The organism is Phyllobacterium sp. CCNWLW109 (assembly GCF_037203905.1).
Classification (GTDB): Bacteria; Pseudomonadota; Alphaproteobacteria; order Rhizobiales; family Rhizobiaceae; genus Phyllobacterium; species Phyllobacterium ifriqiyense.
This window is the reverse complement of record NZ_JBBCBK010000003.1, coordinates 911,903-967,924: the sequence shown is the minus strand read 5'-3', so window position 1 is coordinate 967,924 and position 56,022 is coordinate 911,903. Positions and strand designations below refer to the sequence as shown.

The following is a 56,022-nucleotide window of genomic DNA, read 5'->3' as shown; positions in this document are numbered from 1 at the left end:
GCGTTGCAGATCAGGCTGCCAAGCTTGCGGGCGTCAAGAAGGTTTTGCTGGCCGATAGCGATGATCTGGCCAACCGCCTCGCCGAAGCTACCGCTGCATTGATCGTCTCGATTGCCGACGGCTATGACACGATCATCGCCGCTGCCACCACCAACGGCAAAAACATCTTGCCGCGCGTTGCAGCGCTGCTCGATGTCATGCAGGTGTCAGACATTATCGAAGTTATCTCGGCTGACACATTCAAGCGTCCGATCTATGCGGGCAATGCCTTGCAGACGGTGCAGGCCACCGATGCCAAGAAGGTTATCACGGTTCGCACGGCAACCTTTGCCGCTGCTGGCGAAGGCGGATCAGCCTCCGTCGAGACCATTTCGGCGGCTGCCAATCCTGGCCTTTCGACCTTTGTTGAAGCAAAGCTTTCCGGTGGCGATCGTCCTGAGTTGACCTCGGCGAAGATCATCATTTCCGGCGGACGTGCTCTTGGCTCCAACGAAAAGTTCAAGGAAGTGATCCTCCCGGTTGCTGACAAGCTCGGCGCTGCGGTTGGCGCTTCGCGTGCGGCTGTCGATGCGGGCTATGCACCGAATGACTGGCAGGTTGGACAAACAGGCAAGGTTGTCGCGCCTGACCTTTACATCGCCGTCGGCATTTCCGGCGCGATCCAGCATCTGGCCGGCATGAAGGACTCCAAGGTCATTGTTGCCATAAACAAGGACGAAGAAGCACCGATTTTCCAGGTTGCCGATTACGGCCTCGTTGGCGATCTCTTCGTTATCCTGCCGGAACTTGAAAAGGCGCTGTAAAAAAATATAGCCGCAAGTTTGAAATGATTTGCATGGCCGGGGTAGACGAAAGCTACCCCGGCCATTTACTTTGGTGCTAGGAAGTTTGCGCTTGAACAAACAAACGGATGGCAACATGGCTGGATCGATCAAGACTGTAGGCATTATCGGAGCGGGGCAAATGGGCAGCGGCATTGCTCATGTATGTGCCGTCGCCGGCTATGACGTTTTGATCCATGACCAGTCTGCCGAACAGCTGGAAAAGGCTATAGCCACCGTTAATGGCAATATGGCGCGGCAGGTCTCGCACGGCAAACTCGATGAGGCGGCACGCGAAAAAGCCATGGCGCATATCCGCCCTGCTCTGCGCATGGAGGATCTTTCCAGTGTCGATCTTGCCATCGAAGCGGCGACCGAGGATGAAACAGTCAAGCGCAAGATTTTTGCGCAGCTTTGTCCAAACCTCAATCCGGAGGCGATCCTCGCCACCAATACTTCATCGATTTCCATCACACGGCTCGCCGCGACAACCGATCGCCCGGAACGGTTTATTGGCATTCACTTCATGAATCCGGTGCCGGTGATGAAGCTGGTTGAACTCATTCGCGGTATCGCGACCGAGAACACCACCTTCGAAAGTGCGCGCGAATTCGTTACCAGCCTCGACAAGACCTTGACTGTCTCGGAAGATTTCCCGGCCTTCATCGTTAACCGCATTCTGCTGCCAATGATCAATGAAGCCATCTATGTTCTTTACGAAGGTGTCGGCTCTGTGGATGCCATTGATACAGCCATGAAGCTCGGCGCAAATCACCCGATGGGCCCACTGCAACTGGCTGATTTCATCGGCCTTGATACATGCCTTTCGATCATGCAGGTCTTGCATGATGGTCTGGCGGATTCGAAGTATCGACCCTGCCCGCTTCTCGTCAAATATGTCGAGGCCGGTTGGCTTGGCCGCAAGACCGGTCGCGGCTTTTATGATTATCGCGGGGAAAATCCCGTTCCGACACGCTGATCATGCCCGCATGAAATTATCCCATGGATAGCCAACAGGACGCGGAATATTCTGCCGGAACAAAGCGGCTATCCACCATTCTTGTTGAGCTTGGGGACACAGACGCGACCAGAATTTCCTTCGACGACATTCTTGTCGCCTTGTCGGAACGCAGCTTTGGCGCCTTGCTCATCCTGTTTTCCGCATTAAATCTGATTCCACTACCGCCGGGTTCATCCACCATATTCGGCATTCCACTGGTTCTGCTTTCCATCCAAATGTTGATTGGCTTCGAGAAGCCGTGGTTTCCGGCCTTTCTGCGGCGCAAATCAATGCGGATAGAAACCTATCGTTCCGGGATCGCCAGACTGGAAAGCGTTCTTACACGTTTTGAGCGGCTTGCCCGTCCGCGTTATTGGCTCTTGCCGCAAATTATCGTCGAACGGGTCGTCAGTATCGTTGCACTTTCAATGTCCCTGATCGTCATTTTGCCGATTCCGCTTATTAACCAGATACCGGCATTGAGCATAATCCTGCTGGCAATTGGTCTTGGCGAACAGGACGGCGTATGGTTGGGAACAGGATTTCTTGTTGCGGCCCTGGCAGCTGGAATTGCTATCGGGCTCGGCGCCTCTGTAGGTTTGGCCGCGCTGCATATTTTTGGTTGAGAATGACAGAACAGAAAAACATATCCATTTACGTCGATGCAGATGCCTGCCCGGTAAAAGCAGAAATTTATCGTGTTGCGGAAAGATATGGCGTCAAGGTTTTCGTCGTGTCCAATTCCATGATGGCAATCCCGCGCGATCCGATGATCGAGCGGGTCATTGTCAGCGACGGTTTTGACGCCGCCGATGACTGGATTGCCGAGCGGGTCTCCCGGGGCGATGTGGTCATCACCGCCGATATTCCACTTGCAAGCCGCTGCGTAAAAGCTGGTGCAGACGCCATTTCCCCAACGGGCCGGGCGTTTACCGAGGCATCCATCGGCAATACCCTGGCAACGCGTAACCTCATGGATGAACTGCGTTCGGCGGGCCAGATCACGGGTGGACCGCGACCATTTTCACCAAAAGATCGTTCCTCCTTTCTTTCTGCGCTTGATCTCGCTATTGTGCGGTTGAAACGTGCGGGCTTCACCTCCTGAAGGGTAAGTGGATGGGAGCTATGCGTTTCGTGGCATTGACGGAACGCGTCGCAGGCTCTACGAGAGCGCAACAAAGCTATATGCGTGCCGCTCGTGCTCCATTGACGCCGAGCTAAAAACACGCCCAAAACCAGCACTGAAAGTTCATTTATGACCATTTTCGATTCTATCGCTCCGGCGCTGTCCGGTGCTTTGAAAGCCCGTGGCTACGAGACCCTGACACCCGTTCAGACTGCAGTTCTCGCTCCTGAAGCCGAAGGAGCAGATCTTCTCGTCTCCGCCCAGACCGGCTCGGGCAAGACCGTTGCCTTCGGCATCGCCATCGCACCGACTCTTCTGGAAGATGGAGATCGCTTCACTTCTATCGGCGCGCCCTATGCACTGGTGATTGCGCCCACACGCGAATTGGCTTTGCAGGTTCGCCGCGAATTGGAATGGCTTTATGAGCCAACCGGGGCGCGCATCGCCTCTTGCGTTGGCGGTATGGACATGACCAAGGAGCGCCGCGCCCTTTCGCAAGGCGCGCATATCGTTGTTGGCACACCGGGCCGCCTACGTGACCATATCAGCCGTGGCTCGCTCGACATGAAAGAACTGCGTGCAGTGGTTCTGGATGAGGCCGACGAGATGCTCGATCTCGGTTTCCGCGAAGATCTCGAATTCATCCTTGGTGAAGCGCCGGAAGATCGCCGCACACTGATGTTCTCTGCAACAGTGCCGAAACCTATCGCGCTTCTGGCAAAACAGTTCCAGAAAGACGCGCTGCGTATTTCTGCCACCAATGACCGCGAGCAGCATGCGGATATTGAATATCACATCATGCCGGTTGCACCGCGTGAGCGTGAAAACGCGATCATCAATTCGTTGCTGTTCTACGATGCACAGAACACGATCATTTTCGGTTCAACCCGTGAAGCGGTCAAACATTTGACCAGCCGCCTGTCAAATCGTGGTTTCTCTGTGGTTTCCCTGTCGGGTGAACTCAGCCAGGCTGAACGCACCAATGCCTTGCAGGCCATGCGTGATGGTCGTGCCCGTGTTTGTGTTGCCACCGACGTTGCCGCTCGCGGTATTGATCTGCCTAATCTTGATCTCGTCATCCATGCCGATCTGCCCAACAATTCAGAAACGCTTCTGCACCGCAGTGGCCGTACAGGTCGCGCGGGTCGTAAGGGCATCTGCGTTCTGATCGTGCCGGCCTCGCGTCGCCGCACTGCCGAGCGTCTTTTGCAAGGTGCAAAACTAACGACAACGATGGTGCCGCCACCGGATGCCGACGCAATCAACAAGCGCAACAATGACCGCATCCTCAATGATCCTTCTCTGTCTGAAGTCATAACCGAGGACGAGGGAGATTTCGTACGCGAATTGCTCGCCCTTCATTCCGCTGAACAGATTGCTGCTGCTTATTTACGCCAGCAAATGGCTGCTCGCCCTGCGCCGGAAGAGCTTTCCAACACGCCGTCCCATGTTCTTGAGCCTATCCGCAAGGGTAGCTTTGAAGACCGCCCGGGCCGCGGCGAACGGACATCGCGCTCGGATCGCTTTACCGATTTTGAAAGCGGCGCATGGTTCAGCGTCAGTGTTGGTCGCAAGCAACGCGCCGAACCACGTTGGCTTTTGCCGCTTATCTGCAAGGCCGGTGATATCACCAAGACCGATGTCGGCTCAATCAAAATTCTGGAAACGGAAACACGCTTTGAGATTACCGCCAGCAAGGCTGATGCTTTCCTTGCACGCATCAAGCAGTTCGGTACCGGCGAAAAGGGTGTAAATATCACCCGCAGTGAAGGCCCCGGCGGTTCTGCTCCGCGCAGCGATTTCAAGCCGAAGAAGAATTTCGGTGAGAAGCGCGAATTCGACAACCGCAAGCCGCGCGGCAACGATGCCAATCCACGTACAGAGTGGGCAGCCAAACCTGCAAAGGCAAAGCCGGAAGGCTGGACAGCGGAAAAGCCGAAAAAGCTTCCAAAGGAACGCAAGCCCGGTGAATTGCAGGGCTTTGACAAATACAAAGCAAAAAAAGCTCGCAAAGCCGCCACAACTGGCGAGTAAGCAATTGCCTTCCTTATCTCCCTCTTTGCGAGGGAGATAAGGAATATGCAATGATTTTGCATGAGCTTGGTGCGTGCTTCGACAAGCTCAGCATGAGGAAGTTAGTGGGTTGCAACATCTACCTGCGACGTCGTCTCGTAACATGTCAGAACTCGTTCCCTGCCAATCTCCACCTTCCTCATGCTGAGCTTGTCGAAGCACGCATAATGAATTTGCCAATCCAGCGGTCCTGATACTATTTTCTAAAGACCCAAAGCGGCATCCACAAATCGCAGAGCGTCATCGCTGGACCAGTCTGCCGGGCCGTTCATCGCTGCGATCTGGCAGCCTTCCTTATCGACCAGCATTGTAACCGGGAGCCCAAAGGCCAGACTTTTCCGCTTAAGCTCGTTGAACACGCCCATTGATGGATCACGATAAAGATCGAGCGACTTGACGCCGATCTCGCTCAGGAATGCTTTGGGTTTCGTATCGTCACCCGTGTCAATATTGATCGTGACGACCTCAAATTTGTCGCTGCCCTTATTTGTTTCCAGCGCATCAAGTGCAGGCATCTCCTCACGGCATGGCGCGCACCAGGTCGCCCACAGATTGACCAGCAATGTCTTGCCCTTGAAATCGCTGATGCGCACCGGCTTGCCATCCGGTCCGGTGAAGGACAAGCTCGACATGGATTGCGGCTTGTCGGCACCGCGCATGGCGGCAATGGCACCAACAGCGGCAGCATCAATCGCCTTTGCGCCCTCAGCCTTCATCGGGCATTGATCGGCCGTATTAGTGGCGACGGCAATATTGCCAGATGGCCGCTCCATCACGTATACCGCAACCGCACCGGCGGCGATGCCGGCGAGCGCGGCAAGGGCGATGATCTTTTTGTTGCTATTGCGTGGCGTTTGTCGTGGGCCGTCTGTCATTTCCGTTCTTTCCGCTTCACACTCAAGGCGTTTTCCATGTCCGACAAGAAGAATAGCAATGAAATGTGGGGCGGTCGTTTCGCCTCAGGTCCTGCCGCGATCATGGAAGAAATCAATGCTTCCATCGGCTTTGACCAGAAGCTTTACGCCCAGGACATTCAAGGTTCCCTTGCTCATGCAGCCATGCTTGCGAAAACCGGCATAATTGCGAGCGACGATTACGACAAGATCACAAGCGGCCTGAACACGATATTGTCAGAGATCGAGAGCGGAAAGTTCACTTTCTCACGCAAACTTGAAGACATTCACATGAATGTTGAGTCGCGCCTTGCCGAACTGATCGGCGCATCGGCGGGCCGGCTGCACACTGCACGCTCACGCAATGACCAGGTCGCTGTCGACTTTCGCCTCTGGGTAAAAGCTGAATTTGAAAAGACTGCGGTGCTGCTCAAGAAATTGATCGAGGCTTTTCTGAAGCGCGCCGAAGAACATTCAGCAACCCTGATGCCAGGTTTCACCCATCTTCAGACAGCGCAGCCCGTCACCTTTGGTCATCATTGCATGGCCTATGTCGAAATGTTTGGCCGCGATCTGAGCCGAGTCAAAGATGCAATTGAACGTATGAACGAATCGCCGCTCGGCGCCGCAGCCCTTGCCGGAACCGGCTTTCCGATTGACCGGCATATGACGGCAAAAGCGTTGGGTTTCCGCGAACCGACCCGCAATTCGCTCGATAGCGTGTCTGACCGCGATTATGCGCTGGAATTTCTGTCAACAGCTGCGATCACTGCGACGCATCTTTCCCGGTTGGCTGAAGAAATTGTCATTTGGTCTACTTCCCAGTTCGGCTTTGTTCGACTGTCCGACAGTTTTTCGACCGGCTCCTCCATCATGCCGCAGAAAAAGAACCCCGATGCTGCCGAGTTGGTTCGCGCCAAAACTGGCCGCATCACCGGATCGCTCGTCGCTCTGCTGACAGTCATGAAAGGCCTGCCTCTGACCTATTCCAAGGATATGCAGGAAGACAAGGAAGCCGTATTCGACGCTGCAGAAACGCTGGAACTGGCGCTTGCCGCCATGACTGGCATGGTTGGTGATATGACCGTCAACACCGCCGCAATGAAGAAGGCCGCGGGTTCGGGCTATTCAACGGCCACCGACCTGGCCGATTGGCTGGTGCGGGAACTTGGCCTGCCATTTCGTGAAGCGCATCATGTCACCGGCCGGGCAGTTGCCCTTGCCGAGCAGAAAAAAGTCGACCTTGGAAAATTGTCCTTGGAAGATTTGCAGGAGATACATTCGGGGATCACTGCCGCCATCTTCGGGTTTCTGACCGTGGATAAATCCGTGCGCAGCCGCAAATCCTATGGCGGAACGGCACCCGAACAGGTGCGCAAACAGATTAAATTCTGGCAAAAGCGGATTGCGAAACTGTAAAACACCAACTTATCTCCCCTTTGCGGGGAGATATAATCGGCATCCATTGTAAGTGCAGGTGAAGAACACCTTCCATATGAGGCTTTCTTGCACTAAGCATGGCAGACCCATTTCGGACGACAGGATCAACAATGACAAGCCGTTCCCTCTTATCGACAATTCTGATGTCGATCGTGATTGTAAGCGCCATATCGGCCTGTGGCCGCAAAGGCCCGCTGGAGCCACCGCCCGCTTCCGTTACGTCCATGCCCGGTGAGCCGAAAACTGCAACTCCGCCCGTCCAGGACAAGCGCTTCATTCTCGACCCACTTATCTAAGCTGGATTTTCCGTGAATCATTTTGATTATAAAGACGGCGTTCTTCATGCCGAAGGCGTCAGTATTCCTGAAATCGCCAAGGCTGTCGGGACACCATTCTACTGTTATTCGACAGCAACGATCGAGCGTCATTTCAAAGTGTTTTCGGCAGCTTTTGCCGACATGGACACGCTCGTCTGCTACGCGCTCAAGGCAAATTCCAATCAGGCAGTCCTGAAAACGCTTGCGCGCCTTGGTTCTGGCGCCGATGTGGTTTCTGAAGGTGAATTGCGCCGCGCGCTCGCCGCTGGCATTCCAGCCGAGAAAATCGTTTTTTCCGGCGTCGGCAAGAAGCCCAGCGAAATGGATCTCGCATTGAGCGCCGGCATTCATTGTTTCAATGTCGAATCCGAGCCAGAGCTTGCCATTCTCTCCAGTCGTGCCGTTGCGGCGGGAAAGATCGCGCCAGTTTCGCTGCGCATCAATCCCGATGTCGATGCAAAGACCCATAAGAAGATTTCGACGGGGAAATCCGAGAACAAGTTCGGCATTCCCCTCGCCAAGGCAAGTTCAATCTATGCACAAGCAGCCAGGCTGCCGGGGCTAAAGGTTGTTGGCGTGGACATGCATATTGGCAGCCAGATCACTGATCTTGAGCCTTTCGACGATGCATTCCGCCTGCTGGCGGAGTTGGTCGGGCAGCTGAAGGCCGATGGCCATGATATCAAGCATGTTGATCTTGGCGGTGGTCTCGGTATTCCGTACCACTTCGACAACAATCCGCCACCACTGCCCGATGCCTACGCGCAGATCGTTCAAAAGCATATCAAGCCGCTGGGATTGAAGACGATCTTCGAACCGGGCCGACTTATTGTTGGAAATGCTGGGATTCTTGTCAGCGAGGTAATCTTCGTCAAGGAAGGCGATGCGCGTAACTTTATCATTGTTGACGCGGCCATGAACGACCTCATCCGGCCCACGCTTTACGATGCGTTCCACATTATCCGCCCCATCAAGGAACCTACGGCCAATCATCCCCGGATTCGCGGCGACGTTGTCGGTCCCGTTTGCGAAACAGGTGACTATCTGGGCTTGGATCGTGAACTGCCGCGTCCTGCCCCGGGTGATTTGATCGCAATTGGCACAGCGGGCGCCTATGGCGCGGTTCAGGCCGGCACCTATAATACGCGGCTGCTCGTGCCTGAGGTTCTGGTCAATGGCGATCAGTTCCATGTGGTGCGTCCACGCACAAGTTATGAAGAATTGATCGGCCTCGATTCCATTCCGGACTGGCTGTAATTTTCGCGCCTACACAGAAGTATGATTGCGTTTTGCCGGGTAAGGCCTCGCCTTTGCCATGATGAGTGGTATTGTTAGCTTTGTCTGGTAATGCCGATACCGGAAAGATGGAGCGAGAATGGCCGATCACAACCCGGAAGAACGGGAAGCGACCAGCATCAAATTCGATATTCTGAAAAATATCGATCGCCTCCGTTTGTCCGCATGGTTGATGATCGCGCTTGAGCGCCTTTGGCCGCTCTTGCTGCCCCTTTTGCTTGTTATTTCAGTCTTCCTCAGCGTGGCATGGTTTGGCCTGTTTCGCCTTATGCCGGATCTTGCAAGGCAAGCCTTGCTTGCCCTCTTTCTGCTGAGCATCCCTGTTTGCGTCTATCTGCTGCTGAAGTTCCGCTTACCTCGCCCGTCAGAGATCACGCAGCGGCTTGAAAACGTCAATGAACTGGCGCACCAGCCCATTACCGTGCAGACAGAAGAGCTTGCAGCCAACAGCACTGATCCCTTTGCGCAGGCATTGTGGAGCGAGCATCGCAAGCGCATGGCAACACGCATTGCCAATCTGCAAAGCGGATTGCCCCAGACGCGGATTGCTGAACGCGACCCTTGGGCTTTGCGCGGCGTTGCGGCGCTGCTGCTCGTCATTGCTTTTGCCTTTTCCGGTGGACCGTTGGGCGGCCGCATCAGCGATGCATTTCTCAGTCATGCCGCGAGCAATGCAATACCGCCTCGTATTGACGCCTGGGTTACCCCTCCGCGTTATACCGGTCGCCCTCCGCTATTTCTGACCACCGCAAGCAATTCGGCCGACACGCAGTTTTCAGTACCCCAAAACAGCACGCTTGTTGTCCGCATTATCGGTGGCAGTGGATCGGAAGCTCTGACACAGAAGCTGTCTGATGGAAAATCGGTAGAGATTGCAGCCAGGGAAACGCCTAAGATCGAAGACTCGGCAACTGGCAAAGCAACACCACGAAATTTTGAACTCACACTTGATCAAAACAGTTCTATTGATCTGGTGAATGGCCGCTCTGCCCTCTCCAGTTGGGGCTTCACAATCATTCCAGACCAGCCGCCCGCAATCCGTTTTACCAAGGAGCCTTCCAGCGCCGTCAATGGCACGATGGACGTCTTTTATGAGATCAAGGACGATTATGGCGCGATAGCTGCACAGGCAAAAATCGAACAGGCACTGCCTGCCGAAAAGGATGCACGACCGCTTTATTCCGCTCCGGAATTGCCGTTGGCATTGCCGCGTCGCGGTGAACAGGCCAAGGAGACTAAAACCACCAAGGATCTCACCCAGCACCCATGGTCTGGGTCTGAAATCCGCATGACTCTCATTGCGTCCGACGACGCAAAGCAGGAAGCCCGCAGCGAAGTCAAAACTTTCGTCATGCCCGAGCGACCATTCGCCAATCCGCTTGCTCGCGCGTTGATTGAACAACGCCGCAACCTGGCGCTGAATGCCAATGCCAAGCCCAATGTGCTGGAAATGCTGGACGCAATCACAATGTGGCCGGAAGAGACAATCAAAAACTCGTCCCACTATCTTGGGTTGCGCAGTGTTCGTTCCCGCCTTGACCTCGCAAAAAGCGATGAACAGTTGCGCGAGGTAGTAAGCTATATGTGGGACGTCGCCCGCGGCATTGAGGATGGTGCCTTGTCTGATGCGGAGCGGCGACTGCGGCAAGCGCAGGAAGCCTTGAAAAATGCCATCGAACAGGGTGCCAGCCAGGAGGAAATCGAAAAGCGCATGGCTGAGTTGCGCGATGCCATGAAGGAATTTCTGCGTGAATTTGCGCAGAAAGCTCAGAAAAACCCGAACATGGCGCAAAATCCAAATGCCAAACAGCTACGGCAGGAGGATATCGATAAAATGCTGAACCAGATTGAAGAGCTTGCCAAGCAGGGCTCGAAGGATCAGGCACAGCAATTATTGTCCGAGCTCGAAAACATGATGAACAACCTGCAGATGGGCCAGCAGCAACAGGCTCAACAAGGCCAGCAGGGACAGATGAAACAGCAAATGGACAAGCTCGGTGAGCTGATGCGCCGTCAACAGGACATGATGAACCAGACCCACCGGCTGGAACAGCAGCGCCAACAGGGCATGCAGCAGGACTTTGGCGAGGAGCAGCAAGGCGAACAGGGTGAGCAAGGACAAATGTCCGAAGAGGATATTGCCAAGGCCCTGCGCGATCTTCAGCAAGGCCAAGGCAAGCTCCAATCCGAACTCGGCCAGTTGATGAAAGATCTGGAAGGCATGGGTATCAAGCCCGGTGAAGGATTTGGCCAGGCAGGCAAATCAATGGGTGAAGCTGGCAAATCACTCGGTCAAGCCGATGGCGATCAGGCACTCGGCCAGCAAAGCGATGCGCTGGATGCGCTGCGTCGTGGTGGTCAGGACATGATGAAACAGATGCAGGAGGCCATGGGGCAAGAGGGACAAACCGGGCAAGGCGATCAACGGCAAACCGGGGGGCGCGATCCTCTCGGCCGCCCGCAGCGCGACGGCGGGCCCGATGATGGCACCAATACCAAAGTCCCCGGCGAGATCGATATTCAGCGCGCGCGTGAAATTCTCGACGCCATCCGCAAGCGGCTCGGTAATTCGCTCAGCCCGCAAATGGAAAAGGATTATTTGGAGCGCCTGCTCAAGTTCAATTGATCAGAAAAATGTTGGGCTTTAATCGCGAACCACACCGACATAAGGCAGTTGCCGGAATGAATGGCCGACATCCATGCCGTAACCGACAACGAAATAGTCCGGGCATTCGAATCCTTTGAAATCAGCCTCTATTTCGGTCTTGCGCTTGACGCTTTTGTCCAGCAGCACGGCAATATAGACATTGCGCGCACCGCGTTCGAGCATGAGCTGGCGCGTAAACTTCAATGTGCGTCCTGATTCAAGAATATCATCGATCAAAAGTACGTCACGGCCATGCACATCGCTGTCAATATCGCGCATAAGTCGCACTTCAGTGCTTTCCGTGCCCTTGCCATAACTGGAGACAGTGATGAACTCCACATCCGGTTCTGCACCGGCATCATGCATGGCGCGGATCAGATCGGCGGCAAAAATAAACGAGCCCTTGAGAATCGAGATAACAAGCAGGTTTTCAAAACCTCGCGCCACGATTGCTTTGGCAAGTTCTAGATTGCGCGCGGCAATTGTCTCGGCACTGAAAAGAACATCAATATTTTTAGTCCCGACTTTTGGCATGCAAGTTTCCTGTGGCGCGTTTTCAGACCGAATTTCTTCATATAGCTCCCGCACCTATAGCCTGATCATCAGCCAAAATGCAAAAACCGGCGCTGCCGTATAAAATTCATGTTTCCAGTCATGCTGGTTCATGTTTGTTGGGGTGGTCAAATCGGCTCGCGCAAAATAGAACACGTTGCAGATAAGATCGGAAAGCACACTTGATTCGTTTTGAGAATGTCGGATTGCGGTATGGGATGGGCCCGGAGGTCTTGCGTGATGTCAGCCTCCACATATCGCCGCGATCATTTCAGTTCCTCACCGGACCTTCCGGTGCAGGTAAAACGTCATTGCTGCGCCTGCTTTTCATGACACTCAAGCCGACACGCGGTTCCATCACCGTCTTCGGCAAGGATATTGCAACAATTTCGTCCAGGGAAATGCCAATGCTGCGCCGGCGCATAGGCGTGGTCTTTCAGGATTTCCGGCTGCTCGATCATATGACCACCTATCAAAACGTCGCCTTGCCTTTGCGGGTACGCGGCAAGGAAGAAGCGACCTATCGCGCAGAGGTCGAAGAGCTTTTGCATTGGGTAGGGCTTGGCGAGCGCATGCATGTGCTACCACCTGTGCTATCCGGTGGTGAAAAACAGCGTGCCGCTATCGCCCGCGCTTTGATAGATCAACCGGAAATTCTGCTTGCCGACGAGCCGACGGGCAATGTCGATCCGCCCCTGGCGCGGCGTCTCCTGCGCCTTTTCGGCGAGTTGAACCGCTCCGGAACAGCCGTTGTCATTGCCACCCACGATTTGACCCTGATGGACCAGATCAATGCGCGGCGTATGATCCTCGATCAGGGAAGGCTCGACGTTTATGATTGATGCCGCTGCCCTCAAGGATCGAGCCGTCGAATTGGCAGACAGGCTTTGGGCCCGTATCCGCAAAAACAGCGGACAGGCACCGATCGTGCCCGCAGGCAATGTGGTTGGCCATGCCTTGATGATCGTAATCGCCATCATGACCTTCCTCGCCTGCCTCACCGTCGGCTCAGTCAGCCTTGTTCAATCGACAGCCGCCACCTGGCAAAGTCAGATTTCCACCGAAGCGACTATTCAGATCAGACCGGTGGAAGGTCAGGACATGGAAGCAATGCTCGCTGAAGCGAGTAAAATTGCGCAAGGATTTGCTGGCGTGAAATCCACGCGGATCATCGACCGGGATGCGACAGCCCGCCTTCTCGAACCATGGCTTGGAACCGGACTCGATATTGATGAACTGCCTGTTCCCCGGCTGGTGGTCGTTACGCTCGACGAAGCCTCGCCCCCAGATTTCGCAGCGCTTCGCAGCATGCTCGTCGGGCAGATACCGGCAGCCAGTTTCGACGATCATCGCACATGGGTCGACCGGTTGGTTTCCATGGCTCGCTCGACTGTTCTCATCGGCACCGGCGTGCTTTCCCTTGTCGTTGCAGCAACAGTCCTCACCGTGATTTTCGCCACGCGCGGAGCGATGGCCGGTAACGGCCATATTATTGAAGTGCTGCATTTTATCGGCGCGGAACAAAAATTCGTCGCCCGCCAGTTCGAGCGCCATTTTTTCTGGACAGCACTTAAAGGTGCAGCTTTTGGCGGTGCGCTTGCCATGTTCATTTTTCTGATGATCGGATGGTGGTCATCGCGTAATCTGGCAACACCCGAAGCCGATCAGGCGACAGCGCTCTTCGGCAATTTCTCCATTGGATCCGGCGGATATACGGGTGTAGTTTTGATCATATTGGCGGTCAGCGTTCTGACCATGATTACAACACGAATGACAGTCATAGCGCATTTAAGGCAAGTTGATGGACGCACGGGCGAAAATCACGACACCTGAAATATTCATTTTATTTTATAGACGCATCGCTTCCAGTTTATGAGCGGCAGAAGCACTCTCGAGCAAGGCATTTACGGCACAAGATGGACGGCCTTAACGACAGCAACAAGTCCCCCGATGCGGACGTAGCACGGACCCGTGGATTGTCTGCGACCATGGGCAGATATTTCGTGCGTTTTCTGTTCCTGCTTGCGATTCTTGCGATAGGTTTGTTCATCGGTGGGTTTATTGTCTTCAGCGATCGCGTCACCACGCTCGATATACCCGATATTACCGAGCCCGCTGACGGTATCGTCGTCCTGACAGGTGGCTATTCACGCATTGAGGGCGCTTTGGAATTGCTCAAGAACAAGCGCGGCGAACGTTTGTTCATCAGCGGCGTGCATCCCTCGACCAAGCGTAGCGAGTTGCAACGCGTCACTGGTGGCGATGCAACATTGTTCGAATGCTGTGTCGATATCGATCGGTCTGCCCTTGATACGGTCGGCAATGCGGTTGAAAGCATTAAATGGGCGAGCGCCAACCATTATAAGCGCGTGATTGTTGTCACCAACAACTACCACATTCCCCGCACCATGCTCGAACTCAGCCGCGCCTCGCAGGAAATCGAATTCATTGCCTATCCAATCACGAACACCAATCTCAAGGAGGGTGACTGGATAACGCGAGGACAGGTAGTACGGGTTCTGCTGATGGAATATATCAAATATCTGGGGGCCGTTGCCCGCGCCCAATTGCCTGACAGTTTTTCGAGTGTCACTGATAAATTGCTGCATCAGATCAGGGAATAGCCAATTCCACGTCAGAAACTGGCATATATATGGTTCGTCCTTCGACAAGCTCAGGAGGGGCTCACCACGCATAACGAGCCTGCAACCCTCAACGAGATCTCCATGACAATAATCCGGTCGATCATCTTCAATGTGCTTTTCTACCTGAACCTGATCGTCCAGATGATCATTTTCACGCCATACTATTTTCTCAGCCCGCGTAAACGGGCTTGGGCCATTCCGAAGAATTGGGCGCGGTCAAATCTCTGGCTGCAAAAGGTTTTCGCCGGAACAGATATGGAAATTGAGGGCCTTGAGAATATACCGGATGGCCCCTATATCTGCGCGCCGAAACACCAGTCCTTCTGGGATGCCTACGCGTTCCTGCCCTATATTGCCGACCCGGTTTACATTCTCAAGCGCGAGCTGATGTGGATTCCGCTTTTTGGCTGGTACATCCAGAAAATGAAAATGGTGCCTATTGATCGTGGCAAACGCTCTGCGGCGATGAAGACGGCCGTCAAAGGCGCGCATTTTGCCGTGTCGGGAGGCCGGCAATTGATGATCTATCCCGAAGGCACACGCACCAGTCCGGGAGCCCCGCCCGCTTATAAATATGGTGTTGCACATATATACGGCGAACTTGGCGTTCCGGTTCTGCCTATCGCGCACAATGCAGGCCTCTATTGGCCCCGCCGCAGATTTCTGCGTCACCCCGGGATTATCCGCTGCCGTATCCTGCCGCCCATCCAGCCCGGAATGGATAATGACGCCTTTTTGAAGAAGCTTCAGGAAGTCACAGAGGCCGCCTGTGACGAATTACTGGTCGAAGCAGCAACCTCCGCCAACCCGCCTCCCATGCCTCCCACCGCCGTCAGGCGCCTCAAAGAACTGGGTGTGGAAATCTAAGCCTTGTTATGGTCCACCGCAGCGGCCACCGCTTCCATCCAATGGTCGCGTATATTCATCTTGCGCATATGGTCGAGCGTATTATGCACATAGTCCTCATTGCGGCCTGACACGCCCACTGAACCGCATACAGCCTCCGCAGCTTCGGCGACCGAGAGCGACCCCGCATACTGAACGTGATTGCGGTCGACAATATAGGTCAAGGCTTCGACCCTCTGGCCATCGGGAAGCCGTATGCCAAGACGGCGCTCAAGATAGACATGAGTGACAAGCTCGCGCTCACGTAGATAGGCCACCACTTCGTCTTCAAGCTCGCCCGGCACGCGAAATGCCATGCCAAGGCAGGAACCACCACGATCCAGGCCGAGTACAAGTCCCGGACGTTCCGGCGTCCCGCGATGCACATAGGAGCGCACGCACAGTGCCCTGCGATAGCCATGAAGACGGGCATGATGCGTCTCTACATGTGCAAAGCCGGGCTTCCACATGAGTGAACCATAGCCAAAGACCCAAAAATCGCCCATATCCATCCCGATAGCTGGATTTGAATCACATCATCTTCTGACCGATAGCGAGAGCCGCACCATGCCGTCAAGCAGCACCACTGAAATCCGCAAGTCGGGGAAGTTTCTCAAATATCTGGCAGGCTTCATCATCTTGCTGGCGATCATCTATACGGGCGGATGGTTTTATCTGGCCAACCAGCTTGAATCGCGTGTGGCAACAAACCTTGCCGCCTTCAAGCAGAAGGGCATCGACGCCACCTGCGACAATGCTGCGGCCAGCGGTTATCCGCTCAGGCTTGGCCTTGAGTGCACCAAAGTCGGCTGGGCCGATCAGGCGAAACAGCTTTCCGTCGTGGCAGGCAGTTTCAACGCCGCTACACAGATTTACGATCCGATGCGCATTGTCAGCCAGATCGAAGGACCAGCCGCTATCGATGCGCCCGGCATGGTTCCCTTGGACATTACCTGGAAAGATCTTGGCTCCAGCGTCCGCCTCGATAAGCCGCTGCCCAAGCAGATTTCGGTTCAGGGCAATGATATTGTTGTCAATCAGCGCAATGCGGCGGCAGGGAGCGCGCCCATTGCCATCATGCAAGGTGGAAAGCTTAGCTTTTCAACCACTGAGCCAAAAATGAACATCGCGTGGTCATTTGAAAAGCTGAAAATCGCAGACAATATCGTTTATGAGCATCCCCTGCCTGAGCTGACGGGTGCCGCCGATATTGAGCTGGAAAATGGCTTTGCGCTTCTGGCAAAGCCTGAAAGAGATATAACGATTCTGCGTGGTCAATCGGGACTGTTGAACAATGTCGATCTGGGCTTTGCCGACGGCAGCGGCATTGCGATTTCCGGACCGTTCTCAGTCGATAATGAAGGCCGGATCAGCGGCGATTTCAACGTGACCATGCGCAATCCGGAAGGTGTCGCCCAGGCAATGCGCGGCATTCTGCCTGGCGAAGAAAACACAATCTCATCCGTACTTCAGGCGATGGCTTTCGTGCCTAAAGATGCGAACGGCGCACCGACACTTCCCATTACCGTGAAAAACGGGAAAATGTCGGTGGGTTTCATCCGTATCGGGCGTCTGCCCTCTCTATGAGGGCGGCGTTGCCTTCTGGCGTCCGAAATCCGGTGCGTCGATTTCCTGCCCTGCATCGATAATACCGCGCCGCACAGCGCGTGTGCGGGTGAAAAGATCAAACAGCGCATCACCATCACCCCAGCGCACGGAACGCTGCAAGGATGCAAGATCCTCGGAAAAACGCGCCAGCATTTCGAGGATCGCGTCCTTGTTGTGCAGGCACACATCGCGCCACATCGTCGGATCGGATGCGGCAAGACGGGTGAAATCACGGAAACCGGAAGCCGAGTATTTGATGACCTCGGAATTGGTGACTTCTTCCAGATCGCTGGCTGTACCGACGATATTATAGGCGATCAGATGCGGCAGATGGGAAACAATCGCCAGAACCCGATCATGATGCGCCGGGTGCATCGTATCTAGCCGCGAGCCGCAGGCCTCCCAGAATGTCTTCAGCCTTTCGATGGCAGTCGCATCAGTACCCTCAAGTGGGGTCAATATGCACCAGCGGTTCACGAACAAATCCGCAAAGCCCGCATCCGGTCCGGAATACTCCGTTCCGGCTAGCGGATGCCCCGGAATGAAGTGAACATTTGATGGCAGCTCCGGTTGCATCTGCGCGATGACAGAGCTTTTGGTTGATCCCACATCGGTTACGATTGCGCCGGGCTTCAAGAAACCGGCAATCTGCTTTGCAACGGCGCCGGAGGAGCCGACCGGGACGGAAACCACGACGAGGTCGGCATTCTTGACGGCTTCACCACTATCAAGCGTATAAGCATCGCCAAGACCAAGTTCTTTGGCCCGTGCCAGTGTGCTTTCACTGCGTGTGGAAATGATGACATGGTCGGCCAGACCTTCGCGTTTGATCACGCGTGCCAGTGACGATCCGATCAGGCCGATGCCGATCAGTGCGATTGTATTGAAATGAGGCTTGGACATTTTTTACTTCAGGAATTCGGAGAGTGCAGCGACTACGCCGCGATTGGCTTCTTCGGATCCAATGGTAAGGCGCAACGCGTTGGGAAATCCGTATCCCGCAACGCGGCGCAAAATATAGCCCTTGCTCGTCAGATAGGCGTCTGCCGCTTCTGCCGATTTGGCCGCGTTGTCAGGAAAATGCACAAGCAGGAAATTTCCCACCGATGGCGTTACCCGCAGGCCAAGCTCTGTCAGCTGCTCCGTCAGCCAAGGGAGCCATTTTTCGTTGAACGCAATCGCCTGATCGACATGCGCCCGATCACGGATCGCGGCAGCACCGGCCAGAATGGCGGCGGAATTCAGATTGAATGGCCCACGTATCCGGTTAACGGCATCGACCACATGGGCAGGCGCAAACATCCAGCCGATGCGCAAAGCTGCAAGCCCGTGAATTTTCGAGAATGTGCGTGTCATCACCACATTTTCAGACGACGAAACAAGTTCTACGCCGGATTCGTAATCATTGCGGCGAACATATTCCGCATAGGCCGCATCGAGAACCAAAAGCACATTCTTTGGCAGTCCCGCATGCAGGCGGCGCACTTCTTCGAAAGGCAGATAGGTGCCGGTCGGATTGTTCGGATTGGCAAGAAACACGATTTTCGTGCGCGTCGTCACCGCATTCAATATTGCGTCAACTTCAGCCTGCTCGTTCTTTTCGCGGGCGACAACAGGCGTTCCGCCGGCAGCCATGATGTAGATTTTATACACCATGAAACCATGTTCGGTATAAATCGCTTCGTCGCCGGGCGCGAGATAGGTCTGGCACAGCAAGCCAAGCAATTCATCGGAGCCATTGCCGCAAAGAATATTTCCGGCATTCAGGCCGTGTACTTCCGCGATGGCCTGCTTCAGGGCATTGGCCTGACCATCGGGATACATTTCAAGATTTCTTGCCGCAGCCCCAAATGCTTCAATGGCAAGTTTGCTCGCGCCAAGCGGAGATTCATTCGACGACAGCTTATAAACCTTGGCAACACCATGCGCATGTTCCTTGCCGGGCACATAGGCCGCAATATCAAGCAAACCGGTTTTTGGTGTTGGACGTAGGTCTTGCAATGTCGTTGACATGATTGTTCATCCGTTAAGCGGCAAAAATCTCCGTCGCGGACATAACTGTCTGGAGACGAGATGTCGAGAACAACTTGACTTTGGCCCATGCGCGACCATAGCTACGCCCCAATCTGTTTCAGCAGGACTCTACGCAAATCAGCACCAATATGACCAAAGCCACCCGACCTACCGCTTATAAAGCACCGAAAAGTCAGGAAGCGACGAATCCCCACAGTCCAGTGGTTGAATTTGGCGCGGATAAGCCTTTGAACCTCGATAGCGGCGTATCGCTTTCGCCTTTTCGCATTGCCTACCAGTCTTATGGCACGCTCAATGAGGATAAATCCAACGCGATCCTGATTTGCCATGCTCTTACCGGCGATCAGCATGTGGCGAATGTCCATCCGGTCACCGGCAAATCGGGCTGGTGGGAATTGCTCGTTGGCCCCGGCAAACCAATCGACACGGATCGCTATTTTGTTCTTTGCTCAAATGTTCTTGGCGGTTGCCTCGGCTCAACCGGTCCCGCTTCGATCAATCCGGCCACCGGCAAGCCCTATGCGCTTGATCTTCCCATTATTACAATTGCCGACATGGTGCGTGCACAGGCAATGCTGGTCGAGCATTTCGGTATTAAGCAGCTTTTTGCCGTTGTCGGCGGTTCCATGGGCGGCATGCAGGTTCTGGAATGGGCGTCCAGCCATTCCGACAAGGTTTTCGCAGCCGTAGCGCTTGCCACCGGCGCGCGCCATTCTTCGCAGAACATAGCCTTCCACGAGGTCGGGCGTCAGGCCGTCATGGCCGATCCAGAATGGAAAGAAGGCCGTTATCTCGAAGCTGGCACGGTGCCCCGCAAGGGGCTTTCTGTCGCCCGCATGGCGGCCCACATCACCTATCTGTCGGAAACCGCCCTGCACAACAAGTTCGGGCGTAACCTGCAGGACCGGCAGAATGTGACGTTCGGATTTGATGCGGATTTTCAGATCGAGAGCTATCTGCGCCATCAGGGCAATACATTTGTCGAGCGTTTCGACGCCAACTCATACCTCTATATGACGCGTGCCATGGATTATTTCGATCTGGCCGCTGAGCATGAGGGCAGACTTGCCGATGCCTTTGCCGGGTCAAAGACCCGTTTCTGCATCGTCTCCTTCACAAGCGATTGGCTGTTCCCAACCAGCGAGAGCCGCACGGTTGCCCATGCGTTGAATGCGGCGGGCGCTTCCGTTTCATTCGTTGAGATCGAATCGGATCGCGGCCATGATTCGTTCCTGCTGGACGAACCGGAGATGTTCTCGGCCGTCAACGGCTTCCTGCGCTCTGCAGCGCGCGCAAAGGGGCTTCTTCCATTATGAGTATCAATAGTCATCCCCGCGTTGATTTTGCCGTCATCGCTTCACTGATCGAGCCTGGTTCGCGTGTGCTGGACGTAGGCTGCGGCGATGGTGAATTGCTGGAACTGTTGCAGACCACCAAGGGCGTGGATGGGCGCGGCGTCGAGCTTTCGCAAAAGGGCGTCAATGAATCTGTTGCCCGGGGCCTTTCTGTCATTCAGGGCGACGCTGACAGCGATCTGAAATATTACCCGGATGGCGGGTTTGATTATGTGATCCTCAGCCAGACTTTGCAGGCCACCCGCAATCCTAAATATGTTCTGACCGAGCTTTTGCGCATCGGCGAAAAGGCAATTGTCTCGTTTCCCAATTTCGGCCACTGGCGCATGCGCGCCTCGCTGGCCATTAATGGGCGCATGCCGGTTACCAAAGAGCTGCCCTATAGCTGGTATGACACACCAAACATCCACTTCTGCACCATCAATGATTTTGTCGACATGACAAAAGAGGTCGGCGCCCACGTTGAATCAGCCGTTGCGCTGAATGCTCTGGGTCAGCGTCTCGGCTTCAATATGCCGTGGGGCTTCTGGAACCTTTTCGGCCAGCAGGCAGTGTTCCTGCTCCGCCGTTAATCTTCTTTCGGACCATCGCGCCGCATGGCAGTGCCTTGCGGTGAAAGCACGGGCACAAAGACGCGCCGGGACGAACGCTTGGCCACCGGCAGGCCCTGATAGACACGCTTTTGCGCTTCCACGATCAGCACGCCTGAAAACATTGGCCAGAACCGCCTGCCCATTCTCTCAAACAATGCGGAGGGCCGCATCATCGCGCGGCGCGATGATGGCGGAAAGAACAAGGCTTCGCCCCATGGGCCGGGGGTAAAATTGGTTTCTCGCAAAAGCCGGATGAGCTGGCCTCGGCTATAGGGCCTGCCACTGCCGAAGGGCGTATGCTCGAAGCGAGCCCATAATCCGCGCCGATTGGGTACGACGATCACCAGGCGGCCATTGGGAGCCAGCACACGCCACATTTCCTTCAATGTCTCGCGTGGGTCCTCCGCATGTTCCAAAGCATGAATAAGCAACATTCTGTCAACTGCGGAATCCGGCAGGGGAAGCTCTTCCTCGAAAACCAGTGCTGTCGATGAAGGCTCAAGTGGCGGCCAGCTTGCGGCACCCTGCCCCGCTGGCATGAAGGCAAAGGTGCGCTCCGTATCGCTTCTGAAGCGATCAAGGTAAGGCGCGGCATAGCCGAGCCCGACGAGACGCTCACCCGGGAGCTTGGGCCACATGGCAGCAAGCGCCATGGTGATCGAACGCTCCGCCAGATGACCAAGGGTTGATGCGTAGAAAGTGCGAAGATCGATGATATCGAGATGCATGGTGGGCAAACTACCACGCTAATCAATAACATCAAGAAAATGCCGGTCTCGTGGCTTGCGCATCCACGGCAGCGGCTTATCTTGGTTCTGACAGGAATAAAGAGAAGCTATATGTCCAATTTGCAAATCGAACAGTTTAACGCCCGAAGCGATAATTTCGGCGTTCTCATCCATGACCCGGAAACAAATCTCACTGCGTCTATCGATGCGCCGGAAGAGCAACCAATTCTCGATGCGCTCAAGCGCCGCGGCTGGAAACTAACGCATATTCTGACCACTCATCATCACAATGATCATATCGAAGCAAATCTCGCTTTGAAGAAGCGCTTTGGTGTTGAGATCGTCGGTCCGGAAGCTGAGAAATCGCAAATTCCCGGTATTGATCGCACATTGAGCCACGGCGACCATTTCCAGTTCGGCAGTTTTGATATTGAGGTGATTTCCACTCCCGGTCATACAAACGGGGAAATCTCGTTCTTTATCCCTGCCGCGAAGGTTCTCTTTGCCGGCGATACATTATTTTCCCTTGGTTGCGGGCGGTTGCTTGAAGGCACGCCGGCGACCATGTTCGAATCGTTGCAAAAGCTCGTCGCTTTGCCCGGCGATACGCAGGTCTATTGCGGACATGAATATAGCGAAAGCAATGCGCGTTTTGCCTTGTCAATCGACCCTGATAATTCGGCGTTAAAAGAGCGAGCCAGGGAAATTACGGCGCTTCGCGCAGCAGGTCAGCCTACATTGCCAACCACCATATTGCGCGAAATGGCCACCAATCCGTTCCTGCGCTGGCATGATCCCGTCATTCGCAAGAACCTCAAAATGGAAAATGCCAGCGATGAGGCAGTCTTTACTGAAATACGCAAACGGAAGGATCATTTCTGATGGATCTTACCGCACAACAGATCAAAGACATTCTCGGGCTTGAACCTCATCCGGAAGGGGGCGCCTATATCGAAACATTCCGCGATAACAAGGCGGAACCGCAGGTCTGTAAACGCGGATATTCCACCGCGATCTATTTCCTCCTTTCCAAGGGGGAAATATCCAGATGGCACCGCGTCAAGGACGCATCGGAGGTCTGGCACTATTATGGCGGCGCGGCGCTGGAACTTTCCATAACCTCTGGCAAAGAACCCGTGACCACCCAAATACTCGGAATGGACCTTGCCAATGGGCAACGCCCACAGGCCGTTGTTCCCGCAGGGCACTGGCAGATGGCGAAAAGCCTTGGCGACTGGACACTGGTTGGCTGTACAGTCGCTCCGGGCTTCAACTTTGCTCAATTCGAATTGGCTGAACCCGGCTGGGAGCCTTGATTTTTCTTGAGCAGCATATCCTTGGCAGCAAGCACCGCGCCTGAAGTGATCAAGGCACATGCAAGCAATACCCGTGTCGTTGGCTCGGTCACACCAGCAATGATCAATACAAGCGTCGATAGCAGAGGCGCGGCATAGCTGGATGCGCCCAGCACCTGAATATTGCCGCGCTTGACACCGTAATCCCATACATAGAACGCAGCGCCGACCGGAAAAAACCCGAGTCCCAAAACTGCCAACCACTGAACAAGCCCTTCCGGCCATATGGTCTGCTCAAGAAGCAGATGAGAGATCAGTGAGAGGATCGACGTTGCGATGCAGAAACCCGTTACCGCATCGGTCGGCACCTCGGCAAAACGTCGTGAGAGCAGCGAATAAGCCGCCCATGTGAGCGCGCAAAGACCCGCCATCGCATAGCCGAAACTATATTGCGGATCGAAACCGAGCCCGCCGCCCTTTGTGATGATCAGGACAGTGCCGGACAGGCCAAGCAGCGTCCCGACAATGTGAAACCAGCGCAGACGTTCCCCCGGCATCAGCGCCGAACCAACCACGATGAACAGAGGCCACAGATAGGCGATGAGGCTTGCATCGATCGCCGGTGCATTACGCAGCGCGGTAAAATAAAGAAAATGATAGCCAAACAGCCCGACAACCCCGAGCATCCAGACTTTCAATGGCTGGCGCAAATGTCTGGCCGCGCCCGGACGCCACAACCATGAGACCAGTCCAAGGCAAGCACCGATGGCAAATGTCATTGCGGTCAGCTGGAATGGCGGCACCTTGCCTGACACATCCGTGAACAGTGCGAGCATCGCCCACATGATAACTGCGAGAAATCCGACAAATGTAGCCACGCCGCCCCCAAATCAACAGGCGGCGCTCAGCCGCTTACTGCGTCTTTTCGAAACGGGTCGCGTAAACTGTCACCGTGCCGATTTGCGTGCCGATTTTCGCCTGCACCGGCGAATAGATACCGGACTTGCCTAATGATGCAAAGGTCATACTGATCTTGCTGGAGTTTTTCAGATATTCAATGGCTTTCCGGCCCGATTGATAGCCAGAAATCGGGATAAACTTGGCAGTACAGGTAATAGCATCACCCTTGAAACCGTTGGTTGCGAAAGGCCTGGATCCGCCCTCCGGCGAAAGCTTGAGATCAATGCGGGTCTGACCGTCATACATTTGCAATGTCCTGGAACAGACCTGATCGAGATTGTCTGCCGCGACCATGACGCCGGAAATGGGATCGGCAACAGATTTCAGATCATCGGGTTTCAATTCGACCCAGTTTTCTTTCTTCTTGATTGGGGGCACATTGACCGTCTCCGTCACATTGCCGTCTGTGAACGCAATTGATGTCGTCTTGTTGCGCTTGCCGTGCTTGTATTTCACCGCATAGGAGCTTGGAACCGGCCCGGCCTTGCCATATTGCCCCTTGGCATCAAGCGTGCCGCTCGTATCGTCAAAGAGGCTGCCCAGCCCGGAACTCATCAATTCGCCGCTGACCTCATAGGCATGACTGTCGGAGACATTCGTTGAAAAATTGGCTTTCGCAATGGTTAGCCCATAGAGCGATACCCTGTATTCGGACTTATAGGCCTGCGCAGCATTGGCGGCACCGGCCATCATGATCGCGCATGCGGCTAGACTGACCGCCACCAGTGCTCGCTTGGAGGAACACCCTCCGGCTTTCATTTGTCGTATTCCCATCTAACACCCGTCCTTGATGGTAACTGCTCGTTTATAAAGCAGGCAAAGTTGTGTTAAACACCCCATGATCCTGACGAAATGCACAGTGCATGGAGCAAACAGCGTAGATATACACTTGACGCGTAGGGCTCATATCACTATAGAAACGCAACTTCCCAATAGGCCGCCTTTCCGAAAGCTGAGCCGCTGCGTGGCAACATGCGATGGCACCAGACAGAATTTGGATCGGCGGGAATGAAATTTAAAGGTGAGACCCAATGTCCCGCACATGTGAATTGACCGCAAAGTCGGTCCAGTACGGCAACAATGTGAGCCACGCGAACAATCGTACGCGCCGCCGCTTTTTGCCAAATCTTTGCCAGGTAACGCTGATCTCCGAAGCTTTGGGTCAGAGCTATCGTCTGCGCGTTACAGCCCATGCGCTTCGCAGCGTTGAGCATCGCGGTGGTCTGGATGCGTTCTTGGTCAAGGCTGACGAGAAGGAGCTGTCACAGCGCGCTCGTCTTCTCAAGCGCCAGATTGCCAAGAAGCTTCTTGAAGCTCCGGTTGCTGCTGCTTAATCAGCGCTTCTTTATTGCTTGATCATCGGGGCCAGCATATGCTGGCCTTATTGTTGCTGGTTCCATTACCCAGGATAAAAAAATGCCGCTCAGCCGCGCTTATTCCCTGTCTGATTTTGTTTTGCCCGTTCTGGCCATGTGCGCAGTCGTGGCTGCGTCCAATATTCTGGTGCAATATCCATTCCATCATTTTGGTTTGGGCGAAATTCTCACCTATGGCGCGTTCACTTATCCGATAGCTTTTCTGGTTAATGATCTTTCCAATCGCAGGTTTGGTCCTGTCTTTGCCCGGCGTGTTGTCTATACAGGTTTTGCCATTGCCGTTGTTTTGTCGATCTGGCTTGCGACACCCCGTATCGCCATCGCATCCGGCACGGCGTTCCTCACGGCCCAGCTTCTCGATATAACTGTCTTCAACAAGCTGCGTCAGCTGACATGGTGGAAAGCCCCCTTCGCTTCCGCAATCTTCGGGTCATTGCTCGACACCTTGCTGTTCTTTTCTATCGCTTTTGCCGCACGCTTTGCCTGGATTGACGCCATAACGGGCCAGCCCGATTCGTCACTGGCAATGCCAGTGCCGTTCCTTGGCACAGAAGTGCCGCTATGGGCATCGCTGGGCTTCGGTGACCTCTTGGTCAAGATCGTCATGGCTGTGGTCATGCTTGTGCCCTATGGCGCGATCCTCGCCATTTTCGCCCCTGCCATCTACTCGGCTAGCCGAAATTCCAGATAAAGATTTCTTTGCACAACTGAGAAATTATCGTCCGATATCATCGAGACGCGGGTAGAGCCATCAGCGGCCTGCCAGACATCCAGCCCCTCCATATTGTCGATCTGGTAGCTTAGATCGGCATTGAAAATTATCCGTCCATCAACGGTCGCATCCGGCTTGATCATATCGCCCGGAATTAGCCGAAGGCGTACGCTTATGCCGGTTATGAAGCTGTATTTGCGCTCAAGCAGCAAAAGGTCGCCACCCGGCAGAAAGTCGCCATCGCTTATATCAAAGCCATCCCTGCGCTGGACATAGAATATTCCTTTTCGCGGCCCTTCAAGCACAGCAGCAAAGGCATTGCCCGCCTTGTTCAGGCTCATCTCAGTCACGGCCACGCGTGCACCACGCAGAGGACCATCGGGAGGCGAATAGGCAATGGTCTCAATGCCGCGATTGGTTCTTAGCTCTTCTTTTGGAATGGGCAGCGGCAGAATCTTCGGCCGCGAGGCGAATTTTTCCAGATCAAGTTCATATTCGGCGATCCGGTGATTGCGTTCAAAAGAAACCGTGACCTTCTGGCCGGAGATATTCATGCCTTCTGCATCGGAATCCCGCTTGCCATCAACCGGCAAGCCATCTTCTCCAAGAATGGGAGCCAGTCTGTAATCCGCAACCGAGGCTGGTCTTCCTTCTGCATCGCGCAGGATTCGACCGGCAAACCACGAGCCCGTATCGGTAACGCCAAGGAAACGTTGTCCCGCATCGAGAAAATGAAATGCGGACATGCTGCCAAATCGGGCACTCGTAGACGACATGTCCAGGCCGCCCACAAATTCAAGCGGACCAAAACGGCTTTCGGCAGAGCCAAGCTGAAAGTTGGAAATGGTGCGGGATTTAACCTGTAGAGACAAAACCCCCGGCTCTTCCGCCAAAGCCAAGGAGGCCGTCATCGCAAAGGTCAGTGTCAACCAGACGCGCCAGCAACGTAGCGCCACTGACTTCATCTTATCGGCGTCCAGCTTTTTTGGCTGCCGCGCGTCCTTGCTCTTCAAACAAGGAAGCGAGTTGTTCGGTCATCGCACCGGCCAGCTCTTCCGCGTCGACAATCGTCACCGCACGGCGGTAGTAACGCGTGACATCATGGCCGATACCGATAGCGATAAGCTCAACGGGTGATTTGGTTTCAATCTCTTCAATCACCGCACGCAAATGCCGCTCAAGATAATTGCCCGGATTGACCGATAAGGTGCTGTCATCAACGGGAGCACCATCGGAAATCATCATCAGAATACGGCGCTGTTCAGGACGCGCCAGCAATCTTTGATGGGCCCAGATCAGCGCTTCACCGTCAATATTTTCCTTCAGCAGCCCCTCGCGCATCATCAGGCCGAGATTGCGCCGTGAGCGCCGCCATGGGGCGTCAGCGCGCTTGTAGACGATATGGCGCAGATCATTCAGCCGGCCTGGATTGGCCTGTTTGCCCCGCTCCAGCCAAGCTTCACGGGCCTGTCCGCCTTTCCACGCCTTTGTGGTGAAGCCGAGGATTTCAACCTTCACGCCGCAACGCTCCAGCGTACGTGCCAAAATATCGGCACAGGTCGCAGCAACAGTAATAGGCCGACCACGCATGGAGCCGGAATTATCGATCAGCAGCGTAACTACGGTGTCGCGGAAATCCGTGTCGCGCTCCATCTTGTAGGAGAGGGGCTGAGTGGGATCGATAACGACGCGCACAAGGCGGGCGCTGTCGAGATATCCCTCTTCCAGATCGAAGTCCCAGGAACGGTTCTGCTGCGCCATCAGGCGGCGCTGAAGCCTATTGGCCAGACGCCCGACAACGCCGGATAGATTGGCAAGCTGCTTGTCGAGGAATGCACGCAGACGCTCCAGTTCAGCTTCGTCACAAAGCTCTTCCGCGTCGGTCGTCTCGTCAAATTCCTGCGTATAGACCTTATACCCGCTTTCAGCCCCAAGATTGGAGAAAGGCTGGTTAGGGCGCCTTGCTTCGCCCGGAATCTCCGCATCAGCGTCCGAATCTTCATCCATATCGTCGGATGAAGCGTCCGCAGCCTCGGTTTCGCCCGCCTGACTATCGTCGCTGGATGTCTCGGAATCATCATTTTCGGATGAATCGCTGCCTTCGTCCTCGTCGGAGCCGCCCTCATTGTTTTCTTCAGGCTCGGGCTGGTCTTCTTCGTTGCTCTGGCTGTCGTCGTCTTGGCTTTCCTGCGCCAGTTCTTCCGCCATTTCCATCGAAGCGAGCATTTCACGCACAACGCGCGCAAATGCGTTCTGGTCGTTTATCTTGTCAGACAGATGATCAAGATCGGTCGCGGCTTTCTCTTCGATCCAGTCACGCCAAAGATCGAGCACATTGCCCGCTGATTCCGGGGCTTTGCGCCCCGTCAGCTTTTCACGCACCAGCAAGGCGACAGCTTCTTCGAGCGGAGCTTCTGCCTTGTCCGTGATCGCAGGAAAATTGGCGCGGGCATATTTGTCCGCCAGCATGGAGTTCAGATTTTCCGCCACGCCTTCCATGCGCAAAGAGCCGATAGCTTCGACGCGAGCCTGTTCAACCGCATCGAAGATTGCTCTCGCCTGCTTGCCTTCCGGCGCGAGCGTCGCGTGAATACGATCATTATGGCATGCCTGACGCAATGCCATCGAATCGCCAATCCCGCGCGTGACCGCTATGTCATTGGCACTCGGACGTTTGGGCAGATCAGGAAGCCGTGCCCGGTGGCCGGTCAGCGCAGGCTTGTCATTGCCGAAGCCGACTTCCAGCTCATGATCGCCGGCAATTGCACGCATACAGGCCGTGACAGCGCGCTTGAAGGGCTCGCTATCAACCGGACCTTTCGGTACCGCACGTGAATTGTCTCCCGGACCTGCCATCTTCTGCTGTGCTCTTAGCTCATAACCACATTGGCTGTGGATTCAGGCAGTTCCTTGCCAAAGGCACGCTGATAGAACTCGGCAACGATTGGACGCTCCAATTCATCGCACTTGTTCAGGAAGGTCAGACGGAATGCAAAACCGACATCCTTGAAAATATCGGCATTTTCTGCCCAAGTGATCACCGTACGCGGGCTCATCACGGTCGAAAGATCGCCATTGATGAATGCGGCACGGGTCATATCGGCAACGCGAACCATCTTGGAGACGATCTCCATGCCTTCCTTGTTCTGATAATGCTTGGCCTTGGCAGCAACGATTGCCACCTCATTGTCATGCGGCAGATAGTTGAGCGTCGTCACGATCGACCAGCGATCCATCTGCGCCTGATTGATCTGCTGCGTGCCGTGGTAAAGACCGGTCGTATCGCCGAGACCGACCGTATTGGCCGTAGCGAACAGGCGGAAGGCAGGGTGCGGACGGATAACGCGGCTTTGATCCAGAAGCGTCAAGCGGCCGGATGATTCCAGCACGCGCTGGATAACGAACATAACATCCGGACGACCGGCATCATATTCGTCAAAAACCAGAGCAACATTATGCTGGTAGGCCCAAGGCAGAATGCCGTCGCGGAATTCCGTAACCTGCATGCCCTCTTTCACCACAATTGCATCCTTGCCGACCAGATCGATACGGCTGACGTGACTGTCGAGATTGACGCGAACGCAGGGCCAGTTGAGGCGCGCAGCGACCTGTTCAATATGCGTGGATTTACCCGTCCCATGATAGCCGGAAACCATAACGCGCCGGTTGAAGGCAAAACCTGCCAGAATGGCCAGCGTCGTTGCCTTGTCGAACAAATAGTCCGTGTCGATTTCCGGGACATAGGCATCGCCGGCCTTATAGGCCGGGACCATCATGTCGGATTGGAATCCGAAAAGCTTTTCTACAGAAACCGTTGTATCCGGCAAATTCGCAATATCGCGATCAACCTTATTCATCATGCCTCCAGCGCGACTGCATGCGCAGACGCATAAAAATAGCGAACCCCGCAACGAGATTCTGAATTCAGCCCATGAGTGGTTAGCAGAAACCAGCCGTCTTGAGCAATTGATAGGCCTGGATTACGTCACGGAAACGATCCTCGGAAGCCCGATCACCGCCGTTTGCATCGGGGTGGTGGCGCTTCACCAGTTCTTTATAGCGCGACTTTATATCTTCGCCAGTGGCTTTTGCACCTAGTCCAAGCGTATCCAGCGCTTTTGACTCCAGCGGCTTCAATTTGCGCACATGGACACGTGCATTATTGAAAACACTATTGGGATCCCGGAACCTGTTTTGGTAGGCAGCACGCCCCGATCGCAATTTAGAAAAATCCGGCGATGTCTTGGCGCTTGCACTGGCCTGCGCGCGGGTGCTGGCGCTTGGCCCTGCCCCGCTGCCCGGCAATCCTGCAACAGTCCATGTCGGGCGATCGCCCGTCAGCGCTTCCTTCTGGTAGCGCGCAACCTCTGCATCAGACAGGCCGGAGAAATAATTATAGCCTTTATTATACTCGCGCACATGGTCGATGCAGAAATGGAAGAACTCGCCTTCCTTTTCGCGGCCCACGGGAGCGCGGTGCGGACCAGGTTTCTCGCAGCCGTCCCACTGGCATATGGGCGTGCGCGATTTCTCCTCTTCCGCTTTTTTCGGGCGGATACGGATGCTGTCGAAATATTTAGAGCTTGTCGTCATCGAATACGTTTATCTTGGCTTGGCGTGAATTGACATTCGGACATGATTTATGACCTAACGCCTGAAATGGCGGTAAATTTATGAACATGTTCGGATTTGCCAAATGAAACTACCATATGGGCGCAGGAGAATGAAATGTCCACTCAGTCCGCGATCGAAAACAAACTGACACAGGCTTTCCATCCCGTTTCATTGGCTGTCATCAATGAAAGCCACCTTCACGCAGGCCACCATCATTCTGACAGCGAGCATCATGGCACATTTGACGGTTCAGGCGAAACGCATTTTCGCGTGCGGATTGTCGCGGAGGCTTTTTCCGGCATGTCGCGTGTCGAACGCCACCGCGCAATCAATGAAGTTCTCGAAGCAGAATTGAAGGGAAGCGTCCATGCCTTGGCGCTTGAACCAGCAGCGCCCGGCGAAGCAACACGGCGGTAAAAAGCTCAACTAAAGTGTGACTTGCAATTCCTGAAAAGCATTGCGACAGGAAACTGCATACATCCAGTGCGTCGAACCACGCACTGGATGTATGCAACTAATATTCAATCCTGCACCAGTTGCCGCTTCAATCGCGCAATCATTCCAGCTTGCAATTCACTCGGCTCACCGTAGGCTGATGCGGTCTGTTGCAGCATGTCGATCAATTGCAGCCGTTCTCTTCTCGTCAGGCGTTCGCGCAGCATGGGTGCCATTTCATCAGCCATGGGCGAAAAAAATCCCCGCTGCTTGGTATAAGTCCAGGCCTTTCGAAACAATGCGTCTGGATCTTCGATCTGAAGCGTTTCGCTAATCAGTTCCAGAATCTTCATCTTTTCGTCTGCGGTCACCGGGGCGCCCGTCCGCACAAGCTGAATCATCAAGATCGCAGCGGCCAGACGCGGGTCTTTTATACGGCTGTAGGGTGAGCCGATCAGATTCTGAAAACTGAACTTTGCCTTCCGTTGCAGGCCTTTCGTGTCGCGATCAAGATCGCGTACTGCCCTGACAGTCGAATGGGCTCGCAGGGTCCAGAATAAAACAACAGCCGCCAAACCGATAATCGCAATGAGAATATGCATTTTAATCCCAGTTATATGAACCTGAATGCCTCGTGAACTACCGCGCCTTCGGTTTGTCCTCACCTTCAATCGGCCGGATGCGCAGTCGCGTTATTCTGTTTTTTTCCCGCTTGATGATCGTAAACCGCTTGCCATGGAACGTATAAGCCTGTTTTTCCTTTGGAATGCTCTGCGTCTGATGGATCACAAACCCTGCAATGGTTGTCGCCTCCGTATCGGGCAGATTCCAGTCGAGCGCGCGGTTAAGGTCGCGTATCGGCACGGACCCGTCGACAAGGATTGAGCCATCCGGCTGCGGGCGAACACCCTGCACGTCAATGTCATGCTCGTCGGCAATATCGCCAACGATCTCCTCAAGAATATCTTCCAGCGTGATCAGCCCCTGCACGTCGCCATACTCATCGACGACAATGGCAATATGTGCCTTGCGCCGCAAAAACGCATTGAGCTGGTCCTGGAGCGTGGTCGTATCCGGCACGAACCAGGGCTTTGTCGCAACCTTCATAATATTGATCTTCGAGAAGTCGCGATTGGCATCCCTGATCGCCCGTACAAGGTCTTTGGCGTGGACAACCCCGACAAAATTATCGTTCGTGCCTCTCCACACAGGAATACGCGTATGATGGCTGGCAAGGATTTCGGTGATGATCGTCTCGATTGGATCATCGGCATTGACCGAATCCATATCGGTGCGGTGGATCATGACGTCATAGACTTCAAGCTCGCGCAGATCAAGCAAGCCACCAATCTGGTCCCTGTCGCCCTTCACCACGGAACCTTCCTTGTGGAGCAGGTCGACCGCACCGCGCAGCTCTTCCTGCGCTGAAAACATTGAAATTCCCGCAGCAAGATTGATCCCGAAAATCGCAAGTATATTGCGTACGATCCAGTTCACCAGATCGGAAAGAGGACCGAATATCCAGACTGCAAGCTGCGCAAACCGCACCAGCGAAAGCGAATTGCGTTCGGGACTCGATATAGCCCAGGATTTTGGCAGAACTTCCGCAAAGATCACCAGAAGGACGGTCATGATGGCTGTCGCATAGGCCACACCAGCCTGCCCGAAAATATCAAGCAACATGCTGGTCATCAGCGACGATGCGAGAATATTGATGAGATTATTGCCGATCAGCATGACGCCGATCAGCCTGTCGCGTTTCTCGATGAGATTTTCGACAATGCTTGCACGCCCGTCGCCGCGGTTCGCCAGCCGATGCATGCGTGCCCGCGACACCGCAGTCAATGCCGTTTCGGACCCTGAAAAGAGAGCGGACATCAGGATCAAACCCAAAATAACCCCGCAGAAAATCCAGAGTTCCAAGGTCATGCTGGATGTTTCTCCTTCAGGAAGCTCAAGACCGCCGATGGTGGAACATCTTTGGCGATGAATGACTGACCGATACCGCGCGTGAGAATAAAGGTCAGCGTACCACGCGTCACCTTTTTATCCTGCGCAATATATTCCATCAATTTTTCCGCTGGCGGAAGCTGGCCTTGTATCTCGTTGATAGATACCGGCAGGCCGACATCGCGCAGATGCTTTTCCACCCGCAAAGCATCATCCGGGCTGGCCAGATTCATTTTGGCCGAAAACTGATGCGCCAGAACCATTCCGATGGAAACGCCCTCACCATGAACAAGGCGCGAGGAATCATATTTGGTTGCTGTCTCCAGCGCATGGCCGAATGTGTGGCCAAGATTGAGCAGCGCCCTGTCTCCCATCTCGAACTCGTCGCGTTCAACGACATCGGCTTTTGACTGGCACGCTATGGCAATCGCCTGGGTCCGTTCCGGCCCTCCATCGAAAATCCCGCGCCAGTTGGCCTCCAGCCAACCGAAAAAATCCGGACGGTCGATCAGACCATATTTGGCAACTTCCGCATAACCTGCACGAAATTCACGTAGAGAGAGCGTGTTGAGCACATCCGTGTCGGCCAGAACCAGCTGGGGCTGATAGAACACGCCGACAAGGTTCTTGCCATGCGCCGTGTTAATTCCGGTCTTGCCGCCCACGGAACTATCCACCTGCGCCAGCAATGAGGTTGGTATCTGCACAAAACCCATGCCGCGCCGCGCAATACCAGCCGCAAAACCGGCAAGGTCACCAATGACACCGCCACCGAAAGCAATGACAATATCGCCGCGTTCGAGCCGCGCCGCTAGAATGGCGTTGGTAACAGTCTCCAGCGTCGCAAAACATTTTGATTGCTCGCCCGGGGCAACCACCACCGGCGTCGATTCTATTCCTGCGGCAGTGAGCCCGGCCTGCAACCGCTCCAGATGCAGCCCGGCGACTGTCTCGTCGCTGATGATGGCCGCCCGCATTGTCTTGCCTGCCCGTGAGACGATCTCTTGTCCTGCACGCTCAATCAAACCACCACCAATCAATATGTCATAGGAGCGATCGCCGAGCTTGACGGGAACGATTGTGCTTGTCGCTTGATCCGTCATGACCCGGCCTCCTCATCCGTTTTTGTCTCGTTGGAAAGGGCTTGCCCGCCCAGATGCCCTGCAATGGCCTGCATCGCTTCGAAAGCGATGATTTCTTTCTTTTCTTCGCGCGAATTGATCGTGAGATCGGCATATGCATAGATTGGATAGCGCTCGCCCATCAGCCGCTCCATCACACCGCGCGGATCCCTGTTCTTCAGCAATGGACGGTTCTGCTTGCGTACGACACGCGACATCAAGACATCAAGCTCTGCTTTAAGCCATACGGAGATACCGGTGGATGCTATGGCGCTTCGCGTCTGCTCGTTCATATAGGCACCGCCTCCTGTTGCCAGGACAATCGGCCCCTCTTCCAGCATGCGTGCAATGACCCGCCGTTCAAGATCGCGAAATTCGGCCTCGCCATAGGCTTCGAAAAGCTCGGGGATCGACATTGTCGAGACCTTTTCAATCTCGTGATCCGCGTCGAAAAAGGGCAGTTCCACCAGCGAGGCCAGTTTCTTTCCCACTGTCGACTTACCTGCACCCATGAGGCCGACAAGCACGATTGAACGCGCGCCAAGCCGCTCGCGGATGGATTTTGCCAGCTCAGATGTTTCATCTGGCAGAGGTGTTTCTTCCGTCGTATTCATGATTGCGTTTCGACAGTAAAACCTTGGTCCAGTCAAGCAGACTATGGCTTTAAGGACCATCGATGTTCCATTTTACATCAATAGCGTGCGTGGCTCGACAGGCCTACCATAAGAGAAGTTGCGGATTGTAGGGATCTACACTCGCCTGTGGCGATCATTTTGGTTGCAAATCGCAATCTCGCCTCATGGTAAGCTTGTCGAACCACGCAGAGCGCCAGAGCAGCAACGCAGCCATTCACCAAATTATTAAGAGTTTGCGTCCAAGATTATGGAACCGACCAATGCAGCCTGTTCGATAGAGAAAATGCCGACACTCACGCGACTTATCATTGTCCTCGCCATCCTTGCGGGGCTTGTCTATGCCGGGATGGTCGCGCTTGTGACCTTTGTTCACCCCACCCAGACCGAGATGACCATTCGCGTGCCGAGCGAAAAACTTAATCCGAAACCTCAACAACCAAAGTAAAATCATGCGCGCTTCAGCAGCCATCGAGAATTTTCTTGAAATGATGAGCGCCGAACGGGGCGCGGCGCAAAACACGCTCGACTCCTACAGGCGTGATCTTGAGGATGCCGCCTCCTTCAGTGCCGGCACTGGCATTCAGCTGCCACTAGCGCAATCCGTCACCATTCGCACCTATCTCGACGATATTGCCAATCGCGGCTTTGCCGCAACCTCGCAGGCCCGCAGACTGTCGGCGCTTCGTCAATTTTTCCGTTTCCTTTATATGGAGAATATTCGTGCCGATGATCCGACCAGCACATTTGATGCGCCGAAGAAGGATCGTTCCCTGCCGAAAATCATGAGTGAGGCCGATGTTGAAAAGCTGCTTGCCCGGGCAGAAGAGGAAACGCTTGACGCAAAAGCTTCAAACGCAGCGCACTTGCAGGCCCTGCGCCTGCATGCATTGCTGGAAATCCTCTATGCAACGGGCCTGCGTGTCTCTGAGCTTGTTGGCCTGCCCGTTACTGTCGCGCGCTCGGACAATCGCTTTTTGATGGTCCGGGGCAAGGGGTCGAAGGACCGCATGGTTCCGCTTTCCGGCAAGGCCCGTACCGCCATGATGAAATATCTCGAATTGCGTGATTCCCTGCCCGCTTTAAGCGAAAGCCCGTGGCTTTTTCCGGCAGTCTCGGAAAGCGGTTTTCTGGCGCGTCAGGTCTTTGGACGTGAGCTTAAGGGGCTGGCTGCCCGTGCGGGGCTGAAAACCTCATCAATCTCGCCCCATGTGTTGCGTCACGCCTTTGCCAGTCATTTGCTCCAGAACGGCGCTGATCTGCGTGCCGTACAGCAATTGCTCGGCCATTCGGATATTTCCACCACTCAAATATACACCCATGTCATGGAAGAGCGGCTGCACCAGCTTGTCACCAAGCACCATCCATTGGCTGATTAAACACCACACCTTTGCCGGAATTCACCGTATAAGTTGCGTGGCTTATGCCTCATCTGAGGCATGGTTCCTTGACATGCGCGCTCGCAACAGCCAGTTAGGCTTTGAAAAATCCACCTTTTTGCAGGCAGATATTCAGTCCATGTACAACTATCTTGATTTTGAAAAGCCGGTTGCCGATCTCGATGGCAAGATTCTTGAGCTGAAAAAGCTTGCAGAAGAAGGCGGCGCGCTCGACACCAATGACGAGATTGCGCGGCTTGAAAGACGCTCCGGCGATGCATTGCGCGATCTTTATCGCAAATTGACGCCTTGGCAGAAGGCGCAGATCGCACGTCATCCGGACCGGCCCCATTGCGTGGATTATATTGCGAGGCTCTTTACCGATTTCACACCGCTGGCAGGCGATCGCAACTATGCCGATGATGATGCGGTTCAGGCTGGTCTTGCCCGCTTTAATGGTCAGGCCGTTGCAGTCATTGGACAGGAAAAAGGCAGCGATACCAAAACGCGCCTCAAACACAATTTCGGCATGGCCATGCCCGAAGGCTACCGCAAGGCCGTGCGCATCATGGAACTTGCAGACCGGTTCAACCTGCCCGTGCTGACGCTTGTTGATACGGCGGGCGCATTTCCAGGCATCGCCGCCGAGGAACGCGGCCAGGCCGAGGCCATTGCCCGCTCAACTGCCGCCTGCCTCAATGTGAAGGTGCCAATCGTTTCCGTCATCATCGGTGAAGGCGGCTCCGGCGGCGCTATCGCGATTGCCACGGCCAACCGCGTCTACATGCTCGAACATTCCATCTATTCGGTTATTTCGCCCGAAGGTGCCGCGTCTATTCTCTGGCATGATTCGACCAGAGCCAAGGATGCGGCCACATCAATGCGCATCACCGCGCAGGATCTTTACGAATTGAAGATCATTGACGGCATTATTCCGGAGCCTCTGGGCGGCGCCCATCGCGGCCGGGATGCAGCAATAGAAGCGACTGGAAACATCATCAATGTCGCGCTGAAATCCATGAGCAATATGGATCGCGATGCTTTGCGTCAGGACCGCCGCGAGAAGTATCTGGCCATCGGCCGCAATCTTTAGGAATAAATAGTTGCGGTTTTTTTGGAAACCGGCTTGCATTTACGCAGCCAACCAATTAGGAACCGGCCTGCGCAGACGAACGCGCATTTGTGGCACGCGCCCGTAGCTCAGCTGGATAGAGCACCAGACTACGAATCTGGGGGTCAGAGGTTCGAATCCTTTCGGGCGCGCCATTTTTTCCCATACACCCAAGTGTAATAATTTTTCGAAAACTGCGACAGGGCAGATCAACGTTTGCGTCTCGACTATTTGAGCTTGCAACGGGTGGAAATAGCCTCTTTCGACCTTATCTCCGTTGGCACCGCTCAGCTCACTGACGACAAGCAGACCTACAGGACAGGACGATCAAGATGACCGAAGCGCTGGATAAAGGCCCCTTCTTTCATGGCACAATCGCGGATTTGCGCGTGGGTGATTTCCTCACCGCAGGATACAGGTCGAACTATCGTCCTGAAGTGGTGATGAACCATATCTACTTCACTTCTCTTGTGGATGGTGCCGGGCTTGCCGCTGAAATTGCGGCTGAACTCACCAAAGGCGGCGCAGCCCCGCGTGTTTACATCGTAGAACCCACAGGGACATTCGAGAACGACCCGAACGTGACCGACAAGAAGTTTCCTGGCAATCCAACGCGGTCGTATCGCAGCAGCGCACCGCTCAAGATCATTGGGGAAATCACGGATTGGACCAGATTGACTCCCGAAGCACTACAGCTATGGAGAGAACGTCTGATCGCGTTGCCTTCGCACGAACGAGGCGAAATCATCAACTGATGCGGCGCGGCGCGCCGTGTGCTCATTACGCGAGCGAATCGCTAAAGGGAATGATCAGCTTTCCACCAATCGCAGCCGTTCAAGGATAAATACCTTGGCAATCGACATTCCATTATCAAGCATGAACAGCACCTCAGTCATCTATTTGCAATGGCTGTCTTGTTCATTGTAAATATTCCAACTCACGTGATTATTGAGGAGGCGCAAGATGGACCGGTTCACGGGCGGGTGCAGCTGCGGAGATGTCCGAATCGTTGCAACGGGACGGCCTTATCGTGTCGGCATTTGTCACTGTTTCGACTGCCGCAAACATCATGGCGCTCTTTTTCACGCTTCGGCAATATTTCCTGAAGCTGCTGTGTCCATCGAGGGAGAAACAGGCGATTATGCCGGGCGTCATTTCTGCCCCCGTTGCGGATCGTCGGTTTTTGCCCGCACCGACGACGAAATCGAAGTGAACATTGGCTCGCTGGACGATATTGACCAGCTGACACCGACTTATGAAAGCTGGGTCATCCGCCGCGAATCCTGGTTACCGACCTTCCCGACCAAGCATAAATACGAGCATGATCGCGACGCCACGACCCGCTTTGAGGATTAATCGCCTCGTCCAGTACACACTAGTAGAGGGCTGATTTCAGCTTTGACTACGCCCTCTTACGGACGGCGGGATACCGCGCCATTCCGACGGGTGCACAAATGCACCGGCCGGAGCTACAAATCAAAACAGACTATTGAGGAGTGGTGACCTTTGGCTCCGGCTCGGTCGTTGTCTGTGTCGGCACCGTATTTGCGGGGAACAGGTATGTGGCAGCAGCGCTGAGAATAACTGTTGCTGCCCCTTGAATTTCGGGGGATGTCAGCTCCGGCGGCAGGGCGTAGCGTGAGGCAAGCCAGCCCGCAATACCTCCGATAATCGATCCAATCAGCTTCGAATAGCTACCCATGTCGGTATTCCCTTCGCAAGGTTGGCGATTCTGGAAGGATAATAGCCGTTTACGTCAAATGCTAGTTTTACCGGGAAATTTGACCATCTGCCCCGTATTCCACCATACGAGGCAGATATTTGCTTTTACATTTCGTGCGCCGGAACAACTGCACGGTAAAGGTGCCAGGTGGCATGTCCGAGAACGGGTATGAAAATCGCCAGACCCACGAACAATGTTGCGAAGCCCACAAACAGCAGTGCAGCGACAATCAAGCCCCAAACGATCATGGGTAGCGGATTTTTTGCCACCACGCGCGCTGACGTGGCTATCGCCGCATAAGCGCCGCCATCGCGGTCGAGCAGGAAGGGAAAGGCGATCACCGTCGTGCAAAGCACAAAGGCCGCGAAGACAAAACCGATTGCATTGCCGAGTATGATCATTCGCCAGCCTTGAGGCGTGTTGAAAACCTGATCCATGAATACCGCGACCGAAGCCGGGGGCGTATCGCCGAAGAGGTTCACATAAAGCGCCTGGGCGATCAGCAACCATGCCACGAAAACGGCGACAAGCATGGCCCCTATCGCAAGAATGGATGGAACGGCGGGTGAATGCACCACCTGCCTTGCATGCCACCAGGAGGTGTCCATACCCCGCTCGCGTCTGCGGCTGATTTCATAAAGCCCGATGGCTGCCAGAGGTCCGATCAGTGCAAAACCTGACATTAGTGGGAAAATCAGCGGCAGGGTGTTAGCACCGGACGACCATCGGATCAGCACCAGACCGGCAATGGGATAAATCAGGCAGAGAAACACATAATGCGACGGCTTCTCCCAGAAATCGTCAAGACCTTTGCGCAGCGCCGTGAAAACATCCCTGACGGCAATCTTGCGCACATCAGGATGGGCAATGCCTGAATCAGCACCGGCAATCACATGGAAATTCGCCATCTCAAACCTCCCATAAGTTCAGGGCGGAAAAGGAGCTCGGTGACCATGGACGGGTCACTATGGACCTCAACCTGCATGGTTAAGCATACGCTCCCGGACGTTTTTTGACCACCCTGAAACGCAGACGCATGTTGGTTTCCTGTCGCGGAACCAACAGCCTCGTTCAAAAGTTATTGAGTGCCAGACTCATTATCGCCGGTCACAAAGAGGATTACGCATGTTCGATCAGATCTTCACCAAGGTCGCCAACACTGTGGCTTTGGCTGCAGGCAAACCTGTAACCTTCATCCTTTGCGTGGCAATCGTAGTCATATGGGCATTTAGCGGACCGATATTCGGCTTCAGCGATACGTGGCAGCTCATCATCAATACCGGCACGACAATCGTGACCTTCCTCATGGTGTTTCTCATCCAGAACACGCAAAACCGCGATAGCGTAGCCATTCAGGCCAAGCTGGACGAGCTCGTGCGCGTCAGCAACGGAAAGAATGCTTTTATCGGCATCGAGCATCTGACCGAGGCTGAAGTCGAGAAGTTTCGCAAACAATGCGAAGAAGCAGCGAAGAAGGCCGACGAGGAACTTAAGAGCCGCACCGCTGCAAAGAAAAAGAGTAAAGCTGCACCGCGCGAAGCGGCCAGAAAGCCACCCCGCGCGAAAGCGCACGCCTAAGCAGTTTTCACCGTTAACGAATATGGCCGACTTGGGCAGTTTTACAGCCGAATCCACCATTTTTCTCAAATTTCAGATCGATAATGACAAATTAATGGCGGAAACCTTCAGTTTCAGTGGTTTAGAGGCCCATTTTCCTGCAAACCAGCTATGCAAACTTGTGACTCCAAGTTCTGAGTGCACTGCACTATATCCAGCTCACCGATCGATAACGATCCAACAAACAAAAGAACTTTAGGTGAGTGAAATGAACTTGATCCGCTCGTACAACAACTGGCGCCGCTATCGTGACACAGTCACGGAATTGAACCGCCTGTCCGCACGTGAACTGAACGACCTCGGCATCTCCCGCGGTGACATCGCTTTCGTTGCGAAGAAGGCCGCTTCGGCATTCTAATTAAACAGACCTCCCACGTCCGTGGCACTCCTCCTCCCAGCCACGGTCGCTTAAAGAACAGCGTTCCTCCCAGAGCCGTTCTTTACAAGTAACACCCATCGCTCCTCCCAGCGGTGGGTGTTCTCTTTTGTGCTGTCATCTGCGATTGCGCCTTTCCTGCTTTCCCCTTATCAAGCGCCTCATGAAAAGAGGGACCTCGGACATGACAGGCGGCATTCATCACATCACACTGATCACCCGCAAGGTTCAGGCGAATGTCGATTTCTATGTCGGGTTTCTCGGGCTTCGGCTGGTCAAGCGTACCGGCGGCTTTGAAGACGCAACACAACTCCATCTGATTTATGGCGATGCCTCTGGCACTCCCGGCTCCCTGATCACATTTCTGGTCTGGGAAGATGGCTCGCTTGGCCGCGTCGGCTATGGCCAGCCCAGCGAAGTATCATTCGCCATTCCAACCGAAACTATTGGTTTCTGGCTGACCCGTGCGCTGCAATTCAACATCGCGGTTACGGGACCGGCGCAGGAATTTGGCGAAACCGTCCTGCGATTGCACGATCCTGACGGGGCGATCATCAAACTGGTCGGAACAGACGCCGTCAGCCCCGGGGACCCGTGGGAAAGCGATGGCATATCGCAAACAGATGCGATCATGCGCTTACGCGGCGCAACGATCCTCACCGAAAAACCCAACGAGACTGCTGCGTTTCTCAGCAGGCACTTTTCATATGAAAGTGCGGGGCAGAGCGACACAATAACGCGAATGGTTTCCTCATCAGGAGATTGCATTGACGTTCGCGATGCAACCGGCTTTTGGAGCTCCGCCCCCGGCACCGGCACCGTGGATCATATTGCCTTTCGCGCCGCAGATATTGCCGAAGTGAACGCGACTTATGAGCAGATGATTGCTGAAGGTGCCGATGCAACTGCCCTACACGACCGCAAATATTTCCATTCCATCTATGTGCGCGAGCCGGGCGGTACTCTACTCGAAATGGCGACGGATGGTCCCGGCGTGCTGATTGACGAACCATTGGAGACTTTGGGCACAGAGCTTTTCGTCCCCCCGCATTTTGCCGATGAAACGGCGAATGTAAAAATCATCTTGCCGCAATTCGGTCTGCCAAAGGAACCGCGTTTCATTTATCGCGATCTGCCATTCGTCCATCGCGTCTATACGCCCGAACCGGCAACCGGCCAGGCATTTATCCTTCTTCATGGTTCTGATGGCAGTGAAACAAGCCTTATGCCCTTGGCGGCCAGTATCGCACCCGGCGCAACGCTGTTTGGCCTGCGTGGTCGCAGCACGGAAGAAGGAACTGCGCGCTGGTTCCGCCGTTTTGGACCTTTGAGCTTTGATCAAAACGACATCCGCTCGGAAGCGGAAGCCTTCGCCGCATTCATTGAAGGCGCTGTCGAAGCCTATGGTCTCGACCTGCAATCAACGATTTTCATGGGATATTCCAACGGCGCCAATCTTCTGGCTGCCATGATGCAATTGCATCCGGGCCTGGTGCGCAATGCCATTTTGCTGCGCGCAACCAAAGTGCTTGAAGAGACACCTGAAGCTGATCTGAGCGGCACGCATATTCTCAGCCTGACCGGCGATCACGACCTCTTTGGCGCGCATGCCCCCGCACTCGAAGCCGATCTGCGGCAGGCTGGAGCCAATTTGACTGCCCTCAGCGTTCCTGCCGGTCACGAGACCAATCAGCATGATATTGACGCCGCCAGAAGCTGGCTGACAGAAATGGAAACAGGCCGGAATTGATCCGGCCTGTTTGCTGCTTTTTCATAATCAGACGAGCGGCTTCAGCCCGGCCTCAATGGCGGCACGCTTGCTTTCAAGGAATGGCGGCAATGAGAGCTCTTCCCCAAGCGTTTCCAACGGCTCATCCACTGTGAAGCCCGGACCGTCGGTTGCGATCTCGAACAGAATACCATTTGGTTCGCGGAAATAGAGCGAACGGAAATAGTAACGCTCGACTTCACCGCTGGATGGCATGCGGAAACTTTTCAAACGCTCGGTCCATTCATGCAAGGCATTGACATCCGGGGCGCGGAAAGCCACGTGATGCACCGCCCCTGCACCCTGCCGTGCGGCGGGAAGATCAGGTTGAACGGCGACGTGCAGCTCCGCAGCCGGACCGCCCTCGCCCATTGCAAAAACATGCACATGCCCGATGCCATCGGGATCGGCATAATCGCGGACCTTTTGCATGTTCATCACGTGCAACAGAATTGCTTCCGTATTGGTGATGTCCGGCACGCTGATGGTGATTGGGCCAAGCCCGCGGATCTGATGTTCGGCAGGCACAGGGCTCTTGTCCCAAGGGTGGGAGTCGCCAGCACCGCCATCATCAATCAACCGAAAGCGCTGTCCTTCGCCATCCTCGAAATCCAGCGAAGCATGACCGCCTATCTCTGTCACCTCACCGGACTTGACACCCAATTCGGTAAACCGGACTTTCCACCAGTCGAGGCTGGCCTTGCTGCCAACCCGCAAACCAGTGCGCGAAATACTATGGGTGCCGCGGCGCTCCGGTGCAGTTGGCCAGTCGAAGAAAGTCAAATCCGTACCGGGCGTTGCTTCACCATCGGCATAAAAAAGATGGTAGGCGCTCGTATCGTCCTGATTGACGGTCTTTTTGACCAGCCTCAAACCAAGCGTCTTTGTGTAGAAACGCACATTTTCTGGCGCATTGGCGGTAATTGCCGTCAGATGGTGAATGCCTGTCAGTTGTAAGCTCATCAAAGCCTCCTGCGTGATTGAGTGGCGAAATCGCCGTTGGGGTGAATATCTGCGCAGTTGTTCCGGCAATAAAGACCATAAAGACGCAACTCATGTTCGATAAAACAGAACTATAACGCCATCAAACTTCTGTTCAACGGCAATCATGTCTCGTATAAGCAAACCATGAAGTGGCGTTTCGAAGATTTATTGACGTTTCTCGACGTGATTGAAACCGGCAGCATCACGGCCACAGCCGCGCGGCTTAACCTGTCAAAATCCGTTGTCAGCAAGCGCATCTCCGATCTGGAGGGTGGGCTTGGCATTGAATTGTTTCAGCGAACGCCGCGCAAGCTGGTGGCATCGGCAAATGCGCTGGATTTCGTCGAGCGCATCCGCCCGCTTGTCCGCGACATCATGGAGGCGGCTGATACGGCCGCGACACGCAATAGCGCCATTCGCGGCACATTGCGCATCGCTGCGCCCATGACCTTCGGCACAATGTATCTGGGGCGGATGATTGCGGATTTTGCCCGGCAATATCCCGATCTGGAAATCGCCGTGGAGTTTGAAGACCGCATGATCGATCTGGTGCGCGGCGGTTATGATGTCGGCATACGCATTGGTATATTGCGCGATTCCAGCCTGATCGCGCGCAAATTATGCACCGATCCCCGTGTCATCTGTTGCAGCCCGGATTTCGCCAATACGCATGGCCTGCCGGAAACGCTGGGCGCGCTGGATCGCTTTTCCTGCATCGATTATTCCAACGTCAATACCAGCCAGCTCTGGCAATTTGAAAATCCGGACAAGGATGGCGAACCGATTGCCGTGCCGATGCATGGCCGCATCGTTGCCAATAATGGCGAGGCGATGCGCGATATGGCGATTGCCGGCCTTGGGCTTGTACTCCTGCCGATGTTCATCGCCGCCGAACCGTTGCGGGCAGGAAGACTCATCCCCGTTTTGCCGCAAGCAAAGCCGCTACCCTACAATATATATGCCGTCTACCCTCCCACGCGCCATGTCTCTGCGAAGGTGCGCGCCTTTGTCGATCATATTGCAAGACATATTGGCAGCCCGCCAATCTGGCAAATCAACGAAGCTTATCGCCCTGTCGATAGCTGATTAAGGGCCCGCACAAGCCGAATCACTTGGCGCGATTTTTGGGTCAACCGGCATCGCCATCTGGCAAATCAGGGCTTAATTCGAAAAAAACCCCGTAAACACTGGGTATAAACCCGCTTTTTGCCTGTAGTTCCTGATGACAGAGTGCGTAACGCGTGCCATACAGACCCCTCCGATCAACGAATATACTGAGGAAACCGCCAAATGAATACGTCCGATCTCATTGATAAGCTCGTCGCTGATCAGGGTCTTACAAAAGTTCAGTCCAAGGCGATTGTTGATAGCATCCTTAAAGGCATCACCGATTCAGTCGTAGCTGGCGATGAAGTTTCGCTGCCAGGCTTCGGCAAGTTCAAGGTACAGGCTCGCGCCGCTCGCGAAGGCCGCAACCCTGCAACCGGCGCAACAATTAAGATCGCAGCTTCCAAGAAAGTTGCTTTCCAGCCTGCAAAGGCTCTGAAGGACGCCCTTAACGGCTGATCTTTTGGACTAGACTTAAAAAAGGCGGTGCAATTTGCGCCGCCTTTTTTGTTTTGCGGCACTTCGAAGCAATTATGTGTGCTTCATGATTGTTTGCCATAAATCCGCCGTCAGTGCGTGAAAGGTGACATCTGCGTGATCGGGGCAATTTTATGCGGTTGCGTCAAGACTTTATCAACTATAACGGGTGCATCTATAATGGTGCGAATGTTATATTCGCGGCGAATCCGACCTCGGCAAACACATTGATGAACTGGCAACTGCTGCTGCAATGAAGATAAAGACACACATTCTTGCGCCTTTGATGCTCACGCTTTTCCTTGCCGGATGTCAGGGCGGGACGGTGAACGATCTCGTTCCCAATGGCGCGAACACGCAACTGCCCGCCAAACTTGTCCAGAGCATGAAGACGAAAGGCATGACTGCCACCTCGCCGATCATGTTCCGCATCTTCAAGGAAGAAAACGTCCTTGAAGTTTGGAAGCGCAAGGACAATGGCCGCTACGATATCGTCACCAGTTACCAGATTTGCAAATGGTCCGGGAAACTTGGCCCGAAATTCATTGAAGGTGATCGTCAGGCGCCGGAAGGCTATTATGCTGTCCGCCCCGCTCACATGAATCCGAAATCCAGTTACTATCTGTCATTCAACACCGGTTTTCCCAATGCGCTTGATCGCGCGCTTGGCCGTACGGGTGCAAATCTGATGGTTCACGGCGCCTGCTCGTCTTCCGGTTGCTATTCTATGACTGACGGCCAGGTTGCGCAGATTTATGCTTTCGCCCGCGATGCCTTCAAGGGCGGGCAGGAATCGATCCAGCTTCAGGCCTATCCGTTCCGCATGACTGCCGCCAATATGGCGCGCTACAAGGATGATCCCAATTACGCTTTCTGGAAAAATCTGAAGGAAGGCTACGACCACTTTGAAATCACCAAAGTGCCGCCGAAAGTCGATGTCTGCGAGAAGAAATATGTCTTCAACCACACATCCGACCCGAACGCGCCTATCGCTGCGACCAGCACCTGCCCGCCATCTGATCAGCCGGAATCGCTGAAAATGGCCTATCAGTCCTATCAGACCAATTATGAGAGCGCTTTCTCATCCATGGTTGGCAAGGGCAAGATTCAAGCCCCTGCCCGCTCGATCCAGGGTCTGACCGAGGCTAAGATCATTGCTGAATGGAGCCAGCGCCGCGCGCGCGGTGAACGCGTAACGCAAGAGCCGCCATCCTTGTCACCACAAGATGCCGATGCGGCCAACAAGCCACAGATCATGGTCCGGCTCGCCTCTGCTGTGGCAGCCGACAAGGCGAAGGAAGAGCGCGAAGCTTCCAAGCGCTCGCGCATGCACACGCCTGCCGTTGCAGCTACGCCTGTTCCACAACAGACGCCGGCACCTGCTCCGATGACAACAGCCGCCATTGCAGCGCCTGAAGCCGCCGCACCGGTTGCAGCACCCGCGCCCGCCAAAAAGGCGTGGTGGAAAATCGGCGGCAATTAAGCACGTTTAATTTCTTCGCGGATGAGCAGGATTCAAAACGCATCATGGAAGCCGAAGTCTACGATCTTCGCGGCCTGAATTGCCCGCTTCCCGTGCTTAAAACCCGTAAAAAACTGGCTGAAGCCGCAGCTGGAACGCGCTTATGGGTAGAAACCACCGACCCGCTGGCCGTTATCGACATGCCCAATTTCTGCCTGACCGAGGGCCACCGTCTGATTGAAACAATCAGCGTCGAAGGCGGCCACCGCTTTCACATCGAGCGCGGCTAAAGATAGGCTGCATTACCCGATTGCGTGGTTCGACAAGCTCATCATGAGGAAGTTGGCGAACTGCAAAGATAATCTTCATCGCTCCAGAACATGGCTCCCTGCAATCAACTCTCTCCCTCATGGTGAGCTTGTCGAACCACGCACAACTGCCCAGCAAAACTTAAACCCGCTTCACACCCGGTATAGCCAGTGGATTATCAAACAATGCGGCGCGGTCAGGCATATCGATCTGCGGCCTGTTGAGAAACGCGTTGAAAAGCTGCTGTACATAGCTCTCGGGTAGATCCTTGACGATCATGACCAGTCTCGTTTCGCGCACACCTTCCGGCCATGCGGCGAGCCGTACGGGGGGGTGAAAAATCTGCTGGACGCCATGAATGACCAGCGGCCGCTCGGGGTCATCCTCCAAGAGAACAATGCCTTTGACACGCAACAGCTTTTCCCCATGGGCCGAGCGTAGCAGATCGATAAACATATCGAAGCTCGATAGCGGCACAGGCTTGTCATGGGTCAGGGAGAATGACCGGATGGCCGCATCATGGCGGTTCACATCATGGTGATGTTCATGACTGTCGTGGTCATGATGATCATGATGATGGTGGTGTCCATGATGCTCAAGCTCGTGGCGCTCGTGCTCACGGTCTCGCCAGGCTTCGCTTTTCAGCCAGCGCTGCACATCGACCGTCTTAGTTTCCGGATTATAGACACCACATTCAAACAGTGCCGCAAAGCCCGTCCGTTCATCGCTGACATCAATAATATCGGCACCAGGATTAAGCGCCTGCAAACGCGCGCGCAGTGGATCGACCAAGCCCACCGACTGACGCAGATCCGTCTTGGTGATGACGATGCGATCAGCCACAGCCGCTTGCTTTACTGCCTCTTCATGTGCATCCAGCGTCGCCATGCCGTGAACCGCATCAACGGTCGTGATCACGCCGTCCACACGAAATGCTTGCAGCAAAACGGGGTGTCCCATAATCGCATGAAGCACTGGCGCGGGATCGGCGAGACCCGTGGTTTCGATGATGACGCGCTTTAGCCGCTGCAATTTTCCGGTCTGCAAACGATCGATCAGATCAGCAAGCGTATCAACGAGTTCGCCACGCACTGTGCAGCATAAACAGCCATCCGAAAGTTCGATAATGCCTTCGCTCGCCTTTTCCACCAGCAGATGGTCGATGCCCACATCACCAAACTCATTGATGATAACGGCAGTATCGGTAAGCGCCGGATCTTTCAGCAGGCGATTGAGCAAAGTCGTCTTGCCGGAGCCGAGAAAGCCCGTCAGAACGGAAACTGGAATGGGACCAGCCATTAATTGATCACCTTCGCAGCACTGCCCGCATCGCTAAGCGACGAACGGTCGGGGCGAGGCGTTGGCACTGGCAGGCGATTAAGTTCCATGCCGAGCGCATTGAGCTTTGACGGTAGCAAGGCGACTTTTTCAGCCACCGGCTCGCGGTCCATGCGGTTCATATAAGGCGATCCGGCAATGATATGACCTTCAAGATCCTTGCCGTCCCATGTATCGGAACCCGACGTCTTGGAGCAGACCTCCGGACGCATATTCACAGCAACATCAAGCTCCGGCGAACCGTTGGATTTTAGATTGTCGATCGTGATGCTAGTGCCATGGGTCTCAAAACCCTTGGCAAGAAGTTCAGCAGCCTTGGTGGCACGGGTCGAAAGCTTGAGTTCGCCAAGAACGACCGTAATCACCGTCCGGCCATTGCGCGTCGCTGAGCCGATCAGATTATAACCAGAAGGGCAGACAAAGCCGGTCTTCATCCCATCCGCACCGGGAAAGCGTCCAATCAAGGCATTCAAATTCGGCTGTACTTTCTTGCCGCCGTAATCGATGGCCTCAATGTCGAAGAAATGCGCAAATTGCGGAAACTCACGGCGCAGTTGCAGGGTCAAAACTGCCATGTCGCGCGCTGTCGTATAATGATCGTCTGAATGCAGCCCGTTGGGGTTAACGAAATGCGAGCCTTTCATGCCAATACGTTGGGCTTCCTCGTTCATAAGCACCGCAAATTTTTCTGAAGAGCCGCCCAGCGTCTCGCCAACCGCCATGGCAACATCATTGGCCGATTTGACCATCATGATCTTCAGCGCGTCACTGAGCGTCAATTCCGAGCCAACCTTGTAGCCCATTTTGCTCGGTGGTTGCTTGGCTGAAAGCGCGGTGATTCGAACGGGCGTATCAAGCGTTACCTGCTTTGATTCGAGCATGCGGAAAGCCACATAGACGGTCATGAGTTTGGTCAGGGACGCTGGATACCAGCGCTGAAAGGCGTTTTTTTGCGAAAGAATCTCGCCGCCGCCAGCATCAAGTGTGATATTCGCCTCGGCAAGGGCCGTTGATCCAAGACCGAGCATCGCAACGGTTGACATCGCGCTACCGACTAGAAAAAGTGCTACAGTTTTCCGCATTCCTGAAATCCAGCCTGTCTGTATAAAAACCTTGGGAAGGCAAAAGGCATTAAGCCGCGCTTCACGTGGAGCGGCAATGGCCTTATCTATCTTATGTGGCATCGAAAAGGCAAAGTGCCTTTCTTGTCACAGGTAAATTGGAGTTGATGTAAAAATGCCCGTGCTCAATCGCGCTGTCGAAATGCAGGATGAAGTATCACAATGGCGCCGCCATTTGCACCAAAATCCCGAATTGATGTTCGATGTGCACCAGACTGCAAAATTTATTGAAGAAAAATTGCGCGGTTTTGGTTGCGACGAAGTGGTTACAGGCATTGGCCAAACCGGCGTTGTCGGCATAATCCGCGGTCGTCACGGCGAAGGCGCGACAATCGGCCTGCGTTCCGATATGGATGCCCTGCCGCTGACAGAAATCACCGGAAAGCCCTGGGCTTCGACCAATGCCGGCAAAATGCATGCCTGTGGTCATGACGGGCATATCTCCATGCTGCTTGGCGCAGCGCAATATCTGGCCGAAACACGCAATTTCAAAGGCTCGGTAGCCGTAATCTTCCAGCCTGCCGAAGAAGGTGGCGGCGGTGGCCGCGAAATGGTCAAGGACGGCATGATGGAGCGTTTCACCATTTCCGAAGTCTACGGACTGCACAATATTCCCGGCATACCGATTGGCGAATTTGCGATCCGCAAAGGCCCGATCATGGCCGCAACCGACGAATTCACCATTACAATTGAAGGTCGCGGCGGCCACGCCGCACAGCCTCACACCACGATTGATCCTGTTGTTATTGGCGCACAGCTGGTGAATGGACTGCAGACAATTGTTTCTCGCGGCACCGATCCGCTTGATTCTGTCGTTATTTCAGTCACCAAATTTCATGCGGGCGATGCCTACAATATCATTCCGCAAAAAGCGGAACTGGCGGGAACGGTCCGCACGCTTCGCAAGGAAATGCGAGACTACGCGCAAAAGCGGCTTACTGAAATTGTCGAGGGCATCACGGGCGCCTTGGGCGCGACAGTCACAATCGATTACGCACGTAATTACCCGGTTACATTCAATCATGATCGCGAGACTGATTTCGCCGCCAAGGTTGCACGTCAAGTTGCCGGAAATAATGCGGTAAATGAAGAGGTTGCGCCTATGATGGCAGGTGAAGACTTCTCCTATATGCTTGAAGCGCGTCCCGGCGCATTCATTTTCATGGGCAACGGAGCAAGCGCATCACTGCACAACCCGGCCTATGATTTTAACGATGACGCAATCCCGCATGGCATCAGCTATTGGGTAAATATTGCCGAAAGCGCGCTCCTGCCATCCACCTGACGGCTTTGCCGCGCATTCTACCAAAGTTGAGACTTGGCGGCGGCATTGAAAAACGTTAAGTCTCTGCGGATCGCCCCTATTCGCGATCCGCTTGGAATGGTCCCGTAGCTCAGTAGGATAGAATGATTTTAGGAGCGTACCAGTGTTACCAGTACAGATATCAGCCGGTAGCAGTTGGATTTTCCGACTGGTAACATTACCAGTCGGTCTATCATGAGCTAAACTCTGCGTGGTCAATAAAAAAATATACCTACGTCCTCGTCACAACGCTGTTGAACAAAGCGAACCAGTCGTCTATGCAGAACTGGCCAAATGTGTCCACGTAGCTCAGTAGGATAGAGCACAGGATTCCTGAAGAATTGGGCGTTGCAGTTGGAAACATTGCAACGGATCTGCTCAAAGTCGGGGAACGCTTCGCTGCTCTTGTAGCATGCCAATCCCGAGCCAAGCCCCTTGGGGAAGGTGTAGAGACTGGATGGGTAGCACCTGTTGGCTGGAAGCCATGGTGAAGGGACAGTCCAGACCACGAACGCCCAAAGGCGGCGGCGAAAGCCGAAGTGGTATGAATCCTGGGGTCGGAGGTTCGAATCCTCTCGTGGACACCATTGGCGCACCCATCCGTTGAAAGAATTGAGTAGATTCAATCTAAATTGGCCAAGCCTAGAGTAGCTCGCCAAGTATCCAAATCCATAACTATTCGGCCCGGTCGTGCAGTCTGAGCGATTTCGATCCCGGCAGCAGTGAGCTCCAGGGGCCCTCCACCATGTTTTAGCTTGCGCAACCAATCTCGCAGCAATTTTATCCCGACGCCGTCGGCCGGAACGAACTCATGTTTCTCCGCTGTTATACCAGTCGGAATCGGCACCTGTTCCGCTATGATGTTTCGTAATGCCTTCATTTCGTTGGTTTGTCGTTTTATCAACGCCCGGTAGAATTCGATCTCGGCGATATGTCCTCTATCTTCGCTGGCGATGGGTTCGTGCGCATCAAACGCAACATCGCTTTTCTGAATAGAGATACGTCCTACCTCCGAAAAGGCAGCTGACCAGATCCTGACGATGTCAGCATAATGTTTTGAAATAGTTGATTTGACGACAAATCCTGGGTAGAGGATTCCGCCCTGTTCCGATACAATTTGGTGGGTTGGTTCAATCGGTGGTGCGGCGGACAGAAGTCTCTCACATACATGAGCAATTTGCTCATAAACCGCAATTGACCGCTTATTCTCCCTTGGAATTCGTCCTATAATTTCACTGGACCGTTCTCGTGCTTTTGTAATGCATTCAGTCTTCATTGCAGTTGGCGAATATTTCGCTGCGCGACGCGTCTTGGTCATACCAATAACCTTGGTTCCCGTGGGACCGCCAGCAGACGTATCGGCTCATCTTCTAAATCGGCAGAGAACATGAGCTTTTGATCTTTCGGGCCGATTCCTAACTCAAGGAGTGTTTTCCCCTCGTTGCCAAGACCATCCAGATCTGACTGGGCTGCTTTCTCGAGAATCATGTTAACAGCTGCCTCGTATGCTCTGCGTTTCTGCTCCTCGGTTCGTCTACTCATGTAAATAGGCTCATAAAGACTTCTGACCGCCAGCTCGTCGACGTATTTCCGCAGTGAGCTTTCAACTTCTTGGTCGTAAAGGCTCTTATACACTCTCCCGTATTTTGCGAGAAACGCGGTTTGTTCGAATTCCGAGACCTCTACCCACTCAACAACTGAAGTGTTGTTATGGGCTATAAGTGACTTCTTCTTGTCCTTGGCTGTTGCCTTATCAACGGACTGGAGCCTCTCAATTTTTTGCAGAAGTGCTTCTGTAGCCAGAAAGGATTTGCATAGTATGGTCTGTTTAATCGAGTAATCGTTGATGGATTGTTCCGTTCGCTTGAGTTCTCGTTTGAGCATTATTCGTTTCTCTTCATCCAATCCCTCGCTTTGAAGGCTTATGTGGATGGAGCGCGATTCTGATTGCATTTCATTTATTCTGCTACCCAAATTTGACAACCGCCGTCCTAAGAGCGTCCCGTATCCAAAAAGTCCTTCTGCCCACTCTGGTCCAGTCAAAAAGTGCCTGCACTGGACACAGTTCTCAGATTCGCCCTCCACGGACGCATACTTCAATGTTACTTTTCCGCCCTTTTTCGTTTTCCCTATACACTCGCCCCCATCGCGACAACGCGTGCCACCCCAGGGGCAGATGCCGTAGTCCCTATCAGCCCACAACACTCTATTTCCACCGTTCTCCGGCATGGCATTGTACAAAGCGCTTGGATCTGTAGAAACAGTGCGACGCTTTGCGTTCTCAAAGGACATGTTCTTGAGCTCAAATATTGCTTGGCTAGTTCTTGCGGCTGAAATAGCTATCTGGGCCTGATTCATCATGTTGGTGATCATGGCCGGCTCTACTTTCATATAATAGAGCGTCATAAGAAGCGTCTTATGACCCGCGATCAATCGACTGATGATCTCTAGCGGAACGCCTGCTTGAATCAGTAATGTCAGGCCTGCGACACGCATCCCGTGGGGCGTGTACCGCGAACTTTCGGGTTGTCGGTTCTTCCCCAAGTCCACAAGGCTATCCTCGCGATCCTCCGGTTCGCATGTCGCGTTCCATCGGTTTTGCACTTCCAAGAGGATATCCAGCCAGAACTTTCCAGTTACTCTCACTGAAGGGGGACGCCCGCGGTTGTCCGCATCTCTGAACAGCGAGAATATAAACGGGTACTCTTCCAGTTTCCCCTCTTCCGCGCCCGGTACGTTTTCGAGATACTGTTTGGGGCCAATGGGTTTTGAGATGGGGTTCCACGTTTCCTGCCAAACGCGCAAATCATAAAGCATGCGATGAAGCGTGATGTTTTGCCAAGGAACGATGAACGGGTTGCCAGTTTTGTTGGTATTGATCCTGAAGCCTGTGATCCTGGGATCTTCGGTTCTGCAGGCGTATCCTCTGAAAGGCTGTTTCTTATCTATATTCGACCAGTAACCTGCAAGAGGGCCCTTGTTTTTGTCCCATTTCAAAGTGTAGGGATTGAACCTTTCCGGATCGCCCTCGCCGCTATCAAAGCGAATAAACTGCCCAAATCGCTCAGGCAGTTCAAACGCGGCCAGAAAGTAAGTGGCAAGCACAGGCACATATTGCCGTTTTTTGTTAATTACCGCCGAGCAAAATGGATGCTTCCCGGGCCATCCGCTTGCTCCCTCTTCAAGGATTTCACGGAGCAGATTATAGTATCGCATCGGGAGTGGCATTGACGCCGCAGTGCTGTAAGTACCTCCCTTACCGGCCCGATTCAGATCATTCTTGAGCGCTACTTTGTCTTCGTCTGTCACCAAATCTACGAAATGTCCGATACAGCCAGTTGACTGAAATTTTCGCTGAAGGAAAATGGAAAACTCTCGCAGCTTCGAAAATTCGTTAATCCAGTTTGCCGAGGGAGGACCATTTCGTTTGCCTCTCCTGTAGTTGGCGAGTGAAGGAGTATGGGCGCTTTGGACAAAGACTAACGGGTCAGTAACGTCGACACCCATACTTCTTTGATGGTCGAGATAATAAGCAAGGATGCGAAACGCTTCAGCGGGGCCACGCAATACGTCCCGCTTTTTCGTACGATACTCGAGCCAAAGCGCAGCCCATTGCTTCAAATGTGCGGGAGGCGAGCGGAGCAATCTTTTCAGATTGTAAGTACCGTCTGCAGATTTTCGTGTAGCAATCGATAGGTTGAAAATTGCGTCGCTGTCAAAGTACCCAGAAAAAGCCACACACAGTTGTTTGAGGCACCGACCAGCTACACCGTATCGTTTTCCCCAAAGTTCTGTTCGAAACCGATCTTTGCTGGCGTCACGATAGGCACAAAGCCAGGAAAAGATAGTTTCCGGGCCTAACTCATCTATTGATTTGGCTCCTGAGCTGGCCATACATAAACCGGCCAACAAAAGCGTTAACATTCTTCGGTAGGTTGTGTGATTTGCGGCCACCATATGGCCAAATGTTTTCTCATAGAGATCCAACTCCGTGAGCTTTTCTTCCAGACTGCGTCCAAGCTGCGTTTCACGGACAATAACTTCAGCTGAAATGTTTGTGACAACCGGCCCCACGGCCGCAAAGTGTAGGACACTCATTCTTAAGTCGCCCGCCGCGTTCGCTCTAATTGCCTGCCTTGTCCATTCGATTATACCTGCACGATGTTTTTCAACACGATGTGATCCAAGTAAAAAGTGTTGTCGGATCGACTGCGGCACAGACACCATTTCAGATAAAGCAACTTCAATGATTTCTGATAACTCGTTTTTCCGGATGTAGTTCTGCCGAGTTTCGTTCAATTTGGTCATGGCCTACCAGCCCCCCACGGCCCGTGTGAACATTTGATCGAGTGACGTGGACAGAGATGGGAAATGAGGGAGATGGTTTTGGTTGTTATGTGTTTTCAAGAATTCTTTTGCGGCTTCAAGGGAAGCATGAACCTCGGCATCATCATATGCTGTATAGACACGGGAGCTCATAATATGTCTGTGATGCATCGCCCGTTGGATGAAAGCCTCGTCGAAGCCAAGTGACCGAAGCAAATAACCGTACAGGTGCCTTATACCGTGACGGGTGGTTCCACGATTTTTTTCAAGGACGATCTCCTCGCCCGGATGAAGAAGTGAAAGCCTATTGATAGCTCTTTCCCAACTCCCCCGCGCCGCAGCTTTTGTATATGGGTCCCCAATGTGCACGCCGAGTGCGGGGATCTCTCTGGCACAAACTAAGAAATATGGATGGTCGGGCAATCCAAGCCAAGCTCGCTTCCGCATGACTGGGTTGCGGACGTTGACCAAGTAGTGTGCGAATTCCTGCTGCAAGAATTCTTGAATACCCTC

58 protein-coding genes and 1 tRNA gene (2 of these 59 only partly in view) are annotated in these 56,022 nt (G+C 54.1%); 35 read left to right on the top strand and 24 right to left on the bottom strand.

Features of this window, described 5'->3' with window-relative positions; all coding sequences use genetic code 11:
* From V9K92_RS15270 to V9K92_RS15250, 5 genes are all read left to right on the top strand, one after another.
* On the top strand, window positions 1–803 hold the 3' portion of the coding sequence (locus V9K92_RS15270) for an FAD-binding protein (RefSeq protein WP_115055481.1). 127 nt of this gene lie to the left of the window's left edge; 803 of the gene's 930 nt are visible here — the last part of the coding sequence; its start codon lies off the left edge, out of view; the stop codon is at window positions 801–803.
* Between the two features lie 115 nt (window positions 804–918).
* Entirely contained in the window at window positions 919–1,800 is an 882-nt protein-coding gene (locus tag V9K92_RS15265) for a 3-hydroxybutyryl-CoA dehydrogenase (RefSeq protein WP_115055577.1), read from the top strand.
* A gap of 23 nt (window positions 1,801–1,823) precedes the next feature.
* Window positions 1,824–2,447, top strand: a complete 624-nt coding sequence (locus tag V9K92_RS15260; RefSeq protein WP_115055483.1) for an exopolysaccharide biosynthesis protein — start codon at window positions 1,824–1,826, stop codon at window positions 2,445–2,447.
* Between the two features lie 2 nt (window positions 2,448–2,449).
* Window positions 2,450–2,926: a YaiI/YqxD family protein gene (locus V9K92_RS15255; protein WP_307280341.1), complete on the top strand. Its 477-nt coding sequence runs from the start codon at window positions 2,450–2,452 to the stop codon at window positions 2,924–2,926.
* A gap of 150 nt (window positions 2,927–3,076) precedes the next feature.
* On the top strand, window positions 3,077–4,981 hold the full coding sequence (locus V9K92_RS15250) for a DEAD/DEAH box helicase (RefSeq protein WP_337354354.1): 1,905 nt from the start codon (window positions 3,077–3,079) through the stop codon (window positions 4,979–4,981).
* Between the two features lie 242 nt (window positions 4,982–5,223).
* Here the strand turns inward: V9K92_RS15250 and tlpA are convergent, their stop codons facing one another.
* Window positions 5,224–5,895, bottom strand: coding sequence for a thiol:disulfide interchange protein TlpA (gene tlpA, locus V9K92_RS15245; protein WP_337354353.1), 672 nt, complete (start codon window positions 5,893–5,895; stop codon window positions 5,224–5,226).
* A gap of 36 nt (window positions 5,896–5,931) precedes the next feature.
* Here tlpA and argH point away from each other — a divergent pair, with 36 nt between their 5' ends.
* From argH to V9K92_RS15225, 4 genes are all read left to right on the top strand, one after another.
* Entirely contained in the window at window positions 5,932–7,332 is a 1,401-nt protein-coding gene (argH, locus tag V9K92_RS15240) for an argininosuccinate lyase (protein WP_337354352.1), read from the top strand.
* Between the two features lie 131 nt (window positions 7,333–7,463).
* On the top strand, window positions 7,464–7,649 hold the full coding sequence (lptM, locus tag V9K92_RS15235) for an LPS translocon maturation chaperone LptM (protein ID WP_122086912.1): 186 nt from the start codon (window positions 7,464–7,466) through the stop codon (window positions 7,647–7,649).
* A 12-nt stretch (window positions 7,650–7,661) separates the two neighbouring features.
* Complete coding sequence (gene lysA / locus V9K92_RS15230) at window positions 7,662–8,927, top strand: diaminopimelate decarboxylase (protein ID WP_337354351.1); 1,266 nt, start codon at window positions 7,662–7,664, stop codon at window positions 8,925–8,927.
* A gap of 118 nt (window positions 8,928–9,045) precedes the next feature.
* A complete protein-coding gene (locus tag V9K92_RS15225) occupies window positions 9,046–11,592 on the top strand; it encodes a TIGR02302 family protein (protein ID WP_337354350.1) in 2,547 nt (848 codons plus the stop codon).
* An 18-nt stretch (window positions 11,593–11,610) separates the two neighbouring features.
* Here the strand turns inward: V9K92_RS15225 and hpt are convergent, their stop codons facing one another.
* A complete protein-coding gene (gene hpt, locus V9K92_RS15220; protein ID WP_115055499.1) occupies window positions 11,611–12,147 on the bottom strand; it encodes a hypoxanthine phosphoribosyltransferase in 537 nt (178 codons plus the stop codon).
* Window positions 12,148–12,347: 200 nt separating this feature from the next.
* On the opposite strand from hpt, the gene ftsE reads away from it, so the two are divergent.
* The 4 genes from ftsE (at window position 12,348) to V9K92_RS15200 (ending at window position 15,677) form a co-directional block, all read left to right on the top strand.
* Window positions 12,348–13,007, top strand: coding sequence for a cell division ATP-binding protein FtsE (ftsE, locus tag V9K92_RS15215; protein ID WP_115055501.1), 660 nt, complete (start codon window positions 12,348–12,350; stop codon window positions 13,005–13,007).
* Entirely contained in the window at window positions 13,000–13,998 is a 999-nt protein-coding gene (locus tag V9K92_RS15210; protein ID WP_115055503.1) for a cell division protein FtsX, read from the top strand. The genes ftsE and V9K92_RS15210 overlap by 8 nt, the downstream gene beginning before the upstream one ends.
* Window positions 13,999–14,153: 155 nt before the next feature.
* The gene (locus V9K92_RS15205) at window positions 14,154–14,789 is read left to right on the top strand and encodes a YdcF family protein (protein WP_115055581.1); all 636 of its coding nucleotides are present in this window, start codon (window positions 14,154–14,156) and stop codon (window positions 14,787–14,789) included.
* A gap of 102 nt (window positions 14,790–14,891) precedes the next feature.
* A complete protein-coding gene (locus V9K92_RS15200) occupies window positions 14,892–15,677 on the top strand; it encodes a lysophospholipid acyltransferase family protein (RefSeq protein ID WP_337354349.1) in 786 nt (261 codons plus the stop codon).
* Here the strand turns inward: V9K92_RS15200 and V9K92_RS15195 are convergent.
* Entirely contained in the window at window positions 15,674–16,201 is a 528-nt protein-coding gene (locus V9K92_RS15195; protein ID WP_115055583.1) for a gamma-glutamylcyclotransferase, read from the bottom strand. The two genes, V9K92_RS15200 and V9K92_RS15195, sit on opposite strands and share 4 nt — an antisense overlap.
* Before the next feature lie 61 nt (window positions 16,202–16,262).
* Here V9K92_RS15195 and V9K92_RS15190 point away from each other — a divergent pair, with 61 nt between their 5' ends.
* On the top strand, window positions 16,263–17,282 hold the full coding sequence (locus tag V9K92_RS15190; protein WP_337354348.1) for a DUF2125 domain-containing protein: 1,020 nt from the start codon (window positions 16,263–16,265) through the stop codon (window positions 17,280–17,282).
* Here the strand turns inward: V9K92_RS15190 and V9K92_RS15185 are convergent.
* Both V9K92_RS15185 and hisC read right to left on the bottom strand, forming a co-directional pair.
* The gene (locus V9K92_RS15185) at window positions 17,277–18,206 is read right to left on the bottom strand and encodes a prephenate/arogenate dehydrogenase family protein (protein WP_337354347.1); all 930 of its coding nucleotides are present in this window, start codon (window positions 18,204–18,206) and stop codon (window positions 17,277–17,279) included. The genes V9K92_RS15190 and V9K92_RS15185 overlap by 6 nt on opposite strands.
* A 3-nt stretch (window positions 18,207–18,209) precedes the next feature.
* Window positions 18,210–19,316, bottom strand: coding sequence for a histidinol-phosphate transaminase (hisC, locus tag V9K92_RS15180; RefSeq protein WP_115055511.1), 1,107 nt, complete (start codon window positions 19,314–19,316; stop codon window positions 18,210–18,212).
* Window positions 19,317–19,465: 149 nt separating this feature from the next.
* Between hisC and metX the strand changes: the two genes are divergently transcribed.
* Complete coding sequence (gene metX, locus V9K92_RS15175) at window positions 19,466–20,653, top strand: homoserine O-acetyltransferase MetX (RefSeq protein ID WP_337354346.1); 1,188 nt, start codon at window positions 19,466–19,468, stop codon at window positions 20,651–20,653.
* Window positions 20,650–21,264, top strand: a complete 615-nt coding sequence (metW, locus tag V9K92_RS15170; RefSeq protein WP_115055513.1) for a methionine biosynthesis protein MetW — start codon at window positions 20,650–20,652, stop codon at window positions 21,262–21,264. Before metX ends, metW begins: the two co-directional genes overlap by 4 nt.
* Here metW and V9K92_RS15165 read toward each other — a convergent pair.
* Complete coding sequence (locus V9K92_RS15165) at window positions 21,261–22,013, bottom strand: class I SAM-dependent methyltransferase (RefSeq protein WP_115055515.1); 753 nt, start codon at window positions 22,011–22,013, stop codon at window positions 21,261–21,263. The two genes, metW and V9K92_RS15165, sit on opposite strands and share 4 nt — an antisense overlap.
* A gap of 111 nt (window positions 22,014–22,124) precedes the next feature.
* Between V9K92_RS15165 and gloB the strand changes: the two genes are divergently transcribed.
* A complete protein-coding gene (gene gloB, locus V9K92_RS15160; protein WP_337354345.1) occupies window positions 22,125–22,895 on the top strand; it encodes a hydroxyacylglutathione hydrolase in 771 nt (256 codons plus the stop codon).
* Window positions 22,895–23,329 carry a cupin domain-containing protein gene (locus tag V9K92_RS15155; protein ID WP_115055517.1) on the top strand — a complete coding sequence of 145 codons (435 nt, stop codon included), beginning with the start codon at window positions 22,895–22,897 and terminating at the stop codon, window positions 23,327–23,329. Before gloB ends, V9K92_RS15155 begins: the two co-directional genes overlap by 1 nt.
* On the opposite strand, the gene yddG is transcribed toward V9K92_RS15155, so the two are convergent.
* Window positions 23,293–24,186: an aromatic amino acid exporter YddG gene (gene yddG / locus V9K92_RS15150; protein ID WP_336442337.1), complete on the bottom strand. Its 894-nt coding sequence runs from the start codon at window positions 24,184–24,186 to the stop codon at window positions 23,293–23,295. The two genes, V9K92_RS15155 and yddG, sit on opposite strands and share 37 nt — an antisense overlap.
* Before the next feature lie 34 nt (window positions 24,187–24,220).
* Complete coding sequence (locus V9K92_RS15145) at window positions 24,221–25,027, bottom strand: DUF3108 domain-containing protein (RefSeq protein WP_337354344.1); 807 nt, start codon at window positions 25,025–25,027, stop codon at window positions 24,221–24,223.
* Between the two features lie 272 nt (window positions 25,028–25,299).
* Between V9K92_RS15145 and rpmB the strand changes: the two genes are divergently transcribed.
* Both rpmB and V9K92_RS15135 read left to right on the top strand, forming a co-directional pair.
* Window positions 25,300–25,602 (top strand): 50S ribosomal protein L28, encoded by a 303-nt coding sequence (gene rpmB / locus V9K92_RS15140; protein WP_008127961.1) that lies wholly within the window; start codon window positions 25,300–25,302, stop codon window positions 25,600–25,602.
* Window positions 25,603–25,684: 82 nt separating this feature from the next.
* Window positions 25,685–26,335, top strand: a complete 651-nt coding sequence (locus V9K92_RS15135) for a queuosine precursor transporter (RefSeq protein WP_337354343.1) — start codon at window positions 25,685–25,687, stop codon at window positions 26,333–26,335.
* Here the strand turns inward: V9K92_RS15135 and V9K92_RS15130 are convergent.
* The 4 genes from V9K92_RS15130 to V9K92_RS15115 all read right to left on the bottom strand — a co-directional run bounded on the left by V9K92_RS15130 (window position 26,308) and on the right by V9K92_RS15115 (window position 30,949).
* On the bottom strand, window positions 26,308–27,321 hold the full coding sequence (locus tag V9K92_RS15130; RefSeq protein WP_337354342.1) for an esterase-like activity of phytase family protein: 1,014 nt from the start codon (window positions 27,319–27,321) through the stop codon (window positions 26,308–26,310). The two genes, V9K92_RS15135 and V9K92_RS15130, sit on opposite strands and share 28 nt — an antisense overlap.
* Window position 27,322: 1 nt before the next feature.
* On the bottom strand, window positions 27,323–29,212 hold the full coding sequence (cobT, locus tag V9K92_RS15125; protein ID WP_337354341.1) for a cobaltochelatase subunit CobT: 1,890 nt from the start codon (window positions 29,210–29,212) through the stop codon (window positions 27,323–27,325).
* A gap of 14 nt (window positions 29,213–29,226) precedes the next feature.
* A complete protein-coding gene (gene cobS, locus V9K92_RS15120) occupies window positions 29,227–30,213 on the bottom strand; it encodes a cobaltochelatase subunit CobS (RefSeq protein WP_115055529.1) in 987 nt (328 codons plus the stop codon).
* Between the two features lie 82 nt (window positions 30,214–30,295).
* Window positions 30,296–30,949 carry a J domain-containing protein gene (locus V9K92_RS15115; protein WP_115055531.1) on the bottom strand — a complete coding sequence of 218 codons (654 nt, stop codon included), beginning with the start codon at window positions 30,947–30,949 and terminating at the stop codon, window positions 30,296–30,298.
* 135 nt (window positions 30,950–31,084) lie between these two features.
* Between V9K92_RS15115 and V9K92_RS15110 the strand changes: the two genes are divergently transcribed.
* Window positions 31,085–31,387, top strand: coding sequence for a BolA family protein (locus V9K92_RS15110; RefSeq protein ID WP_115055533.1), 303 nt, complete (start codon window positions 31,085–31,087; stop codon window positions 31,385–31,387).
* 104 nt (window positions 31,388–31,491) lie between these two features.
* Here V9K92_RS15110 and V9K92_RS15105 read toward each other — a convergent pair whose 3' ends face one another.
* From V9K92_RS15105 to V9K92_RS15090, 4 genes are read right to left on the bottom strand one after another with little or no spacing between them, the layout of a single operon-like run.
* Window positions 31,492–32,007: a TerB family tellurite resistance protein gene (locus tag V9K92_RS15105; protein WP_337354340.1), complete on the bottom strand. Its 516-nt coding sequence runs from the start codon at window positions 32,005–32,007 to the stop codon at window positions 31,492–31,494.
* 37 nt (window positions 32,008–32,044) lie between these two features.
* Entirely contained in the window at window positions 32,045–33,334 is a 1,290-nt protein-coding gene (locus V9K92_RS15100) for an HlyC/CorC family transporter (protein ID WP_307280415.1), read from the bottom strand.
* Window positions 33,331–34,458 carry a 3-dehydroquinate synthase gene (gene aroB, locus V9K92_RS15095; RefSeq protein ID WP_337354339.1) on the bottom strand — a complete coding sequence of 376 codons (1,128 nt, stop codon included), beginning with the start codon at window positions 34,456–34,458 and terminating at the stop codon, window positions 33,331–33,333. The genes V9K92_RS15100 and aroB overlap by 4 nt, the downstream gene beginning before the upstream one ends.
* Window positions 34,455–35,093 (bottom strand): shikimate kinase, encoded by a 639-nt coding sequence (locus V9K92_RS15090; RefSeq protein ID WP_443094473.1) that lies wholly within the window; start codon window positions 35,091–35,093, stop codon window positions 34,455–34,457. Before V9K92_RS15090 ends, aroB begins: the two co-directional genes overlap by 4 nt.
* Window positions 35,094–35,394: 301 nt before the next feature.
* Between V9K92_RS15090 and V9K92_RS15085 the strand changes: the two genes are divergently transcribed.
* The 6 genes from V9K92_RS15085 to V9K92_RS15060 all read left to right on the top strand — a co-directional run bounded on the left by V9K92_RS15085 (window position 35,395) and on the right by V9K92_RS15060 (window position 38,954).
* On the top strand, window positions 35,395–35,556 hold the full coding sequence (locus V9K92_RS15085) for a histidine kinase (protein WP_115055589.1): 162 nt from the start codon (window positions 35,395–35,397) through the stop codon (window positions 35,554–35,556).
* Window positions 35,557–35,560: 4 nt separating this feature from the next.
* Window positions 35,561–36,487 (top strand): site-specific tyrosine recombinase XerD, encoded by a 927-nt coding sequence (gene xerD, locus V9K92_RS15080; RefSeq protein ID WP_337354337.1) that lies wholly within the window; start codon window positions 35,561–35,563, stop codon window positions 36,485–36,487.
* Window positions 36,488–36,626: 139 nt separating this feature from the next.
* On the top strand, window positions 36,627–37,580 hold the full coding sequence (locus tag V9K92_RS15075; protein ID WP_115055591.1) for an acetyl-CoA carboxylase carboxyltransferase subunit alpha: 954 nt from the start codon (window positions 36,627–36,629) through the stop codon (window positions 37,578–37,580).
* Between the two features lie 96 nt (window positions 37,581–37,676).
* Window positions 37,677–37,753 (top strand) — tRNA-Arg (locus tag V9K92_RS15070).
* 177 nt (window positions 37,754–37,930) lie between these two features.
* A complete protein-coding gene (gene arr, locus V9K92_RS15065) occupies window positions 37,931–38,353 on the top strand; it encodes an NAD(+)--rifampin ADP-ribosyltransferase (protein WP_337354336.1) in 423 nt (140 codons plus the stop codon).
* A gap of 208 nt (window positions 38,354–38,561) precedes the next feature.
* On the top strand, window positions 38,562–38,954 hold the full coding sequence (locus V9K92_RS15060; RefSeq protein WP_115055547.1) for a GFA family protein: 393 nt from the start codon (window positions 38,562–38,564) through the stop codon (window positions 38,952–38,954).
* A gap of 130 nt (window positions 38,955–39,084) precedes the next feature.
* Here the strand turns inward: V9K92_RS15060 and V9K92_RS15055 are convergent, their stop codons facing one another.
* Together V9K92_RS15055 and V9K92_RS15050 are read right to left on the bottom strand one after the other, a co-directional pair.
* Complete coding sequence (locus V9K92_RS15055; protein WP_115055549.1) at window positions 39,085–39,300, bottom strand: hypothetical protein; 216 nt, start codon at window positions 39,298–39,300, stop codon at window positions 39,085–39,087.
* 125 nt (window positions 39,301–39,425) lie between these two features.
* Window positions 39,426–40,229, bottom strand: a complete 804-nt coding sequence (locus tag V9K92_RS15050) for a DUF2189 domain-containing protein (RefSeq protein WP_307280435.1) — start codon at window positions 40,227–40,229, stop codon at window positions 39,426–39,428.
* A 217-nt stretch (window positions 40,230–40,446) separates the two neighbouring features.
* Here V9K92_RS15050 and V9K92_RS15045 point away from each other — a divergent pair, with 217 nt between their 5' ends.
* From V9K92_RS15045 to V9K92_RS15035, 3 genes are all read left to right on the top strand, one after another.
* The gene (locus V9K92_RS15045; RefSeq protein WP_337354335.1) at window positions 40,447–40,899 is read left to right on the top strand and encodes a low affinity iron permease family protein; all 453 of its coding nucleotides are present in this window, start codon (window positions 40,447–40,449) and stop codon (window positions 40,897–40,899) included.
* A 247-nt stretch (window positions 40,900–41,146) separates the two neighbouring features.
* Window positions 41,147–41,296 (top strand): DUF1127 domain-containing protein, encoded by a 150-nt coding sequence (locus V9K92_RS15040; RefSeq protein ID WP_008127986.1) that lies wholly within the window; start codon window positions 41,147–41,149, stop codon window positions 41,294–41,296.
* Between the two features lie 202 nt (window positions 41,297–41,498).
* A complete protein-coding gene (locus V9K92_RS15035) occupies window positions 41,499–43,064 on the top strand; it encodes a VOC family protein (RefSeq protein ID WP_337354334.1) in 1,566 nt (521 codons plus the stop codon).
* A 27-nt stretch (window positions 43,065–43,091) separates the two neighbouring features.
* Here V9K92_RS15035 and V9K92_RS15030 read toward each other — a convergent pair whose 3' ends face one another.
* Complete coding sequence (locus V9K92_RS15030) at window positions 43,092–44,045, bottom strand: ring-cleaving dioxygenase (protein ID WP_337354333.1); 954 nt, start codon at window positions 44,043–44,045, stop codon at window positions 43,092–43,094.
* A 165-nt stretch (window positions 44,046–44,210) separates the two neighbouring features.
* Between V9K92_RS15030 and V9K92_RS15025 the strand changes: the two genes are divergently transcribed.
* The 4 genes from V9K92_RS15025 to V9K92_RS15010 all read left to right on the top strand — a co-directional run bounded on the left by V9K92_RS15025 (window position 44,211) and on the right by V9K92_RS15010 (window position 47,402).
* The gene (locus V9K92_RS15025) at window positions 44,211–45,152 is read left to right on the top strand and encodes a LysR family transcriptional regulator (protein ID WP_307280443.1); all 942 of its coding nucleotides are present in this window, start codon (window positions 44,211–44,213) and stop codon (window positions 45,150–45,152) included.
* A 204-nt stretch (window positions 45,153–45,356) separates the two neighbouring features.
* Window positions 45,357–45,632, top strand: coding sequence for an HU family DNA-binding protein (locus V9K92_RS15020; RefSeq protein ID WP_008127996.1), 276 nt, complete (start codon window positions 45,357–45,359; stop codon window positions 45,630–45,632).
* Between the two features lie 271 nt (window positions 45,633–45,903).
* Window positions 45,904–47,133 (top strand): L,D-transpeptidase family protein, encoded by a 1,230-nt coding sequence (locus tag V9K92_RS15015; protein ID WP_115055562.1) that lies wholly within the window; start codon window positions 45,904–45,906, stop codon window positions 47,131–47,133.
* On the top strand, window positions 47,112–47,402 hold the full coding sequence (locus V9K92_RS15010; RefSeq protein ID WP_435530250.1) for a sulfurtransferase TusA family protein: 291 nt from the start codon (window positions 47,112–47,114) through the stop codon (window positions 47,400–47,402). The genes V9K92_RS15015 and V9K92_RS15010 overlap by 22 nt, the downstream gene beginning before the upstream one ends.
* A gap of 160 nt (window positions 47,403–47,562) precedes the next feature.
* Here V9K92_RS15010 and V9K92_RS15005 read toward each other — a convergent pair whose 3' ends face one another.
* Together V9K92_RS15005 and V9K92_RS15000 are read right to left on the bottom strand one after the other, a co-directional pair.
* A complete protein-coding gene (locus tag V9K92_RS15005; RefSeq protein ID WP_337354332.1) occupies window positions 47,563–48,720 on the bottom strand; it encodes a CobW family GTP-binding protein in 1,158 nt (385 codons plus the stop codon).
* The gene (locus V9K92_RS15000) at window positions 48,720–49,841 is read right to left on the bottom strand and encodes a D-alanyl-D-alanine carboxypeptidase family protein (protein ID WP_115055593.1); all 1,122 of its coding nucleotides are present in this window, start codon (window positions 49,839–49,841) and stop codon (window positions 48,720–48,722) included. The genes V9K92_RS15005 and V9K92_RS15000 overlap by 1 nt, the downstream gene beginning before the upstream one ends.
* A gap of 154 nt (window positions 49,842–49,995) precedes the next feature.
* Between V9K92_RS15000 and V9K92_RS14995 the strand changes: the two genes are divergently transcribed.
* The gene (locus V9K92_RS14995; protein ID WP_115055568.1) at window positions 49,996–51,165 is read left to right on the top strand and encodes a M20 aminoacylase family protein; all 1,170 of its coding nucleotides are present in this window, start codon (window positions 49,996–49,998) and stop codon (window positions 51,163–51,165) included.
* Between the two features lie 640 nt (window positions 51,166–51,805).
* Here V9K92_RS14995 and V9K92_RS14990 read toward each other — a convergent pair.
* The 3 genes in view from V9K92_RS14990 to V9K92_RS14980 are tightly spaced (at most 3 nt apart) and all read right to left on the bottom strand, a layout consistent with a single transcriptional unit that may run on beyond the window.
* Window positions 51,806–52,501 (bottom strand): hypothetical protein, encoded by a 696-nt coding sequence (locus tag V9K92_RS14990; RefSeq protein WP_337354331.1) that lies wholly within the window; start codon window positions 52,499–52,501, stop codon window positions 51,806–51,808.
* Window positions 52,498–55,491 (bottom strand): VPA1269 family protein, encoded by a 2,994-nt coding sequence (locus V9K92_RS14985; RefSeq protein WP_337354330.1) that lies wholly within the window; start codon window positions 55,489–55,491, stop codon window positions 52,498–52,500. The genes V9K92_RS14990 and V9K92_RS14985 overlap by 4 nt, the downstream gene beginning before the upstream one ends.
* 3 nt (window positions 55,492–55,494) lie before the next feature.
* Window positions 55,495–56,022 carry the end of a hypothetical protein gene (locus V9K92_RS14980; protein WP_337354329.1) on the bottom strand. It continues 1,116 nt past the right edge of the window, so only the last 528 of its 1,644 coding nucleotides appear in the window; its start codon lies beyond the right edge, outside the window — the gene reads right to left on this strand; the stop codon is at window positions 55,495–55,497.

Excerpts from the sequence above, each read along its gene's own strand:
- V9K92_RS15265 (WP_115055577.1), top strand. The coding sequence starts at position 919 with ATGGCTGGATCGATCAAGACTGTAGGCATTATCGGAGCGGGGCAAATG.
- V9K92_RS15260 (WP_115055483.1), top strand. The coding sequence starts at position 1,824 with ATGGATAGCCAACAGGACGCGGAATATTCTGCCGGAACAAAGCGGCTA.
- V9K92_RS15255 (WP_307280341.1), top strand. The coding sequence starts at position 2,450 with ATGACAGAACAGAAAAACATATCCATTTACGTCGATGCAGATGCCTGC.
- V9K92_RS15250 (WP_337354354.1), top strand. The coding sequence starts at position 3,077 with ATGACCATTTTCGATTCTATCGCTCCGGCGCTGTCCGGTGCTTTGAAA.
- tlpA (WP_337354353.1), bottom strand. The coding sequence starts at position 5,895 with ATGACAGACGGCCCACGACAAACGCCACGCAATAGCAACAAAAAGATC.
- argH (WP_337354352.1), top strand. The coding sequence starts at position 5,932 with ATGTCCGACAAGAAGAATAGCAATGAAATGTGGGGCGGTCGTTTCGCC.
- lptM (WP_122086912.1), top strand. The coding sequence starts at position 7,464 with ATGACAAGCCGTTCCCTCTTATCGACAATTCTGATGTCGATCGTGATT.
- V9K92_RS15225 (WP_337354350.1), top strand. The coding sequence starts at position 9,046 with ATGGCCGATCACAACCCGGAAGAACGGGAAGCGACCAGCATCAAATTC.
- hpt (WP_115055499.1), bottom strand. The coding sequence starts at position 12,147 with ATGCCAAAAGTCGGGACTAAAAATATTGATGTTCTTTTCAGTGCCGAG.
- V9K92_RS15210 (WP_115055503.1), top strand. The coding sequence starts at position 13,000 with ATGATTGATGCCGCTGCCCTCAAGGATCGAGCCGTCGAATTGGCAGAC.
- V9K92_RS15205 (WP_115055581.1), top strand. The coding sequence starts at position 14,154 with ATGGGCAGATATTTCGTGCGTTTTCTGTTCCTGCTTGCGATTCTTGCG.
- V9K92_RS15200 (WP_337354349.1), top strand. The coding sequence starts at position 14,892 with ATGACAATAATCCGGTCGATCATCTTCAATGTGCTTTTCTACCTGAAC.
- V9K92_RS15195 (WP_115055583.1), bottom strand. The coding sequence starts at position 16,201 with ATGGGCGATTTTTGGGTCTTTGGCTATGGTTCACTCATGTGGAAGCCC.
- V9K92_RS15190 (WP_337354348.1), top strand. The coding sequence starts at position 16,263 with ATGCCGTCAAGCAGCACCACTGAAATCCGCAAGTCGGGGAAGTTTCTC.
- V9K92_RS15185 (WP_337354347.1), bottom strand. The coding sequence starts at position 18,206 with ATGTCCAAGCCTCATTTCAATACAATCGCACTGATCGGCATCGGCCTG.
- hisC (WP_115055511.1), bottom strand. The coding sequence starts at position 19,316 with ATGTCAACGACATTGCAAGACCTACGTCCAACACCAAAAACCGGTTTG.
- metX (WP_337354346.1), top strand. The coding sequence starts at position 19,466 with ATGACCAAAGCCACCCGACCTACCGCTTATAAAGCACCGAAAAGTCAG.
- metW (WP_115055513.1), top strand. The coding sequence starts at position 20,650 with ATGAGTATCAATAGTCATCCCCGCGTTGATTTTGCCGTCATCGCTTCA.
- V9K92_RS15165 (WP_115055515.1), bottom strand. The coding sequence starts at position 22,013 with ATGCATCTCGATATCATCGATCTTCGCACTTTCTACGCATCAACCCTT.
- gloB (WP_337354345.1), top strand. The coding sequence starts at position 22,125 with ATGTCCAATTTGCAAATCGAACAGTTTAACGCCCGAAGCGATAATTTC.
- V9K92_RS15155 (WP_115055517.1), top strand. The coding sequence starts at position 22,895 with ATGGATCTTACCGCACAACAGATCAAAGACATTCTCGGGCTTGAACCT.
- V9K92_RS15145 (WP_337354344.1), bottom strand. The coding sequence starts at position 25,027 with ATGAAAGCCGGAGGGTGTTCCTCCAAGCGAGCACTGGTGGCGGTCAGT.
- rpmB (WP_008127961.1), top strand. The coding sequence starts at position 25,300 with ATGTCCCGCACATGTGAATTGACCGCAAAGTCGGTCCAGTACGGCAAC.
- V9K92_RS15135 (WP_337354343.1), top strand. The coding sequence starts at position 25,685 with ATGCCGCTCAGCCGCGCTTATTCCCTGTCTGATTTTGTTTTGCCCGTT.
- V9K92_RS15130 (WP_337354342.1), bottom strand. The coding sequence starts at position 27,321 with ATGAAGTCAGTGGCGCTACGTTGCTGGCGCGTCTGGTTGACACTGACC.
- cobT (WP_337354341.1), bottom strand. The coding sequence starts at position 29,212 with ATGGCAGGTCCGGGAGACAATTCACGTGCGGTACCGAAAGGTCCGGTT.
- cobS (WP_115055529.1), bottom strand. The coding sequence starts at position 30,213 with ATGAATAAGGTTGATCGCGATATTGCGAATTTGCCGGATACAACGGTT.
- V9K92_RS15115 (WP_115055531.1), bottom strand. The coding sequence starts at position 30,949 with ATGACGACAAGCTCTAAATATTTCGACAGCATCCGTATCCGCCCGAAA.
- V9K92_RS15110 (WP_115055533.1), top strand. The coding sequence starts at position 31,085 with ATGTCCACTCAGTCCGCGATCGAAAACAAACTGACACAGGCTTTCCAT.
- V9K92_RS15105 (WP_337354340.1), bottom strand. The coding sequence starts at position 32,007 with ATGCATATTCTCATTGCGATTATCGGTTTGGCGGCTGTTGTTTTATTC.
- V9K92_RS15100 (WP_307280415.1), bottom strand. The coding sequence starts at position 33,334 with ATGACCTTGGAACTCTGGATTTTCTGCGGGGTTATTTTGGGTTTGATC.
- aroB (WP_337354339.1), bottom strand. The coding sequence starts at position 34,458 with ATGACGGATCAAGCGACAAGCACAATCGTTCCCGTCAAGCTCGGCGAT.
- V9K92_RS15085 (WP_115055589.1), top strand. The coding sequence starts at position 35,395 with ATGCCGACACTCACGCGACTTATCATTGTCCTCGCCATCCTTGCGGGG.
- xerD (WP_337354337.1), top strand. The coding sequence starts at position 35,561 with ATGCGCGCTTCAGCAGCCATCGAGAATTTTCTTGAAATGATGAGCGCC.
- V9K92_RS15075 (WP_115055591.1), top strand. The coding sequence starts at position 36,627 with ATGTACAACTATCTTGATTTTGAAAAGCCGGTTGCCGATCTCGATGGC.
- arr (WP_337354336.1), top strand. The coding sequence starts at position 37,931 with ATGACCGAAGCGCTGGATAAAGGCCCCTTCTTTCATGGCACAATCGCG.
- V9K92_RS15060 (WP_115055547.1), top strand. The coding sequence starts at position 38,562 with ATGGACCGGTTCACGGGCGGGTGCAGCTGCGGAGATGTCCGAATCGTT.
- V9K92_RS15055 (WP_115055549.1), bottom strand. The coding sequence starts at position 39,300 with ATGGGTAGCTATTCGAAGCTGATTGGATCGATTATCGGAGGTATTGCG.
- V9K92_RS15050 (WP_307280435.1), bottom strand. The coding sequence starts at position 40,229 with ATGGCGAATTTCCATGTGATTGCCGGTGCTGATTCAGGCATTGCCCAT.
- V9K92_RS15045 (WP_337354335.1), top strand. The coding sequence starts at position 40,447 with ATGTTCGATCAGATCTTCACCAAGGTCGCCAACACTGTGGCTTTGGCT.
- V9K92_RS15040 (WP_008127986.1), top strand. The coding sequence starts at position 41,147 with ATGAACTTGATCCGCTCGTACAACAACTGGCGCCGCTATCGTGACACA.
- V9K92_RS15035 (WP_337354334.1), top strand. The coding sequence starts at position 41,499 with ATGACAGGCGGCATTCATCACATCACACTGATCACCCGCAAGGTTCAG.
- V9K92_RS15030 (WP_337354333.1), bottom strand. The coding sequence starts at position 44,045 with ATGAGCTTACAACTGACAGGCATTCACCATCTGACGGCAATTACCGCC.
- V9K92_RS15025 (WP_307280443.1), top strand. The coding sequence starts at position 44,211 with ATGAAGTGGCGTTTCGAAGATTTATTGACGTTTCTCGACGTGATTGAA.
- V9K92_RS15020 (WP_008127996.1), top strand. The coding sequence starts at position 45,357 with ATGAATACGTCCGATCTCATTGATAAGCTCGTCGCTGATCAGGGTCTT.
- V9K92_RS15015 (WP_115055562.1), top strand. The coding sequence starts at position 45,904 with ATGAAGATAAAGACACACATTCTTGCGCCTTTGATGCTCACGCTTTTC.
- V9K92_RS15005 (WP_337354332.1), bottom strand. The coding sequence starts at position 48,720 with ATGGCTGGTCCCATTCCAGTTTCCGTTCTGACGGGCTTTCTCGGCTCC.
- V9K92_RS15000 (WP_115055593.1), bottom strand. The coding sequence starts at position 49,841 with ATGCGGAAAACTGTAGCACTTTTTCTAGTCGGTAGCGCGATGTCAACC.
- V9K92_RS14995 (WP_115055568.1), top strand. The coding sequence starts at position 49,996 with ATGCCCGTGCTCAATCGCGCTGTCGAAATGCAGGATGAAGTATCACAA.
- V9K92_RS14990 (WP_337354331.1), bottom strand. The coding sequence starts at position 52,501 with ATGACCAAGACGCGTCGCGCAGCGAAATATTCGCCAACTGCAATGAAG.
- V9K92_RS14985 (WP_337354330.1), bottom strand. The coding sequence starts at position 55,491 with ATGACCAAATTGAACGAAACTCGGCAGAACTACATCCGGAAAAACGAG.